Raw genomic sequence first — 57,671 nt, 5'->3', positions numbered from 1 at the left:
CTGGCTGGCAGCCAGGAACAGCCCCGAAGCGCCGTCACGCAAGATGTAGGTGTCGTTGACCTTTTCGCATTTCAGCTCAGGCATCTTCACCGGGTCCATCTTCGGCGGCGCCGCGTCACCGCTTTTCAGCAGCTTGCGGGTGTTTTTGCAGGTCGGGTTGGTGCAACCGAAGAACTTGCCGAAACGGCCGGTCTTGAGTTGCATCTCGCTGCCGCACTTGTCGCATTCCAGGCTCGGGCCTTCATAACCCTTGATCCGGTAGCTGCCTTCCTCGATCTCGTAACCGGCGCAATCCGGGTTGTTACCGCAGATGTGCAGCTTGCGCTTCTCATCCAGCAGGTAGGCGTCCATCGCGGTGCTGCAGATCGGACAACGGTGCTTGCCGCGCAGTACCAGGGATTCGGATTCACCCTCGTCATCCGCGGCAATTTCATCACCCGGCACCAGATTCACGGTGGCCTTGCAACGCTCTTTCGGCGGCAGGCTGTAGCCCGAGCAACCGAGGAACACGCCAGTGGAGGCGGTGCGGATCTGCATCGGCCGGCCGCAGGTCAGGCACGGAATATCGGTCATCACTGGCTGATTGGCACGCATGCCGCTTTCAGCGCTTTCGGCTACTTCGAGTTTCTTCTTGAAGTCGCCGTAGAACTCGTCGAGTACGCTTTTCCAGTCGCGCTCGCCCTGCGCCACGTCATCGAGGTTCTCTTCCATGCCGGCGGTAAAGCCGTAGTCCATGAGGTTGGAGAAGCTTTCTGAAAGACGCTCGGTAACGATGTCGCCCATTTTTTCCGAATAGAAACGACGGTTATGCAGCGCCACGTAGCCGCGGTCCTGAATCGTCGAAATGATCGCCGCGTAGGTCGAAGGACGACCGATACCGCGTTTTTCCATTTCCTTGACCAGGCTGGCTTCGGAGTAGCGCGCCGGCGGCTTGGTGAAGTGCTGGCTCGGATCGAGCTTGATCAGCTTGAGCACATCGCCCTGAGCCATGTCCGGCAATACATCGTCATCGCCCGGCTTGCTGATTTGCGGCATGACGCGGGTGTAACCGTCGAACTTCAGGATGCGGCCCTTGGCCCGCAGCTCGAAGTCTCCAGCAGCGACGCTGACGGTGGTCGAGAGGTATTGCGCCGGCAGCATCTGGCAAGCCAGGAATTGGCGCCAGATCAGCTCGTAGAGCCGCTCAGCGTCACGTTCCATGCCCGACAGCTTGCTTGGTTCGGTGTTGGCATCGGAAGGACGAATCGCTTCGTGAGCCTCTTGTGCGCCTTCCTTGCTGCTGTAGACGTTCGGGGTTTCCGGCAGGTATTTCTTGCCGAACTCACCTTCAATATAAGTACGCGCCATCGCCACGGCATCGGCCGAAAGGTTGGTCGAGTCGGTACGCATATACGTGATGTAGCCCGCTTCATACAGACGCTGGGCCATCATCATGGTTTTCTTCACCCCGAAGCCCAGGCGGTTGCTCGCGGCCTGCTGCAGGGTGGAGGTGATGAACGGCGCCGAAGGCTTGCTGCTGGTCGGTTTGTCTTCACGCTTGACGATGCTGTAGCTGGAAGCCTTGAGCTTCTCCAGCGCGGCCATGGCCTGGGCTTCATTGAGCGGCTTGAAGGCCTCGCCGTTTTCACGGGCCACATCAAAACGCACCTTGGCGCCCTTGGCTGTACCGAGGTCGGCATGGACTTCCCAGTACTCTTCCGGGTTGAACGCACGAATCTCGCGCTCACGCTCCACCACCAGCTTCACGGCTACCGACTGCACGCGACCGGCGGACAGGCCACGAGCGATCTTGGCCCACAGCAGCGGCGACACCATGTAGCCCACGACACGGTCGAGGAAACGCCGCGCCTGCTGGGCGTTGACACGATCGATGTCCAGCTCGCCCGGCTTGGAAAAGGCTTCCTGAATCGCCTTCTTGGTAATTTCGTTGAACACCACGCGCTTGTAGCGGCTGTCGTCACCACCGATGGCTTCCCGCAGGTGCCAGGCAATAGCCTCCCCTTCGCGGTCCAAGTCGGTTGCGAGATAGATGGTGTCAGCATCCTTGGCGAGCCGGCGCAGCTCTTCGATGACCTTTTCCTTGCCAGGAAGGATCTCGTACTTGGCTTTCCAGCCGTGTTCCGGATCGACACCCATGCGCGAGACCAGCTGCTTGCGCGCCTTTTCTTTAGGCGACAAGGCCGGAGCTTCGCCTGCAGCGGCCTTGCCACGCTTGGCAGGCTCCTTGGCGGCGCTCGCCGAACCGCTGGTGGGCAGGTCTCGGATATGGCCGATACTCGACTTCACCACGTATTGGTTACCCAAGTACTTGTTGATGGTCTTGGCCTTAGCCGGGGATTCCACAATGACCAGCGATTTGCCCATGGATCAGAAAATTCCTGAATTCGAGAAGAGAAAGGCGGTTGGCGCCTGACGCGGCACCGCTATATATAGTGGCAACAAGGTGAGGTCAAGCGCAGGGTACTGCGCGACCTGCGCTTATGCCTTTGAAAAAAGACTGGCTTCGGCCTGCACCAAAGCAAAGCGTGGCACCTGCTCGCCGTCAACCTCGACGGACTCCAGGAACATGCTCAAGGGACGCACCCAAAAGCCGTAATCGCCATACAGGGCTTGGTAGAACACCACTTCTTCTTCGGTTTCGGAGTGCCGCGCCACGTTGAAAACGCGGTACTGCGGCCCCTTGTAATGCTGATAGAGCCCGGGTTGTAACGGCATGCTTTGGCCCTCACACAAATCTTTTCAAAATAAAAACAAAATAAATCTTCCGAAAAACAAAAACCGGGGCACTTGGCCCCGGCTTCCATCAACGAGACGCTTAAACGCGTTCGAAGACGGTGGAGATGCCTTGGCCGAGACCAATGCACATGGTGGCCACCCCAAAGGTGCCGCCATTCTGCTTCATCACGTTCAGCAATGTGCCGGAGATACGGGCACCGGAACAACCGAACGGGTGACCCAGGGCGATCGCGCCGCCGTGCAGGTTAACCTTCTCGTTCATCTTGTCGAGTACTTTCAGATCTTTCAGCACTGGCAGGGCCTGTGCGGCGAAAGCTTCGTTGAGCTCGAAGAAGTCGATATCGTTGATGCCCAGGCCCGCACGCTTGAGTGCTTTCTGGGTCGCCGGTACTGGACCATAGCCCATGATCGCCGGGTCCACACCCGCCACGGCCATCGAGCGAATCACCGCCAGAGGCTGGATGCCCAGGTCCTGGGCACGCTGCGCCGACATCACGATCATGCACGAGGCACCATCGGTGATCTGCGACGAAGTACCGGCCGTCACGGTGCCGCCCTTGGGGTTGAACGCTGGCTTGAGTGCCGCCAGGCTTTCCAGGGTGGTTTCCGGACGAATGGTTTCGTCGTAGTCGAACAGCTTCAGGAAGCCATTCTCGTCGTAGCCCTGCATCGGGATGATTTCGTCCTTGAACTTGCCTTCCACCGTCGCCTTGTGGGCGAGTTGGTGGGAGCGCACGCCGAAGGCATCCTGCTGCTCGCGGGTAATGCCGTGCATCTTGCCGAGCATTTCAGCGGTCAGGCCCATCATGCCCGAGGCTTTTGCCGCGTACAGCGACATGTGCGGGTTCGGATCGACACCGTGCATCATGCTCACGTGGCCCATATGCTCGACGCCGCCTACCACGAACACGTCACCATTACCGGTCATGATCGCTTGCGCAGCAGTGTGCAGCGCGCTCATCGACGAGCCGCACAGGCGGCTGACAGTCTGGCCGGCAGCCGTATGCGGGATCTGGGTCATCAGCGACGCCATGCGCGCGATGTTCCAGCCCTGCTCCAGGGTCTGGTTGACGCAGCCCCAGATCACATCCTCGACTTCGTTCGGATCGACCTTGACGTTGCGTTCCAGCAGTTTGCTGATCAGGTGCGCCGACATGTCTTCGGCGCGGGTGTTGCGGTGCATGCCGCCCTTGGAGCGGCCCATCGGAGTACGACCGAAGTCGACAATCACGACGTCTCTAGGATTCAAGCTCATAAAATTTCACTCTCGCTCTAGTGTTTGGACGCTTAACCGAAGAACCGCTGGCCAGTCTTGGCCATTTCACGCAGTTTTGCGGTCGGGTGGTACAGCGCGCCCAAATCAGCGTACTGGTCGGCCAGGGCAACAAACTCTGCAACACCGATAGAGTCGATGTAGCGCAGCGCACCGCCACGGAATGGAGGGAAACCAATACCGTAGACCAGGCCCATGTCAGCTTCGGCGGCGGTTTCGACGATGCCGTCTTCCAGGCAACGCACGGTCTCCAGGCACAGCGGGATCATCATCCAGTTGATGATGTCTTCGTCAGTGACTTCACGCTGCTCGTAGACAATCGGCTTGAGCACTTCCAGCACCGACGGGTCGGCGACTTTCTTCTGCTTGCCCTTCTTGTCGGTCTCGTAGGCGTAGAAGCCCTTGCCGTTCTTCTGGCCCAGGCGCTTGGCTTCGTAGAGCACGTCGACTGCCGAGCGGCGGTCGTCTTTCATGCGGTCCGGGAAGCCTTCAGCCATCACGTCACGACCGTGGTGGCCGGTGTCGATGCCGACCACGTCCATCAGGTACGCCGGGCCCATTGGCCAGCCGAATTTTTCCATGATCTTGTCGATACGGACGAAGTCCACACCGGCGCTGACCAGCTTGGCGAAACCGCCGAAGTATGGGAACAGGACGCGGTTGACCAAAAAGCCCGGGCAGTCGTTGACCACGATCGGGTTCTTGCCCATTTTCTTGGCGTAGGCAACGGTGGTGGCAACAGCCAGCTCGCTGGACTTCTCGCCACGGATCACTTCCACCAGCGGCATCATGTGCACCGGGTTGAAGAAGTGCATGCCGACGAAATTTTCCGGACGCTTGAGGGCCTTGGCCAGCAAGGTGATGGAAATGGTCGAGGTGTTGGACGCGAGGATGGTGTCCTCTTTGACCTTGTCTTCGACTTCAGCCAATACCGCCTGCTTGACCTTCGGGTTCTCGACAACCGCTTCGACCACCAGGTCGACGTGGCCGAAGTCACCGTAGGACAGGGTCGGACGAATGCCGTTGAGCACTTCAGCCATCTTCGCCGCGGTCATGCGGCCTTTATCAACGCGGCCTACCAGCAGCTTGGCGGCTTCTGCCAGGCCCTGCTCGATACCGTGCTCGTTGATGTCCTTCATCAGGATCGGCGTACCCTTGGATGCCGACTGATAAGCGATACCGCCACCCATGATGCCGGCGCCGAGTACGGCAGCCTGCTTCACGTCCTTGGCGATTTCGTCGTAGGCCTTGGCCTTTTTCTTCAGTTCCTGATCGTTCAGGAACAGACCGATCAGGCTCTGCGCGGCAGAGGTCTTGGCCAGTTTGACGAAGCCTGCGGCCTCGACTTCCAGGGCTTTGTCGCGACCGAAGTTCGCGGCCTTCTGGATGGTCTTGATCGCTTCAACCGGCGCCGGATAGTTCGGGCCAGCCTGGCCGGCTACGAAACCTTTGGCGGTTTCGAAAGCCATCATTTGTTCGATCGCGTTGAGCTTGAGCTTTTCCAGCTTCGGCTGACGCTTGGCCTTGTAGTCGAATTCACCGGAGATGGCACGCTTGATCAGCTCCAGCGCGGCATCCTTGAGTTTGTCCAAGGCGACGACGGCATCGACGGCGCCGACTTTCAGCGCGTCTTCAGCACGGTTTTCCTTGCCGGCGGCAATCCACTCGATGGCGTTGTCGGCACCGATGATGCGCGGCAGACGCACGGTACCGCCGAAGCCCGGGTAGATGCCCAGTTTGACTTCCGGCAGGCCGATCTTGGCGCTGGTGGCCATGACGCGGTAGTCCGCCGCCAGGCACATTTCCAGACCGCCGCCCAGCGCAATGCCATTGATCGCGGCAACGGTCGGAACGTTGAGGTCTTCGAAATCGCTGAAAATCTTGTTGGCTTCGAGGTTGCCTGCAACAAGCTCTGCATCCGGCAGCTTGAAGTTGTCGACAAATTCGGTGATGTCGGCGCCGACGATAAACACGTCCTTGCCACTGCTGACGATCACACCTTTGATCGAAGCATCTGCCTTGATGGTGTCTACCGCCTGACGCAGTTCGTTCAGGGTTAGACGGTTGAACTTGTTGACGGACTCACCCTTGAGGTCGAAATTCAATTCGACGATGCCACTTTCAAGAGCCTTAACCGTGATGGCTTTACCTTCGTAAATCATCAACTGATCTCCACGATATGGAAGCTGAACAGTACACGTCGGACGCTGACTTCTGGCTTGGCACTGACCTGAATGTCGGTGCTGATGCCAATCCGCCAGGCACACCCGCCGACGCGATAGTCGGGATTCTGCGAGAGTCGCCTGCTAATACAAACGCTCAATTCATACGCCCGTTTGATTTGGGTACGCCACATTCAGGGAAAAACCACCAATTGTCAATCGCCCAAAATGCGGTTTGAAATGCGACTTTGCGGTCACTTCAATATCATGGGCTCGCAGCAACAGGCCGGCGTATCCTCTGCCATTCATAGAATCAATAGTTAGAAAATTCGCCCTAACTGTTATGCCAGGCACCGATACACCGTCTACGCTGGCAACCACCGCAGAATAGATACCGTTGCACGTTTATCCGAGACAGGGCGTAAGATCGAGCGCACGCGAAGACCCGCACCAGCCAGTGGTGCGCTGTTTCAAGACTGAATTACCGGCCTGCCTGGCCAACCCCGGCCCGATGATGATATCGGGCTTTTTATTGCCTGCGATTTGGCCTGCGCCATTGCGGCGCCAGGCCTGCCCGGTTCAGGCCAGGGCCTTGAGCACCGAGGCGATGTCCTGCAGCACGCTCAACTCGCCGCGCTCGTTCCAGTACAGGGCGATCATCTGCTTGTCGGCCTCGATCTTGAACACGTTGGCGGGCAACTTTTCCAAATGCCCTAGCAACGCCTCATCCACGCATGCTTCACGCCACTGATTGACCCACACCCCGGGTGCAGTCTGCCAATAGCTGAAGCACAGCGGCTGGGTGCTGCGCCTTGGCCGGTGATACTGCGGACACGGGTTCGGCGGCTCCTGTCCCAGCCAGTGCGGCCACTCCTGGGGCGCCAACTGCATGGCCAGGCCGATACGCCGCGCCTCCATGCGCATGGCTATCTGGCCGCTCTGGCGGTGCGAGGGGCGCAACCATGCCAAGGGGCTCAAGACCACCGCAAGGATTGACACCACTATCCATACCGTCATATCTGTACTCCCGATTCTTGATGAGCGGGTTGCGCCACCTTTGGACCAACCCGCTTGAAACCAGCCATACTTGAAGCTATTGCAATCCTCAGGAGGTGCACCTCATGTCCTACCACCATATTCTGGTCGCTGTAGATCTAACCGAAGAGTGCGATCCTGTTATCCATCGCGCTCGCGAACTTTCGGTGAGCAACGGCGCCAAGCTGTCCCTGGTGCATATTGTCGAACCCATGGCCATGGCGTTCGGCGGCGATGTGCCGATGGACCTGTCACAACTGCAGCAACAACAATTCGACCAGGCCAAAGAGCGCCTGGACCGGCTGATCATCAAGTACCCCGAGCTGTCCAAGGAATACAGCCACCTGACCTACGGCCAGCCACGCCAAGAGATCCACCATCTGGCCAAGGAGCAGGCTTGCGACCTGATCGTGGTCGGCAGCCATGGCCGGCACGGCCTGGCCCTGCTGCTGGGCTCCACCGCCAATGACGTGCTGCATGGCGCGCCTTGCGACGTACTGGCGGTGCACCTGGTCAAGCGTTAAGCCTTACGCGCCAGCCCCTACAAAAAGCCCGACATCATCGTCGGGCTTTTTGTCAGTGCTGATTCACTCAGGCATCCAGCTCGGCCCAGCGCTCGACCAACACTTCAAGGTCAGCGTTGAGCTTTTCCAAACCGGCAATCACCGCCGCTGTTTCCGTGGATGGACGCTGATAGAAACCGGCATCAGCCATCTCGGCCTCGACCGCAGCAATCTGCTGCTCCATGGCTTCAATCTCACCTGGCAGGGCTTCAAGCTCGCGCTGCAATTTGTAGCTGAGCTTTTTCTTCGCCGCCGAAGCCTCCTGAACCGGTGCCGCTTCCACCACCGGAGCCACCACCGCGGAGTTCAGCTCGGCCTTGCCCGACTTGTTCTCGGTCACGCCCAGCAGGCGCGGCGAACCGCCCTGACGCAGCCAGTCCTGATACCCGCCGACGTATTCACGAACCTTGCCTTCGCCTTCAAAGACCAGGGTGCTGGTGACCACGTTGTCGAGGAATGCCCGATCGTGACTGACCATCAGTACGGTGCCGTTGAAGGTCAGCAACACCTCCTCCAGCAGTTCGAGGGTTTCCACGTCGAGGTCGTTGGTGGGTTCGTCGAGGACCAGCAGGTTGGCTGGTTTGCTGAACAGTTTGGCCAGCAACAGACGTGCACGCTCACCACCCGACAGCGCCTTGACCGGCGTGCGGGCACGCTGCGGGCTGAACAGGAAGTCGCCGAGGTAGCTCAGCACATGACGGCTCTGACCATCGATATCGATAAAGTCGCGACCTTCGGCGACGTTGTCGATCACGGTCTTCTCCAGGTCCAGCTGATGGCGCAACTGGTCGAAGTAGGCCACGTCGATGCGCGTCCCCTCTTCCACTGTGCCGCTGGTCGGTTGCAGGCCGTTGAGCATCAGTTTCAGCAGCGTGGTCTTGCCGGTGCCGTTGGCGCCCAGCAGACCGATACGGTCGCCGCGCTGCAGGACCATGGAGAAGTCCTTGATCAGGAACGGGCCACCCGGGTGGGCGAAGCTCACGTTTTCCAGAACCATGACCTGCTTGCCGGACTTGTCGGCGGTATCCAGCTGGATGTTGGCTTTGCCGGTACGCTCGCGACGCTCGCTGCGCTCGACGCGCAAGGCTTTCAGGGCGCGTACACGGCCCTCGTTACGGGTGCGGCGAGCCTTGATGCCCTGGCGGATCCAGACTTCTTCCTGGGCCAGTTTCTTGTCGAACAGGGCGTTGGCGGTTTCCTCGGCGGCCAGCGAGGCCTCCTTGTGCACCAGGAAGCTGGCGTAGTCGCCGTTCCAGTCGATCAGGCCGCCACGGTCCAGTTCGAGAATTCGGGTCGCCAGGTTCTGCAGGAAGGAACGGTCGTGCGTGATGAACAGCACGGCGCCCTGGAAATCCTTGAGGGCTTCTTCCAGCCAGGCAATCGCACCGATGTCCAGGTGGTTGGTTGGTTCGTCGAGCAGCAGCAGGTCCGGCTCGGACACCAGCGCCTGAGCCAGCAGCACGCGACGACGCCAGCCGCCGGACAATTCGGCGAGGGTCTTGTCGGCCGGCAGTTGCAGGCGGCTCAGGGTGCTGTCGACCAATTGCTGCAAGCGCCAGCCATCACGGGCTTCGAGGTCTTGCTGGACATGCATCAGCTTGTCCAGGTCTTCTTCGGTGACGCAGTTCTGCGCCAGGTGATGGTATTGGGCGAGCAACGCGCCCACGCCATCCAGGCCTTCGGCGACCACGTCGAACACTGTCCGCTCGTCGGCCACCGGCAATTCTTGCGGCAATTCGCCGATCTTGAGGCCAGGCGCGCGCCAGACGGAGCCGTCATCGGGCTTCTGATCGCCCTTGACCAGCTTCATCATGCTGGACTTGCCTGTGCCGTTTCGGCCGATGATGCACACCCGCTCACCACGGGCGATCTGCCAGGACACCTTGTCCAACAACGGCATAGCGCCGAAAGCAAGGGACACATCGCTGAATTTGAGCAGGGTCATGAGCTTCTCCAAAAACCGGGCGCGCATTCTACCTGACTTGAGACCGCAGAAGGCCGGCATTTTCAATGTCGAAGCACTCTGCATAACAAATGTTGCGAACTGATGCCGCGCAGCCTGCAAAGCTTTCGTCTGCTGGCGGCAAAAGGCTAAGCTACGGACAATTCAGTGCGAGCGTGGCTTGCACTTGTCATGATTTCTCTGCACGGATGTCTCATGCGCAGTCGCCTTTTCAGTCTTTTATCGTGCTTGCTTCTTTCTGCCACCGCTGCTCAATCCGCCCAGGCCGTGGACCTCTCCACCCAACGCCAGTATTACGATGAAGCCAAGCGCGCCTTGGCCAAAGGCGATTCCGGGCCCTACATGCGCTACAGCCAGGCCCTCAGCGATTACCCGCTGGAGCCCTACCTCGCCTACGACGAGCTGACCGCGCGCCTGAAAACCGCGAGCAACGCCGAGATCGAGAAATTCCTCGCCGAACATGGCGACCTGCCCCAGGCCAACTGGATGAAGTTGCGCTGGTTGCGCTGGCTGGCCGATCGCGGTGACTGGGCGACATTCGTCAAGTACTACGACCCCAAACTCAACTTCACCGAGCTGGACTGCCTGAACGCGCAGTATCAGATCGGCCACAACCTCAAGGCCGAGGGCTACGCCAACGCCGAAAAACTCTGGCTGAGCGGCAAGAGCCAGCCGGCCGCCTGTGATGGCTTGTTCGGCGTGTGGGCCGCCGAAGGCCAGTTGACCGAACAGAAACGCTGGGAGCGCACCAAACTCGCGGCCCAGGCCCGCAACTACCCGCTGGCCAACAGCCTGGTGAACGGCCTGACCACCCTCGCCCCCCGCGGGCGCTTGCTGGTGGAAGTGGCGCAAAAGCCGGAGCTGCTCAACCAGCCCACACGCTTCACCCCTGCCGATGAGCCGATGTCCGACATCGTCAGCCTCGGCCTGCGGCGCCTGGCCCGCCAGGATCCGGACAAGGCCATGGCCCTGCTCGACGGCTATGCCAGCAGCATGCATTTCTCCCGCGATGAAAAAGTCGCCATCGCCCGTGAAATCGGCCTGACCCTGGCGCGCCGCTTCGACGGCCGCGCCCTGGACGTCATGACCAAGTACGACCCGGAGCTGCGGGACAACACCGTGTCTGAATGGCGCCTGCGCCTGCTGCTGCGCCTGGCGCGCTGGGACGACGCCTATCAACTGACCCGACGCCTGCCTCAGGACCTGGCCACCACCAACCGCTGGCGCTACTGGCAGGCCCGCAGCCTGGAACTGGCGCAGCCGCAGAATCCGCAGGCGCAGACCCTCTACAAGAACCTGGCCCGCGAGCGCGACTTCTATGGTTTCCTGGCTGCCGACCGTTCGCAATCGCCCTACTCCCTGGTCAACAAACCGCTGGTCATGAGCCAGGCGCTGATCAACAAGGTTCGCAACACCCCCGGCGTGCGCCGCGCCCTGGAGTTCCACGCCCGCGGCCAGATCGTCGATGGCCGGCGCGAGTGGTACCACGTCAGCCGTCACTTCAACCGTGACGAAATGGTGGCCCAGGCCAAGCTCGCCTATGACTTGAAATGGTACTTCCCGGCCATCCGCACCATCAGCCAGGCGCAGTACTGGGATGACCTGGATATCCGCTTCCCGATGGCCCACCGCGACACCCTGGTGCGCGAAGCCAAGGTCCGCGGCCTGCATTCGAGCTGGGTGTTCGCCATCACCCGCCAGGAAAGCGCCTTCATGGACGACGCCCGCTCCGGCGTCGGCGCCAGCGGCCTGATGCAACTGATGCCCGGCACCGCCAAGGAAACCGCGCGCAAGTTCAGCATCCCCCTGGCATCCCCCCAGCAAGTGCTGGACCCGGACAAGAACATCCAGCTCGGCGCCGCCTACCTGAGCCAGGTCCACAGCCAGTTCAACGGCAACCGCGTGCTCGCTTCGGCCGCCTACAACGCCGGCCCCGGCCGCGTGCGCCAGTGGCTCAAGGGCGCCGACCACCTGAGCTTCGACGTCTGGGTTGAAAGCATCCCCTTCGACGAAACCCGGCAATACGTGCAGAACGTGCTGTCGTACTCGGTGATCTACGGCCAGAAACTCAACTCGCCACAGCCGCTGGTGGATTGGCATGAGCGGTATTTCGACGATCAATAAGAAGTGGCGAGCGGTAAGCTACAAGCCGCAAGCTCAAGCCTGAAAGCAAAATGCCCGCATTGAGAAATGCGGGCATTTTTATATGCGCCTCAAAAACCGCTACAAGCTTGTAGCTTGCGGCTTAGAACTGCCCCTACTCCTTCTCGCTGAACTGCAACGCCGCCAGACGTGCATAGAGAGGGTTACTGGCGATCAGTTGCTGATGAGTGCCCACCGCAACCAGCTTGCCCTGGTCCATCACCGCGATTCGGTCGGCGTTTTTGACCGTGGCCAGACGGTGGGCGATCACCAGGGTGGTGCGGTTCTGCATCAGGCTGGGCAGGGCTTGTTGAATCAGGTGCTCGCTCTGGGCGTCGAGGGCGCTGGTGGCTTCATCCAGCAGCAGGATCGGCGCATCCACCAGCAGCGCCCGGGCGATGGCCAGGCGCTGGCGCTGGCCACCGGAAAGCCCCAGCCCACCATCCCCCAGATGGGTCTGGTAACCGTTGGGCATCTTCTCGATGAATTCATCGGCGTAGGCAATCTTCGCCGCCTCACGCACCTGCTCCAGGGTCGCCCCGGGGTTGCCGTAGCGGATGTTTTCCTCGACGCTGCCGAAAAACAGTGCCGGGCTTTGTGACACCAGGGCAAAGCAGCGCCGCAGATCCTGTGGATCGAGCTGGGTCAGCGGTACGCCATCGAGCAGGATTCGCCCCTGCTGCGGGTCGTAGAAGCGCAGCAGCAAATCGTAGATGGTCGACTTGCCGGCGCCTGACGGGCCGACCAGGGCCAGGGTTTCGCCGGCATGGATCTCCAGGCTCAAGCCATCCACCGCATTGCTTTCAGGCCGTGAAGGATAGGAGAAGCGCACATTTTCCAGGGCCAGCTCACCCCGCACTCGCGGCGGCAGGGCCACCCCATCAGTGGTCGGCGGCTGGATAATGCTTTCCGAGCGCAGCAGCTCGGCAATTCGCTCGGCAGCCCCCGCCGCTCGCTGCAACTCGCCAATCACCTCGCTCAACGTGCCGAACGCACTGCCCACGATCAGGCTGTAGAACACGAACGCCGCCAGCTCGCCACCGGAAATCCGTCCGGCGATCACGTCCATGCCACCGACCCACAACATCACCCCGACCGCGCCCAACACCAGCACGATCACCAGGGTGATCAGCCAGGAACGCTGGACGATACGCTTGCGCGCGGTGTTGAACGCCTCTTCCACGGTCAGCGCAAATCGCTGCTCGTCCTGGCGCTGGTGGTTATAGGCCTGCACGGTCTTGATCTGGCCAAGGGTCTCGGACACATAGCTGCCGACATCGGCGATACGGTCCTGGCTCAAGCGCGACAGATTGCGCACCCGCCGGCCGAAAATCAGGATCGGCGCCAGCACCAGCGGCAAGGCTACCACCACGATGCTGGTGAGCTTGGGGTTGGTGATAAACAGCAGCACGATGCCGCCGATCACCATCAGCGCGTTACGCAGGAACAACGAGAGCGACGAACCGATTACCGACTGCAGCAAGGTGGTGTCGGCGGTCAGCCGCGATTGGATTTCAGAGCTGCGATTACTCTCGTAAAACCCGGGATGCAGGTAGATCAGGTGGTTGAACACCTGCCGGCGAATATCTGCCACACACCGCTCGCCGATCCACGACACCAGGTAGAAACGGGCGAAAGTGCCCACGGCCAGCCCCAGCACCAGCAACAGAAACAGGCCGATGGATTGATTGAGCAAGTGTGGCGAACGGGTCATGAAACCCTGATCCACCAGCAGCCGAATGCCCTGTCCCATGGACAAAGTGATGCCGGCGGTGACGATCAGCGCCAGCAGTGCCCCGAGGGCCTGCCAGCGGTAAGGCGCAATAAACTGACTGGCCAGGCGAATAGCCCGGCGTTGGTGCGAAGAAAGCATGACGATCATCCGATAGGTCACCAGGAGCGAGGCACTGCCAAGCCTACACCGACCCATTGGCCGGAACTTACGCGAATCACAATGAGTCAGGTTAAATATGACCGCTGACACTAGAGCCTAGAGGCTATTGATCTAATGTCCGGCTGGCACTCGTGGGGGATTTCTGGTGGAGTGAGAGCACTGCCGGGGCCCTGTAGTCCGCTGTCACAGCCCGGTCACCTGGCGGTTATAAACTAAGCACACAACCTGATGAGGAGACAGGCCATGTCCTTGCAACACAGCAGCGATGACAAGATTCAAGTGATTCGTACCCAGCCAAACCAGTCTCTAGGGTGTGCCATCATCGACGCTCAGGGTCGCGAAGTACCGATTACTGAAGACATGATCCAGAGCGCATGCCGCGAACTGGAAAAGCGACTGGTCAAGCCTGCCCAGCAAGATTGAGCCCTCGCCTCGCATTCTCTTGACCCGGCCTCGACGCCGGGTTTTTTATGCCTGCCTTTCCCCACTGCGCGGGCCTCGCGACCCGCCGCAGGCTATTCAGGCCAGGGTCGCACCCAAGGCAATGACGATCTGCTGCAGCGCTGGCGAATCGCCCTGAATGTGCACGCTCAGGCCGTCGATCTCACGGCGTTCGGGGTAGTGTTTGCGCAGGCCGTCGAAGGCACTGCGCTGCTCGGCCGGGGTGCCGCCCAGGCTGCGCCGGAAGTCGGCGTCGTCCCGGCGCGGGTCGTACACCGCGCGGCAGACAGTCGCCAGCGCCCAGGCAGGGTCGGCATTGGCGTTGAGCCAGAGGTGCGAAACCCACGGCTGGGGCAGCAGCGTATCCAGGCTGACCTGCTCCGCCTGGCCCGAAAACCGGCAGTAGGCCTGGTAAATCTGCGCGGTGCCGCGCTGCTTGCCATCCAGGCTGTAACCGGCAATATGCGGCGTGGCCAGGACACACAGATCGGCCAGGGCCTGATCCACCCTGGGCTCCTCCTCCCACACGTCCAGCACTGCCTGCAGGTCTTCGCGCTCAAGCAGCACTTCGCGCAGGGCGTGGTTATCGACCACCGGGCCACGGGCAGCGTTGATCAGCCAGGTACCCGGCCTGAGTTGTTGCAGGCGCGCCTTATCCAGCAGGTGCCAGGTCGAGAGTTCGCCGCTGCGGGTCAAGGGCGTGTGCAGGCTGATCACGTCGCACTGCTCGATCAATTGTTCCAGGCTCACGTAGTCGCCACCTTCGGCGGCCTGGCGCACGGGGTCGCACACCAGCACATTCCAGCCCAGGCCACGCAGTACCTGGATCAGCCGCCCGCCCACCTCGCCCGCACCCACCACGCCATAGGTACGCCCGGGCAGCGCGACGCCTTCGATTTCCGCCAGGGTCAACAGGCTGCCGAGCACGTACTCCACCACGCCACGGGCGTTGCAACCCGGCGCGCTGGACCAGTGAATACCGGCCTGGGCGAAGTACTCGAGGTCCAGGTGATCGGTGCCAATGGTGCAGGTGCCGACGAAACGCACCTTGCTGCCTTCAAGCAGGGCTTGATCGACGTTGGTCACCGAACGCACCAGCAGCACATCCGCTTCGGCAACGGTCGCACGGTCGATGGAGCGTCCTGGGAATCGGCGAATTTCACCGAAACCGGCAAAGAACTCTTCGATCAGCGGGATATTTTCGTCGGCAACAATCAGCATGGCAGGCTCCTTTCGCGGAGCCGCAGTGTAGGCGTAGTGGAGGGTCAGGGGCCAGCGCCAATACCGCCGCAGCCCGATTTCAGGCGGGCTGCAGCGCTTACAAATCCGCAACACAGGATGTTTTCCTGACCGCAGCGTCAACGCGTAGAATGTCGCGTCCTGCGCCACCCCACCTATGGACGCTTCGCCTGTGAATTCTGTCTCCGACACCCCCGCCGCCACTTCCCTCAAGCGCCCCGCCCGGGTCTATCTCGAGCTGCGCAACCTGCTTGGGCTGGCGCTGCCGATCATGATCGCGCAGCTGGCGACCACCGCCATGGGCTTTGTCGATGCAGTGATGGCCGGCCGGGTCGGGCCTCGGGACCTGGCGGCAGTGGCCCTGGGCAACTCGATCTGGATCCCGGTCTTTCTATTGATGACCGGCACCCTGCTGGCAACCACGCCCAAGGTTGCGCAACGCCACGGCGCCGGGCTGCCTGGCGAAATCGGCCCGCTGGTGCGCCAGGCCTTGTGGCTGGCGCTGGTGGTGGGGCTGATGGCGACCCTGATTCTGTTCAACGCCGAGCCGGTGTTGCACCTGATGAAGGTCGACCCCGAACTGATCGAGCCGTGCATGGGCTACCTGCGCGGCATCGCCAGCGGCCTGCCGGCAGTGGCGCTGTATCACGTCATGCGCTGCTTCAGCGACGGCCTGGGCCGCACCCGGCCGAGCATGGTCATGGGCCTGTGCGGGCTGGCGCTGAATATCCCGATCAACTACGTGTTCATCTATGGCCACTTCGGCGTGCCGGCCATGGGCGGCGTCGGCTGCGGCTGGGCCACGGCCATCGTGATGTGGGCCATGATGTTCGGCATGGCCAGCTGGACCCGCTGGGCCCCGGCCTATCGCAACATTGACCTGTTCGGTCGCTTCGACTGGCCGCAATGGGCGGTGATCAAGCGCTTGTTGAGCATCGGCCTGCCCATCGGCATTGCGGTATTTGCCGAGTCGAGCATCTTCGCGGTGATTGCCCTGCTGATCGGCAGCCTTGGCGCCACCGTGGTCGCCGGGCACCAGATCGCCCTCAACGTCAGCTCACTGGTGTTCATGATCCCCTACTCCCTGGGCATGGCCGTGACCGTGCGGGTCGGCCAGGCCCTGGGCCGCAGCGAACCACGTGAGGCGCGGTTTGCCGCTGGGGTCGGCATGGGCACGGCGCTGGCTTATGCCTGCCTCTCGGCCAGCATGATGCTATTGCTGCGCGGACCGATTGCGAGCATCTACACCACCGACCCCATGGTGATCCATGTGGCGTCGATGCTGATTGTGTATTCGGCACTGTTCCAGTTTTCCGACGCGATCCAGGTCACCGCCGCCGGCGCCCTGCGTGGCTATCAGGACACCCGGGTGACCATGGTCCTGACCCTGTTCGCCTACTGGGGCATTGGTTTGCCAGTGGGGTATGCGCTGGGGCTGACCGACTGGTTCGGCCCCGCTCGCGGCCCGAGCGGGCTCTGGGAAGGGTTGATCGTGGGCCTGAGCTGCGCGGCGCTGATGCTGTCGATCCGCCTGACCCGCAGTGCGCGCAAGCGGATCCGCATCAGCCGCTCGCTGGGTTAAGCGAGCTTCTTGCGGATCCAGTACAGATAGGTTCCGGCCTCTTCCTGCTGCGCCACCAGTTCGTGGTCGAGAAACACACAGAACTTGGGAATGTCGCGGCGGGTGGACGGGTCGGTGGCGATGACCTTGAGCAGGCCGCCAGGCGCCAGGTCGCGGATGTGCTGGTGCAGCATCATCACCGGCTCCGGGCAATTGAGGCCCGTGGCGTCGAGGGTCCCGTCAACGGGGGTATCGATGGTTGGGTTCATTACTCACTCCTGAAACTGGCCGGCATTGTCGCGCAACACCGAAACCAGGTCATCCGTAGCCATGTTTTTTCAGATGAATTGTTGCGGGCGCGACCACCAGGCCACGCCGGTTCTCAACGGGCCTTAGGCTTGCTGACATCCAGCCGGCGCAGGTGGCAGGTCACTTCCTCACGGTCGTGGTACAGCTGCTTGCACCCCACCGCCACACGAATCCCACGGGCCTTGAAGCCCTCTTCGATGCGCTCGAGCAGGCGCTTCACTTCCGCATAACGCTGCTTCATCGGCAACTTCAGGTTGACCACAGCCTCGCGGCAATGTCCCTCGCCGATCCAGGTTTCCAGCAGGGCAGCGTTGCGCGCCGGCTTCTCGACGATGTCGCACACCATCCAGTCCACAGGCTGCTTGGGCTTGAAGGTAAAGCCGTCGGCCATCAGGTGCTGGACCAGGCCGGTGTCCATCAGGCTCTCGGCCATCGGCCCGTTGTCGATGGCCGTCACCAACATGCCGCGGTTGACCAGTTGCCAGGTCCAGCCGCCGGGGGCGGCACCCAGATCGACACCGGTCATGTCGCTGTGCAGGCGCTCGTCCCATTGATCACGGGGGATGAAGTGATGCCAGGCCTCTTCCAGCTTCAGGGTCGAACGGCTGGGCGCTTCGCGCGGGAATTTCAACCGCGGAATACCCATCGGCCACATCGCCGAATTACCAGCATCGGCCAGGCCGACAAACACCTCACGCCCGCTCTTGAAGGTCAGCAGCAAACGCGGCCGGCCTGGGTCATCCACCAACTTGCCGGCGGCCGTCAGGGCCTTGCGCAGCGGGCCTTCGAATTTCTTGCAGAAGTTCGACAGTTCCTTGCCGTCATTGGTGTCCACCACTTCCAGCCACAAACTGCCGCAGGTCGGGAAGCTCGCCAGATGAGCCAGGATCACGCTGATCCGGTCGCTTTCCGGCAGATCGATAAACATGCCCCGCGCCCATTGCCGAGGGAAGATCAGCTCGGCGAAGCGCAGCCCCTTCATCAAGCGCTCGGCACCGTCGTCTTCGGTGCAGACAAACTCGGCGCAGGCGGCAGCGGTCTTGGCCTTGGCATAGCCGGCCACGTTGAGGCGCGCGGCATGGTCGGCGATCTCGGAGCAGACTTCGCCTTCAAAACCTGGGCGGCAATGCATAAAGAGGGTGTTCATCGAATCTCCTGGGCAACGTCAATGAATCGCGGACTTGCCCTGTAGCAAAGCCTGTCACGAAAACGGGCGCATGATAGCCGAGTTCGGAACCTTGGACTTGTCCATAGAGTCCAGTTATTAGCCAGCTACTTAAAACAGGGCTAGGTTAAGAGCTCTGTCCGTCCCGTCAGGTCCGTAGCCGTGCGGACCATAAGGAGTCATTCAATGCCGTCCCTCGATAGCCTGAGAACCCTTGAAACGTTAAAAGTCGACGACAAGACCTACCACTATTTCAGCCTGCCACAGGCCGCCAAGAGCCTGGGCGACCTCGACAAACTGCCGATGTCGCTGAAGGTCCTGCTGGAGAACCTGCTGCGCTGGGAAGACGACAAGACCGTCACCGGCGCCGACCTCAAGGCGATTGCCGCCTGGCTCAAGGAGCGCCGCTCCGATCGTGAAATCCAATACCGCCCGGCGCGGGTGCTGATGCAGGACTTTACCGGCGTGCCCGCCGTCGTCGACCTGGCCGCCATGCGCGCGGCCATGGCCAAGGCCGGCGGCGACCCGCAACGCATCAACCCGCTGTCGCCGGTGGACCTGGTGATCGACCACTCGGTGATGGTCGACAAGTTCGGTACCACCAGCGCCTTTGAACAGAACGTCGACATCGAAATGCAGCGCAACGGCGAACGCTACGCCTTCCTGCGCTGGGGCCAGAGTGCCTTCGACAACTTCAGCGTGGTGCCGCCGGGCACCGGTATCTGCCACCAGGTCAACCTGGAATACCTCGGACGCACGGTCTGGACCAAGGACGAAGACGGCCGCACCTATGCCTTCCCCGACACCCTGGTGGGCACCGACTCCCACACCACCATGATCAACGGCCTCGGCGTACTGGGCTGGGGCGTGGGCGGGATCGAAGCCGAAGCCGCGATGCTTGGGCAGCCGGTGTCGATGCTGATTCCGGAAGTCATCGGCTTCAAGCTCACCGGCAAGCTCAGGGAAGGCATCACCGCCACCGACCTGGTGCTGACCGTGACCCAGATGCTGCGCAAAAAAGGCGTGGTGGGGAAATTCGTCGAGTTCTACGGCGATGGCCTGGCCGACCTGCCGCTGGCCGATCGCGCGACCATCGCCAACATGGCCCCGGAGTACGGCGCGACCTGCGGCTTCTTCCCGGTGGATGAAGTGACCCTGGAATACCTGCGCCTGTCCGGGCGTCCGGCGCCATTGGTGAAACTGGTGGAGGCCTACAGCAAGGCCCAGGGCTTGTGGCGCCTGCCCGGCCAGGAGCCAGTCTTCACTGACAGCCTGGGCCTGGACATGGGCACCGTGGAAGCCAGCCTGGCCGGACCGAAACGGCCCCAGGACCGAGTTTCCCTGCCCAACGTCGGCCAGGCTTTCAGTGACTTCCTGGACCTGCAATTCAAACCCACCACCAAGGAAGAAGGCCGCCTGGAAAGCGAAGGTGGCGGTGGCGTGGCCGTGGGCAATGCCGACCTGGTGGGCGAAGCCGACTACGACTACGAAGGCCAGACCTATCGCCTGAAAAACGGCGCGGTGGTGATCGCGGCCATTACCTCCTGCACCAACACCTCCAACCCCAGCGTGATGATGGCGGCCGGCCTGGTGGCGAAAAAAGCGGTGGAAAAAGGCCTGAAGCGCAAACCCTGGGTCAAGACGTCCCTGGCACCGGGCTCGAAGGTGGTCACCGACTACTACAAGGCCGCCGGCCTGACTCAATACCTCGACCAATTGGGTTTCGACCTGGTGGGGTATGGCTGCACCACTTGCATCGGCAACTCCGGGCCGCTGCCCGAGCCGATCGAGAAAGCCATCCAGAAGGCCGACCTGACCGTGGCCTCGGTGCTCTCCGGCAACCGCAACTTCGAAGGCCGGGTCCACCCGCTGGTGAAAACCAACTGGCTGGCCTCGCCGCCCCTGGTGGTGGCCTATGCCCTGGCCGGCACTGTGCGCACCGATATCAGCAGCGAACCTCTGGGTGAAGGCAAGGACGGCAAGCCGGTGTACCTGCGGGATATCTGGCCCAGCAGCCGGGAAATCGCCGACGCGGTGGCCCAGGTCAGCACCCAGATGTTTCACAAGGAATACGCCGAAGTGTTCGCCGGCGACGAGCAATGGCAAGCCATTGAAGTGCCTCAGGCCGCGACCTATGTCTGGCAGAAGGACTCCACCTACATCCAGCATCCGCCGTTCTTCGACGATATCTCCGGCCCGCTGCCGGTGATCAAGGATGTCAGCGCTGCCCGGGTCCTGGCGCTGCTTGGCGACTCGGTCACCACCGACCACATCTCCCCGGCCGGCAACATCAAGGCCGACAGCCCGGCGGGCCAATACCTGCGCGAGCAAGGGGTGGAACCGCGGGACTTCAACTCCTACGGCTCGCGCCGTGGCAACCACGAAGTGATGATGCGCGGCACCTTCGCCAACATCCGTATCCGCAACGAAATGCTCGGCGGCGAGGAAGGCGGCAACACGATCTACATTCCCACCGGCGAGAAACTGGCGATCTACGATGCCGCCATGCGTTACCAGGCCAGTGGCACGCCGCTGGTGGTGATTGCCGGCCAGGAATATGGCACTGGCTCCAGCCGTGACTGGGCGGCCAAGGGCACCAACCTGCTGGGGGTCAAGGCGGTGATTGCCGAAAGCTTCGAGCGCATCCACCGTTCCAACCTGGTGGGCATGGGCGTGCTGCCGTTGCAGTTCAAACTCGATCAGAACCGCAAGAGCCTGAACCTGACCGGCAAGGAGACCCTAGACATCCTCGGCCTTTCCAACGTCGAACTGACCCCACGGATGAACCTGACCCTGGTCATCACTCGCGAGGATGGGCGCCAGGAGAAAGTCGAGGTGCTGTGCCGGATCGATACCTTGAATGAAGTCGAGTACTTCAAGGCGGGGGGGATTCTGCACTACGTGCTACGCCAACTGATCGCTTCGTAAGACGCGATCGGGTCCTGAACCACGCTGACAAAACACCGCCTTCGGGCGGTGTTTTTCGTCGCCCTGCCCCGCCTTGCCTGCCTCGCTATAATCCCCCGCCGCGCACGATGGCTGCACCGGCACGCCATCTACCCATTTTTTGCAACAAGGATTCCCCATGAGCGCCTTGCCATGGCTGTACCTGGCTGTTCTTTCCATGGGCTACGCCTTGGCCCTGACCTATGGCCAGCTGGGTCTGCTAGCCGCCGTGCCGGTGGCCCTGCTGCTGTGCGCGGGCCTGGCGGTGCGCCAGCGCCGAAGCCCCGTTGGTCGCTACCTCGGCCACGGCCTGTTTGTGGTGCTGGCTCTGGCGCTGGCCATGCATTGGCTGCCCGGCTTCCATAACGGCCGGGCCATCGGTCCCGAGCGCTTCACTGACGACGCCGTGCCGTTTTCCATGTACCTGAACCTGGACAAGCCGCTGATCGGCTTCTGGCTGTTGCTGGCCTGCCCCTGGATCGTCGGCCGCCGCTCGTTGCGCCTCGGGCTGTACGCAGGCGCCATGGCGCTGGCGCTGAGTGCGCTCGCGGCATTGGGTGGCGCGGTGTGGCTTGGCATCATCAGTTGGGCGCCAAAATGGCCGGACTCGGCCTGGCTGTGGCTGCTCAATAACCTGCTGCTGGTCACCCTGGTCGAGGAAGCGCTGTTTCGCGGCTATATCCAGGGCGGGTTGAGCCGGCGCCTGCACCACCTGCCCTACGGTCAGAACCTGTCACTGCTGTGCGCCGCGCTGCTGTTCGGCCTGGTGCACCTGGGTGCCGGCTGGCAATGGATGCTCCTGGCCAGCATCGCCGGAGTCGGCTATGGCCTGGCCTATCGGTTTGGCGGCCTGGGGGCGGCGCTGGCCACCCACGTCGGCCTGAACCTGCTGCATTTCGCGCTATTCACCTACCCCATGCTCGCGGGCTGAATCCGCCGGCAATTGGCACTGAAGTACTTATAAACAGTACTTCAGTACTATTGACTGCCCGCGCCCAAGCCTATTGATTGTTGCCCTCGCTCTACGGCGACAACTGCCCCTCACGCTTATTTGCAAGCGACACCTCCCGCCAATGAGACCTGGTGCAGATTATTGAAAAATAATCTCAATAATTGGCCGACCCGGCCGACAACACATCAAAGCCTTGCGGATTGAAAAACCATGCGTAATAACCAGCCCGTCACCCAGCGCGAACGTACCTTCCCGGCTCAGCAACGGTTGATCTCCACGACCGATGCCAAAGGCGTGATCACCTACTGCAACGACGCGTTCGTCGAGATCAGCGGGTTTTCGCGTGAAGAGCTGGTTCGCGCACCGCACAACCTGGTCCGTCACCCAGACGTTCCAGCTGCGGTGTTCGCGCATATGTGGGGCACTCTGAAACAAGGCTTGCCATGGATGGGCATTGTCAAAAACCGCTGCAAAAGTGGTGACCACTACTGGGTCAACGCTTATGTCACGCCGGTGTTCGAAGGCAATCAGGTGGTCGGTTACGAGTCGGTGCGGGTCAAGCCCACTGCCGAACAGATCCGCCGCGCCGAAGCGCTTTACCAGCGCATCAACCAGGGCAAGTCGGCCATTCCGAAACGCGACAAATGGCTGCCGGTGCTGCAGGACTGGCTGCCGTTTATCCTGGTCAGCCAGCTGAGCTTCATGATCGGCGCCTGGCTCAACTCCCACTGGGGCTTCGCATTGGCCGCGGCGCTGTCGGTGCCCCTGGGCCTGCTCGGCCTGAGCTGGCAGCAACGCGGCCTCAAGCGCCTGCTGCGCCTGGCCGAACAGACCACCTCCGACCCGTTGATCGCGCAGATGTACACCGACAGCCGTGGCGCACAGGCGCGTCTGGAGATGTCCATCCTCAGCCAGGAAGCTCGCCTGAAAACCTGCCTGACACGCTTGCAGGACACCGCCGAGCACCTCAACGAGCAAGCCCGTCAGTCCGACACCCTGGCCCACCAGAGCTCCACCGGCCTGGAACGCCAGCGGGTCGAGACCGAACAAGTGGCCACTGCGGTAAACCAGATGGCGGCCACCACCCAGGAAGTGGCGAGCCACGTGCAACGCACCGCCGACGCGACCCAGGAAGCCAACCGCCTGACTGGTCGCGGTCGCGACATCGCCGGCGAAACCCGCGAGGCGATTCAGCGCCTGTCGGTGGTTGTGGGTGAAACCGGCCTGACCGTGACCCAGCTGGCCAAGGACAGCGATGAAATCGGCGGCGTGGTCGATGTGATCAAGGGCATCGCCGACCAGACCAACCTGCTGGCGCTGAACGCCGCCATCGAAGCGGCGCGCGCCGGGGAAATGGGTCGCGGCTTTGCCGTGGTGGCCGATGAAGTGCGGCAACTGGCCCAGCGCACCAGCGAGTCCACCGGGCAGATCCACACCCTGATCGCCAAGCTGCAGCAAACCGCCAGCACCGCCGTGCAAACCATGGACGCCGGGCATCGCCAGGCCGAAGAAGGGGTGGCACGGGTTCTGGAAGCCGACCAGGCACTGATCGGCATCAGCGAGGCGGTGGCCAATATCACCGACATGACCACCCAGATCGCCGCGGCCACCGAAGAGCAAAGCGCCGTGGCCGAAGAGATCAGCCGCAATATCAGCACCATTGCGCAACTGGCCGATCAAACGTCGGAACAGGCCCAGCACTCGGCGCAACTGAGCGAAGAGCTGACCCGCACCGCCAACACTCAGTACTCGTTGGTGGAACGCTTCAACCGCTGATGCCTTGAGCGGTAAAAAAAACCGGAAGCCCAGGCTTCCGGTTTTTTTATGGGCGTCGTCCAGGCCACTGCAAGGCGCCCACGCCCCTCCTTAAAGCGCGCGCAGGAAAGACGCGACCTGACTCGCGGCAGCCTCCAGATGTTGCTCATGGGTGAAGCCAGAGGCCTTGAGCGGCTTCAAATCGTGATCACCGGCCGCCAACCAGTGCAGCTGGATGCTCGGCGCCAATGCATAGGTCTCTACCGTCGCCCGATTGCCCAGGGCATCACGTTCGCCCTGGATGATCAGGGTCGGCGTGGCAATCTCGGCCAGATGGGCTACGCGAGGCTTCTCCGGCTTGCCCGCGGCATAGAACGGGTAACCCAGGCACACCAGGGCATCGGCGCTCAATTCATCGGCCAGCAAGCTGGCCATGCGCCCACCCATGGACTTGCCGCCAATGGCCAGGCGCCCAGCGACATGGGGTCGCACCCGGGCATGCACCTCGCGCCAGCATTCCAGCAGTTTCGGGGCCGGATTGGGGGGGCGCCGGCCACCGTCCAGGCGCCGCTGGGCCATGTAGGGAAACTCGAAACGCAAGACGCCGACCCCATGGCTGGCAAGGCGTGCAGCCATATCGTTCATGAACCCGCTGTCCATCGGCGCACCGGCTCCGTGAGCCAGGATCAGTGTCAGCGGCTCGCCACTGCCCGGCGCCGGCGCAGCATCCCACAACCCGCCGAGTTCCTTGACGCACTGCGCCCATTGATCCCCGTCAATACTGGCCTTGTGCTCTTTGCCCATGCTTGCCTCGCTTTTAGTCTGCCTATAACTCCAGAAGAAGTGAGCGCGCCTTGCCGTGCGCAGTCGCTTTCACTTCAGCTGAACCGTGGATGGGGAACCATGAACACTTCTATCAGTACCGCCTACAACTACAAGGTGGTCCGCCAATTCGCCATTATGACGGTGGTGTGGGGCATCGTCGGCATGGGGCTCGGGGTTTTTCTCGCTGCCCAGTTGGTCTGGCCCGAACTTAACTTCAACCTGCCGTGGACCAGCTTCGGTCGTCTGCGCCCGTTGCACACTAACGCGGTGATCTTCGCCTTCGGTGGCTGCGCACTGTTCGCCAGCTCCTTCTACTCGGTGCAACGCACCTGTCAGACCCAACTGTTCGCGCCGAAAATCGCCGCGTTCTGCTTCTGGGGCTGGCAACTGGTGATCGTCCTGGCGGCCATCAGTCTGCCGCTGGGCTACACCAGCTCCAAGGAATACGCCGAGCTGGAATGGCCGATCGATATCCTGATCACCATCGTCTGGGTCGCCTACGCCATCGTGTTCTTCGGCACCCTGGTCAAGCGCAACACCAAGCACATCTATGTCGGTAACTGGTTCTTCGGTGCGTTCATCATCACCGTGGCGATCCTGCATATCGTCAACAACCTGGAAGTGCCGGTCAGCCTGACCAAGTCCTACTCGCTGTACTCCGGCGCGACGGATGCCATGGTCCAGTGGTGGTACGGCCACAACGCCGTAGGTTTCTTCCTGACGGCCGGCTTCCTCGGGATGATGTACTACTTCGTGCCGAAACAGGCCGAGCGTCCGGTGTACTCCTATCGCCTGTCGATCGTGCACTTCTGGGCCCTGATCACCCTCTACATCTGGGCCGGTCCGCACCACCTGCACTACACCGCGCTGCCAGACTGGGCGCAGTCCCTGGGCATGGTGATGTCGCTGATCCTGCTGGCGCCAAGCTGGGGCGGCATGATCAACGGCATGATGACGCTCTCGGGCGCCTGGCATAAGTTGCGCAGCGACCCGATCCTGCGCTTTTTGGTGGTGTCCCTGGCGTTCTACGGCATGTCGACCTTCGAAGGTCCGATGATGGCAATCAAGACTGTGAACGCCCTCTCCCACTACACCGACTGGACCATCGGCCACGTGCACGCAGGTGCCCTGGGCTGGGTTGCAATGATCTCGATCGGCGCGCTCTACCACATGATCCCGAAAGTCTTTGGTCGCCAGCAGATGTACAGCCTGGGCCTGATCAACGCGCACTTCTGGCTCGCCACCATCGGCACCGTGCTCTACATCGCCTCGATGTGGGTCAACGGTATCGCCCAGGGCCTGATGTGGCGCGCAGTCAACGAAGACGGCACGCTGACTTACTCCTTCGTCGAAACCCTGGTGGCCAGCCACCCAGGCTTCATCGTGCGACTGGTGGGCGGTGCAATCTTCCTCAGCGGCATGTTCCTGATGGCTTACAACACCTGGCGCACCGTGCGGGATGCACAACCCGCTGAAGTTGCCGCCGCTGCGCAGATGGCCTGAGGAGTTAGCCATGAAACACGAAACGATTGAAAAGAACGTCGGCCTGCTGATGTTGCTGATGGTGTTCGCCGTCAGCATCGGCGGCCTGACCCAGATCGTCCCGCTGTTCTTCCAGGACGTCACCAACAAGCCGGTGGAAGGCATGAAGCCCTACACCGCGCTGCAACTGGAAGGCCGCGATATTTACATCCGCGAAGGCTGCGTCCAGTGCCACTCGCAGATGATCCGGCCGTTCCGCGCCGAGACTGAGCGCTACGGCCACTACTCGGTCGCCGGTGAAAGCGTCTGGGACCACCCGTTCCTGTGGGGTTCCAAGCGTACTGGTCCGGACCTGGCCCGGGTCGGCGCGCGCTACTCCGATGACTGGCACCGCGCGCACTTGTACAACCCGCGCAACGTGGTGCCTGAGTCGAAGATGCCGGCCTACCCATGGCTGGTCACCGCACCGGTGGACAGCAGCCACACCGAAACCAAGCTCAAGGTCATGCGCGGCTTCGGCGTGCCGTACACCGACGAAGACATCAGCGGCGCCGTCGCCAGCCTCAAGGGCAAGACCGAAATGGACGCGCTGGTCTCCTACCTGCAAGTGCTCGGCACTGCCATCAAGAGCAAGAGGTGAGCCATGGGTCTTGAATTCGATACTGGAATGATCCGCGGCCTCGGCACGCTGGTGGTGGCAATTGCCTTCATCGGCCTCTCGCTCTGGGTATTCAACTCCAAGCGCAACCCGGAGTTCGCCCAGGCGAGCCTGCTGCCGTTTGCCGACGAGCCGCTGCCGGACGCCGTTACCCAACCTGACGCTCAACCTGAAGAGCCTGCAACAAGGAGCATTCGGCCATGACCACCTTCTGGAGTACGTGGATCTGCGTACTGACCATTGGCAGCCTGATCGGTCTGACCTGGCTGCTGATCGGCACGCGCAAGGGCGAAACCAAGGGCAGCGTCGACCAGACCATGGGCCACAGCTTCGACGGCATCGAGGAGTACGACAACCCGTTGCCGCAATGGTGGTTCCTGCTGTTCGCCGGCACCCTGGTATTTTCCGTGGGCTACCTGATCCTTTACCCAGGCCTGGGTAACTGGAAAGGCGTGCTGCCGGGCTATCAGGACGGCTGGACCCAAACCAAGGAATGGGACAAGGAAATGGCCAAGGCCGACGCCAAGTTCGGGCCGATCTTCGCCAAATTCGCAGCCATGCCCGTGGAAGAAGTGGCCAAGGACCCACAAGCGCTGAAAATGGGCGGCCGTCTGTTTGCCTCCAACTGCGCGGTGTGCCACGGCTCGGATGCCAAGGGCGCGTTCGGCTTCCCCAACCTTGCTGACAACAGCTGGCGCTGGGGTGGTTCGGCAGACACCATCAAGGCCACCATCATGAATGGGCGCCATGCGGCAATGCCGGCCTGGGGTGAAGTGCTGGGTGAAGACGGGGTCAAAAACGTCGCAGCCTATGTCCGTCACGAACTGGCCAAGCTGCCCTTGCCCGCCGACAGCAGCGCCAACCTCGCTGCAGGACAGCAAGCGTTCAGCACCACCTGCGTAGCGTGCCATGGTCCTGAAGGCCACGGCGTCGAAGCCATGGGGGCGCCGAACCTGACGCAACCGGCCGCGTTCATCTACGGCACCAGCCTGACCCAACTGCAACAGACCATTCGCCATGGTCGCCAGGGCCAGATGCCGGCCCAGGAAGCCCTGCAAGGCAACGATAAAGTGCATTTGCTGGCCGCTTACGTATACAGCCTGTCCCACCCTGCTGATGGCACAACGCCAGAAAGTAAAGCCGAATAAGCCCCGGCTGCTCGACCTGGCTGCCGCATCGGATCAAGATGCGGCAGCTCCCCGCTACTGCGCGACCAAGTGTCGCACCCTTCGCCGACCTCGCTTTCCCCTCTTCCCATTCGGGTCTACGCTTGTTTCGACAGTGAGCCTGGAACCGCCATTCAGCAGCTGACGACAACCGACGACTCAGACATTTCTGCGTGATGTCAGGCGCAAAGGCTGGTTTATACCGGCTGTCGCGTCACTCGCCGTCCGTCACCTGAATAACGTGTTCATACACAGTCAGTTACATCTCACCTGACGGCCATGGATTTTTTGTCCGAGGCGACAATTTTTGCCACCTGATTTTGTCCCTACGCGGAACATGGAAAGGGCGCAGAATCTGGTTTGGCAAGCATTGACGCAGATCAGGTTGCGTTGCAATGGCACCCCGGTTTCTCCATACTTGCGACCGCTTTTTACTCCTAATAAAACACCCAAACCGTGGAACCTTAGAATGAGCACAGCAATCAGTCCGACTGCTTATAACTATAAGGTAGTCCGCCAGTTCGCCATCATGACGGTGGTCTGGGGGATCCTTGGCATGGGGCTTGGTGTCTTCATTGCCTCACAACTTGTGTGGCCTGAATTGAACTTCGGTCTTCCCTGGACGACGTTCGGACGCCTACGCCCACTGCACACCAACCTGGTGATCTTCGCCTTCGGTGGATGTGCACTGTTTGCCACTTCCTATTACGTCGTGCAGCGAACCTGCCAAACGCGACTGATTTCCGACACGCTGGCCGCCTTCACCTTCTGGGGATGGCAAGCCGTGATCGTCGGCGCGATCGTTACCTTGCCGCTGGGTTACACCACCACCAAGGAATACGCGGAACTGGAATGGCCCCTGGCCATCCTGCTGGCCATTGTCTGGGTCGTCTACGGTCTGGTGTTCTTTGGCACCATCACCAAGCGCAAAACCAAGCACATCTACGTCGGCAACTGGTTTTACGGTGCCTTCATCGTCGTGACGGCGATGCTGCACATCGTCAACCACGCCTCGCTGCCGGTCAGCTTCTTCAAGTCCTACTCGGCTTACGCCGGTGCGACCGACGCCATGATCCAGTGGTGGTACGGCCACAACGCGGTAGGTTTCTTCCTGACCACCGGCTTCCTGGGGATGATGTACTACTTCGTGCCGAAGCAGGCCGAGCGTCCGATCTACTCCTATCGCCTGTCGATCGTGCACTTCTGGGCCCTGATCACCCTGTACATCTGGGCCGGCCCGCACCACCTGCACTACACCGCACTGCCGGATTGGGCACAGTCCCTGGGCATGGCGATGTCGATCATCCTGCTGGCGCCAAGCTGGGGCGGCATGATCAACGGCATGATGACCCTGTCGGGCGCCTGGCATAAGCTGCGCACCGACCCGATCCTGCGCTTTTTGGTGGTGTCCCTGGCGTTCTACGGCATGTCGACCTTCGAAGGTCCGATGATGGCGATCAAGACCGTCAACTCGCTGTCGCACTACACCGACTGGACCATCGGCCACGTACACGCCGGTGCTCTGGGCTGGGTGGCGATGATCTCGATCGGCGCGCTCTACCACATGATCCCGAAAGTCTTCGGTCGCCCGCAGATGCACAGCATCGGCCTGATCAACACCCACTTCTGGCTCGCGACCATCGGTACCGTGCTCTACATCGCTTCGATGTGGGTCAACGGCATCACCCAGGGCCTGATGTGGCGTGCAATCAACGATGACGGCACCCTCACCTACTCCTTCGTCGAAGCCCTGCAAGCCAGCCACCCTGGTTTCATCGTTCGTGCCCTGGGCGGTGCGTTCTTTGCCAGCGGCATGCTGTTCATGGCCTACAACGTGTACCGCACCGTTCGCGCCTCGAACCCGGCTGAAGCTGAAGCCGCTGCTCAGATCGCTGTAGTTGGAGCTCACTGATGAAGCACGAAGTAGTCGAGAAGAATATCGGCCTGCTGGCCTTCTTCATGGTCATCGCCGTCAGCATCGGCGGCCTGACCCAGATCGTCCCTCTGTTCTTCCAGGACGTGACCAACAAGCCGGTCGAAGGCATGAAGCCGCGCACCGCCCTGGAACTGGAAGGCCGCGACGTTTATATCGCCAACGGCTGTGTCGGCTGCCACTCGCAGATGATCCGTCCGTTCCGCGCTGAAACCGAACGTTACGGCCACTACTCGGTCGCTGGTGAAAGCGTCTGGGACCACCCGTTCCTGTGGGGTTCCAAGCGTACCGGCCCGGACCTGGCCCGAGTCGGCGGTCGTTACTCCGATGACTGGCAGCGTGCGCACTTGTACAACCCGCGCAACGTAGTGCCCGAGTCGAAAATGCCGGCTTATCCGTTCCTCGTGGAAAACAAGCTCGACGGCAAGGACACCGCCAAAAAAATGGAAGTCTTGCGCACGCTCGGCGTCCCTTACACCGACGAAGACATCGCCGGTGCCAAGGATGCTGTGAAGGGCAAAACCGAAATGGACGCGCTGGTGGCCTATCTGCAAGGCCTGGGCACCATCATCAAAAGCAAACGGTGATCTAGATGGATATCGGGATGATTCGAGGCCTGGGCACCGTTGTCGTGATGGTGGCCTTCATCGGCTTGGCGCTATGGGTGTTCAGCCCCAAGCGCAAGTCCGAGTTTGAAGACGCGACCTTGCTGCCCTTCGCGGATGATCCCGAAGCCATCAAGCACGTCGAGCAAGCTTCTAGGAGTAACAAAGAATGACTACGTTCTGGAGTCTGTACGTCACAGTCCTCAGTCTGGGTACCATCTTCGCCCTGACCTGGCTGCTGCTGTCGACCCGCAAGGGCCAGCGCGCCGAGCAGACCGACGAGACGGTTGGCCACTCCTTCGACGGGATCGAGGAGTACGACAACCCGCTGCCGAAATGGTGGTTCATGCTGTTTGTCGGCACCATCATCTTCGCCCTGGGTTACCTGGTGCTGTACCCGGGTCTGGGCAACTGGAAAGGCCTGCTGCCGGGTTATGCCTACCTGGATAACGACAAGAAAACCGAGTTCGCCAACGGCCAGTCCGGCTGGACCGGCGTGCACGAATGGGAAAAGGAAATGGCCAAGTCGGATGCCAAGTTTGGGCCGATCTTCGCCAAATTCGCTTCGATGCCCATTGAAGAAGTGGCCAAGGACCCGCAAGCACTGAAGATGGGGGGCCGCCTGTTCGCCTCCAACTGCTCGGTGTGCCACGGTTCCGATGCCAAGGGCGCCTACGGCTTTCCGAACCTGACCGATGCCGACTGGCGCTGGGGCGGCGAGCCGGAAACCATCAAGACCACCATCATGGGCGGTCGCCACGCAGTGATGCCGGCCTGGGCCGAAGTCATTGGCGAGCAAGGCGTCAGCGATGTGGCGGCTTACGTCCTGACCAACCTCGATGGGCGCAAGCTGCCGGAAGGCGCCAAGGCCGACGTGGCTGCGGGGCAGAAGCTGTTCGCCGCCAACTGCGCGGTCTGCCACGGTCCGGAAGGCAAGGGCACTCCAGCAATGGGCGCACCTAACCTGACCCACCCGGCCGCCTTCATCTACGGCTCGAGCTTTGCCCAACTGCAGCAGACCATCCGTTACGGCCGCCAGGGCCAGATGCCTGCCCAGGAACAACTGCAAGGCAACGACAAGGTTCACCTGCTGGCCGCTTATGTCTACAGCCTGTCGCACAGCGACAAGGCGCCTGAGGCAGACGCCCAGTAAGGCAAACGCCTGAAACAAAAAAAGGCCCCGCCCATGTAAATGAGCGGGGCCTTTTTGTTTTCATGCCCTCGCCGCCCCGGCAAAGCCGTCCATAATTCACAAGTCAATTGATTCAAGTCATTACACCATCAATTGATTTCCCCCAACGCGACCAAAGGTCGCACCCTTGGGCCAGAGCGACAGGCGTATCATTGCGCCACTGCACTACCTTTCTTGACCGCGGTCGGCACGTACTGACCGAGGCATTTTTCCACTGCCGTGGGATGCAATGATGAGCAATCAGATTCCGGTACAAAACGTTACCCCGCCTGCCAAGAACGCGAACAACAGCGTCGACCTTTACGCCTCCCGAGAAAAAATCTACACCCGCGCCTTCACCGGACTGTTCCGCAACCTGCGGATGCTCGGGGGTGCCGGATTGTTCCTGCTGTATTTCGGCACCGTCTGGCTCAACTGGGGTGGCCACCAGGCCGTCTGGTGGAACCTGCCGGAGCGCAAATTCTTCATCTTCGGCGCCACCTTCTGGCCCCAGGACTTCATTCTGCTGTCCGGGCTGCTGATCATCGCCGCCTTCGGCCTGTTTTTCATCACCGTCTATGCCGGGCGTGTCTGGTGCGGCTACACCTGCCCGCAAAGCGTCTGGACCTGGATCTTCATGTGGTGCGAAAAGGTCACCGAAGGCGACCGCAACCAGCGCATCAAGCTCGACAAGGCGCCCATGAGCGCCAACAAGTTCGTGCGCAAATTCAGTAAACACAGCCTGTGGCTGCTGATCGGTTTCGTCACCGGCATGACCTTCGTCGGTTACTTCTCACCGATTCGCGAACTGGTGATCGACTTTTTCACCGGCGAGGCAGATGGCTGGTCGTACTTCTGGGTCGGCTTCTTTACCCTGGCCACCTACGGCAACGCCGGCTGGCTGCGCGAACAGGTGTGCATCTACATGTGCCCGTATGCGCGCTTCCAGAGCGTGATGTTCGACAAGGACACCCTGATCGTCTCCTACGACCCGCGCCGGGGTGAAGCCCGTGGCCCGCGCAAGAAAGGCGCCGACTACAAGGCCATGGGCCTGGGCGATTGCATCGACTGCACCATGTGCGTACAGGTCTGCCCGACCGGCATCGACATCCGCGACGGCCTGCAGATTGAGTGCATCGGTTGCGCCGCCTGCATCGACGCCTGCGACAGCATCATGGACAAGATGGAGTACCCGCGGGGGCTGATCAGCTACACCACGGAGCACAACCTTTCCGGGCAGAAAACCCATAAACTGCGCCCGCGCCTGATCGGTTATGCGCTGGTGCTGCTGGCCATGATCAGCCTGCTGGTCACCGCGTTCTTCATGCGTTCGCTGGTGGGTTTCGACGTCAGCAAAGACCGCGTGCTCTACCGTGAAAACGCCGAGGGCCGGATCGAAAACGTCTACAGCCTGAAGATCATGAACAAGGACCAGCGCGACCACACCTACGTCCTCGACGCTGCCGGCCTGCCGGACCTGAAACTGCAAGGCAAACGCGAGATCAAGGTGGCGGCCGGCGATATCGTCAGCATGCCGGTCGAGCTGTCGAGCGCCCCGGAACAACTGCCGTCGAGCACCAACGAGGTGAAGTTCATCCTCAAGGACGCTGACGATGAAAGCGTCCACGTTGAAGCCAAGAGCCGGTTCATCGGCCCACAAATTCGTTGAGAGAAGTCATCATGCCCGTAGCAACCGCCGCAAGCCCTTGGTACAAGCACCTCTGGCCCTGGATCATCATCGGCATCCTGGCCTGTTCGGTGACCTTGACCCTGTCCATGGTGACCATTGCAGTGAACAACCCGGACAACCTGGTCAACGACAACTACTACGAGGCCGGCAAGGGTATCAATCGCTCGCTGGACCGCGAACTGCTGGCCCAGACCCTGAAAATGCGCGCCAACGTGCACCTCGACGAGCTGACCGGCGAAGTCGAGCTGCGCCTGAGCGGCAACAGCCAGCCTTCCACCCTGGAGCTGAACCTGATCTCGCCGACCCAGCCGGAAAAAGACCGCAAGATCACCCTGGCCCGCAGCGAAACCGAGCAAGGGCGCTATATCGGGCAACTGACCGACAAGGTCGAGGGCCGTCGTTTTGTCGAACTGCTGGGCGTGGAGGGCGACAAGACCTGGCGCATGTTCGAAGAGGAACAAGTCAGCCATGACAAGGACCTGCTGCTGGGCGACGAGCCTCTGCAAGGCGCCGAAGACCTGAAGAAGTAATGCGCTCCCCTGTGGCTAGGGAGCGTGCTCCCGCAAGGCCGCACCGCGGCACCATGGTTTGCGACGCCGATCGTTCAGGTCCTGCGCTTGCGCGACAGTGCATCGACCTGACTGGCGGGCACGCGCCCGCTTCCTGGCCACAACGGTTTTAATGGCTACGCACATGACCACGCCCCTCCCCTGCTACCACTGCGCATTGCCGGTTCCGTCCGATAGCCGCTTCACCGCTGTCGTCCTGGGCCAGGCCCGCGAATTTTGCTGCCCCGGCTGCCAGGCGGTTGCCGAGGCGATCGTCGCCGGCGGCCTGGAAAGCTACTACCAGCACCGCAGCGAAGCCTCGGCCAACCCTGAGGCGCTGCCGGTGCAACTGGTGGATGAACTGGCGCTCTACGACCGCGCCGATGTGCAAAAACCCTTTGTCCGGCACCAGGGCGACCTGGCAGAAACCACGCTACTGATGGAGGGCATCAGTTGCGCCGCCTGTGGCTGGCTGATCGAGAAACACCTGCGCAGCCTGCCCGCCGTGGCTGAGGCGCGCCTGAACCTGTCCAACCATCGCCTGCACGTAAGCTGGGTCGACAGCCAACTGCCGCTGAGCCAACTGCTCAGTGAACTGCGGCATATCGGCTACGCGGCCCACCCCTACCAGGCCGATCGCGCCTCCGAGCAGTTGGCCAGCGAAAATCGCCTGGCCCTGCGCCAATTGGGGGTGGCCGGCTTGCTGTGGTTCCAGGCGATGATGGCCACCATGGCCACCTGGCCGGAATTCAACATCGACCTCAGCCCCGAACTGCATACCATCCTGCGCTGGGTCGCGCTGTTCCTGACCACCCCGATCGTGTTCTACAGCTGCGCACCGTTCTTCAAGGGCGCCATGCGCGACCTGCGCACCCGCCACCTGACCATGGACGTCTCGGTGTCCCTGGCCATTGGCGGCGCCTACATTGCCGGGATCTGGACCGCCATCAGCGGGGTCGGCGAGTTGTACTTCGATGCGGTGGGCATGTTCGCCCTGTTCCTGCTGGCTGGGCGTTACCTGGAGCGCCGGGCCCGGGAACGTACCGCTGCCGCCACCGCGCAACTGGTGAACCTGCTGCCCGCCTCGTGCCTGCGCCTGGGCGCGGACGGCCAGAGCGAGCGCATCCTGCTCAGCGAACTGGCCCTGGGCGACCGGGTGCTGGTGCACCCCGGCGCCATCCTGCCGGCCGATGGCAAGATCCTCGACGGCCAATCGAGCATCGATGAATCGCTACTGACCGGAGAATACCTGCCGCAACCGCGCACCACTGGGGATGCGGTCACCGCCGGCACCCTCAACGTCGAGGGCGCGCTGACCGTCGAGGTTCTGGCCCTAGGCCAGGACACCCGCCTCTCGGCCATCGTGCGCCTGCTGGACCGGGCCCAGGCGGAGAAGCCGCGCCTGGCGGAAATCGCCGACCGCGCCGCCCAGTGGTTCCTCCTGCTGTCATTGATCGCCGCAGCGGCCATCGGCCTGCTGTGGTGGCAACTGGATGCCTCCCGGGCGTTCTGGATCGTTCTGGCGATGCTGGTCGCCACCTGCCCGTGCGCGCTGTCCCTGGCCACCCCGACCGCACTCACCGCGGCCACCGGCACCCTGCACAAACTGGGCCTGCTGCTGACTCGCGGCCATGTGCTGGAGGGGCTGAACCAGATCGATACGGTCATTTTCGACAAGACCGGCACCCTCACCGAAGGACGCCTGGCCTTGCGCGCGATCCGGCCGCTGAGCCACCTCGACAGCGAGCAGTGCCTGGGCCTTGCCGCCGCGCTGGAAAATCGTTCGGAGCACCCAATCGCCCGCGCATTCGGACGCGCCCCGGTGGCAGCCGAAGAAGTGCTCAGCACCCCGGGCCTGGGCCTTGAAGGCCGAGTCAGCGAACAGCACTTGCGCATCGGCCAGCCGGCCTTTGTCTGCGCCCTGAGCGGTGCGGCACTGCCAGCCCTGCCTGATGAGGCCGGACAATGGCTGCTGCTGGGCAACCGCCAGGGCCCGCTGGCCTGGTTCGTCCTGGATGATCGGCTGCGCGCCGACGCCCCCGCCCTGCTCGCCGCCTGCAAGGCGCGCGGCTGGCGCACCTTGCTGCTGTCCGGCGACAGCTCGCCGATGGTTGCCAGCGTCGCCGCCGAACTGGGGATCGATGAAGCCCACGGCGGCTTGCGCCCGGATGACAAGTTGCAAGTCCTGCAACAGTTGCATCAACAGGGGCGCAAGGTGCTGATGCTCGGCGACGGGGTCAATGATGTGCCGGTATTGGCCGCGGCCGATATCAGCGTGGCCATGGGCTCGGCCACGGACCTGGCGAAAACCAGTGCCGACGCGGTGCTGTTGTCCAATCGCCTGGAGGCCCTGGTACAGGCCTTCAGCCTGGCCCGGCGTACCCGGCGGGTGATCATCGAAAACCTGCTGTGGGCCGGGCTGTACAATGGCCTCATGCTGCCGTTCGCCGCCCTCGGCTGGATCACTCCCGTCTGGGCTGCGGTCGGCATGTCCATCAGTTCCCTGACCGTGGTGCTCAACGCCCTGCGCCTGACCCGCATGCCAGCCGTGCAGGCAGCCAGCGCCACGCCTGAAACCCGCCCGTTGCCGGCTTGAGCCGCGCGAGCATGGAGTCCAGATGCCAGCTCTTTATGTGATGATCCCGGCGGCCCTGCTGATCGTGGGCATCGCCATCTACATCTTCTTCTGGGCGGTCGACAGCGGTCAGTACGACGACCTCGACGGCCCGGCCCACAGCATTCTGTTCGACGACCAGGACCCGAAGCACCAGGCCGCCGTCGACGAAGCCAAAGGCCAGCCCGAGGCTGAGCCGGCGCCCGGCAAAGACCAGGCACCGCCCCATGCTTGAACTGGCGCCGCTGCTGGTTTCCGCCGTCATCCTCGGCCTGCTCGGCGGCGGGCATTGCCTGGGCATGTGTGGCGGCCTGATGGGCGCGCTGACCCTGGCGATCCCCAAGGAGCAACGCAGCCGACGCTTTCGCCTGTTGCTGGCCTACAACCTGGGGCGGATTCTCAGTTACGCCACGGCCGGCCTGTTGCTCGGTCTCGCCGGATGGGCGGTGGCCAACAGCCCGGCGGCGCTGTTTATGCGGGTACTCGCCGGGCTGCTGCTGATTGTCATGGGCCTGTACCTGGCCGGCTGGTGGAGCGGCCTGACCCGCATCGAAAGCCTCGGACGCGGCCTGTGGCGCCATATACAGCCATTCGCCAATCGCTTGCTGCCGGTGTCGAGCCTGCCCCGCGCCCTGCTCCTGGGCGCGCTCTGGGGCTGGCTGCCGTGCGGGCTGGTCTACAGCACCCTGCTGTGGTCGGCCAGCCAGGGGAATGCCGTGGACAGCGCACTGTTGATGCTGGCTTTCGGCCTGGGCACCTGGCCGGTGCTGCTGGCCACCGGGCTGGCCGCCGAGCGGGTCACGGCCCTGTTGCGCAAGCGCAGCATCCGCATGACGGGTGGCCTGCTGGTGATCCTGTTTGGTATCTGGACCCTGCCCGGCCCGCACCAGCACTGGCTGATGGGGCACTGAGCAACGCCCGACAGGCGTCTAGCATCACGCTTTACGCTGGTCGCATCGACCCGCGAGCCACCGACCACCCTTGATGCAAATCAAGATGGGCGCCGCATCGACCCCCTAGACTCGCGAACACTGCCAGCCTATCCGGGGGAATTCCCGCATGCTCGACGCCATTCGTTGGGACACTGATCTGATCCGCCGTTACGACCTGGCGGGGCCTCGCTACACCTCTTATCCGACCGCCGTGCAATTCAATAGCCAGGTCGGTACGTTCGACCTGCTGCACGCCCTTCGCGACAGTCGCAAGGCCCTGCGCCCGCTGTCGCTGTATGTGCATGTGCCGTTCTGCGCCAACATTTGCTATTACTGCGCCTGCAATAAAGTCATCACCAAGGACCGCGGCCGCGCCCAGCCCTACCTGCAGCGCCTGGAGCAGGAAATCCAGCTGATCGCCTGCCACCTGGACCCCAACCAGAAAGTCGAGCAGCTGCACTTCGGCGGCGGCACCCCGACCTTTCTCAGCCATGACGAACTGCGGCAACTGATGGCCCAGCTGCGCAAGCACTTCAACCTGCTGGACGACGACTCCGGCGACTACGGCATCGAGATCGATCCCCGTGAAGCCGACTGGTCGACCATGGGCCTGCTGCGCGAGCTGGGCTTCAACCGGGTCAGCATCGGCCTGCAGGACCTAGACCCGGCCGTGCAACGTGCGGTCAACCGCCTGCAAAGCCTGGAAGAAACCCGCGCCGTCATCGAAGCCGCGCGCACCCTGCAGTTTCGCTCGATCAACATCGACCTGATCTACGGCCTGCCCAAGCAGACCCCGGACAACTTCGCCCGCACCGTGGAGGAGGTGATCAACCTGCAGCCGGATCGGCTCTCGGTGTTCAACTACGCCCACCTGCCCGAGCGCTTCATGCCTCAGCGGCGGATCAACGGCAATGAACTACCGGCCCCGGCCGACAAATTGCAGATGCTCCAGCGCACCATCGAGCAACTGACAGCGGCGGGCTATCGCTATATCGGCATGGACCATTTCGCCCTGCCCGACGACGAGCTGGCCATTGCCCAGGAAGACTCGACCCTGCAGCGCAACTTCCAGGGCTACACCACCCACGGCCATTGCGACCTGATTGGTCTCGGCGTCTCGGCCATCAGCCAGATCGGCGACCTGTACTGCCAGAACAGCAGCGACCTCAATCACTATCAGAACGCCCTGGCCGGCGCCCAACTGGCCACCAGCCGCGGCCTGGTGTGCAACCCGGACGATCGGCTGCGGCGCGAGGTGATTCAGCAACTGATCTGCAATTTCAGCCTGCAATTCGAAGCCATCGAACAGGCGTTCAATATCGACTTTCACGGCTATTTCAAAGACCTGTGGCCACAACTGCGGGCCATGGCCAATGACGGCCTGATTGAGCTGGACAGCACCGGCATCACCGTACTGCCCGCCGGGCGCCTGCTGGTGCGCTCGGTGTGCATGGTGTTCGACGCCTACCTGGAACAACAGAATCGTCAGCGGTTTTCCCGGGTGATCTAGGACTTCATCAACAAGGAGGCGGCCTTGAGCACTTGCTCAGGAGACAGTCCGGACGTTTTCATGGCTTTGGCCAAGGCGTTGTTGGCGGTCAGCAAACCGGCATTGAGCCCCGCCAAGGCGGCTTGCAAGCTGCCTTGGCGGGCTTTGACCTGTTCCGGCGTGAGATGTTTGTCGGCCATGACCGCCTGCATTTCGGCCATTTTTTCGGCGATCTGCTGCTGCAACTTGCGAATCATCTTCAACAGTTGCTGGATATTCTCGGGCAGGCCGCTTTCTTCAATATCGTTGTCGGAGCCCTTGGCAGCGGAGGATTTACTTTGCCCGGCACCGGACAGCGACACTTTGACGCCCTCGGCACTGAGTGCAATGGCCCCATTGGCCGCATGAGAGGGGTCATCGCCCGCTATCGGCGAAGGCTCGATCAGTGGCTGCAAGTTGTTGTTGCCACTGGAAATGCTGCCAATGGAAGACATGATTTAGGTTCCCTGCACGATTGGCGATGACAGGTTATCGACCCCTGAAAGGAATGCTTTACGACTGAACGTCACTGCGGCGCGGACTGGCTTGAACCTTGTACTGTGAGGTACCCTTACGGCTTATGTGTGTTTCCCCACAAGGATTTTAGTAATGTCCGAGCCAGTTAAACTGCGCGCTCACAACCAGGCCCATTGCAAGGATTGCAGCCTGGCCCCCCTCTGCCTGCCACTTTCTCTGAATCTGGAAGACATGGATGCGCTGGACGATATTGTCAAACGTGGTCGGCCACTGAAGAAAGGCGAATTCCTGTTTCGCCAGGGCGATAAATTCGACTCCGTCTATGCGGTACGCTCCGGCGCGCTCAAGACCTTCAGCCTGAGCGACAGCGGCGAAGAACAGATCACCGGCTTCCACCTGCCCAGCGAGCTGGTAGGCCTGTCCGGGATGGACACCGAAAGCCATCCGGTTTCCGCCCAGGCGCTGGAAACCACCTCAGTCTGCGAAATTCCTTTCGAACGCCTCGATGAACTGGCCTTGCAACTGCCACAGTTGCGCCGCCAGCTGATGCGCGTCATGAGCCGGGAAATTCGTGACGACCAGCAAATGATGCTGCTGCTATCGAAAAAAACCGCCGACGAACGCATTGCGACCTTTCTGGTCAACCTCTCCGCGCGCTTCAGGGCTCGCGGGTTCTCGGCCAATCAGTTCCGTCTGAGCATGTCGCGCAACGAAATCGGTAATTACCTGGGCCTGGCGGTGGAAACCGTGTCCCGGGTGTTCACGCGCTTCCAGCAGAACGAACTGATCGCGGCCGAAGGCAAGGAAGTGCACATCCTCGATCCGATCCAGCTCTGCGCCCTCGCCGGCGGCGCACTGGAAGTCTGACCCCACCCGCCCGCGCCGAGCCAAGCGGCGCAGGCGCGGGTATACTGGCGCGGCCCATTTGCCCGCCAGGACACCCTCACGATGGTCTTCGACAGCTTCGACATCAAATCCCTGATCCGCCCCGTCATCGACTTTCCGAAACCGGGCGTCATCTTTCGCGACATCACCCCCCTGTTCCAGTCGCCCAAGGCCCTGCGCCTGGTAGCCGACAGCTTTGCCCAGCGTTATGTCGAAGAAGACTTCAGCCACATTGGCGCCATGGATGCCCGTGGGTTTCTGATCGGCTCGATCATCGCCTACCAACTGAACAAACCGCTGATCCTGTTCCGCAAACAGGGCAAGCTGCCTGCTGATGTGCTGGCCGAGGGGTATCAGACCGAGTACGGCGAGGCCTTCCTCGAAGTGCACGCCGACAGCCTGTGCGAAGGCGACTCGGTGCTGATGTTCGATGACCTGATCGCGACCGGCGGCACCCTGATCGCCGCGGCCAACCTGGTACGACGCATGGGAGCGAAGATCTTCGAAGCCGCCGCCATCATCGACCTGCCGGAACTGGGTGGCTCGCAAAAACTGGAAGACATGGGCATCCCGACCTTTTGCCTGACCCGGTTTTCCCTGACTGAGCGCTGATTATCCTTCTCGCCGGCACGCCCGCCGCTACCGCCCCATGCAATGCGGCAGCGGCCTTGCCGGCAAATCGCGCTACAACCCCATCTGCTTGCTGATGATTTCGTTCATCACTTCCCGGGTGCCACCGCCGATGGAAAGGATGCGATTGTCGCGGTACAGCCGCTCCACCAGGCTTTCACGCATGTAGCCCAGCCCGCCGAGGATCTGCACCGCGTCATAAGTGATGCGGTCGGCGGTGTCGGTGGCCACATTCTTGGCCATGGAGATCTCCTTGATCACACTCTTGCCGGCGGCCATTTTCGCGGCCTGCCGATACGTGAACTCCCGTGAGACTTCCAGCGCCGTGGCCATCTCCGCCAGGCGATGCTTGAGCACCTGAAACTTGCCGATGGGTTTGCCGAACGCCTCACGCTCACGCGCCCACTTCAGGCTCTCTTCCAGAGCCAGTTGCGCGGTCATGTTGGCCATCAGCGCCAAGGCGAGCCGCTCGCTCTGAAAGTTGCCCATGATGCAGGCAAACCCCATGTTTTCAGCGCCGATCAGATGCTCCACAGGCACCCGGCAATCATCGAAGAACAGCTCGGCGGTATCGGAGGCCCACCAGCCCATTTTCTTCAACTGACGGCCGACGCTGAAGCCCGGGGTACCCTTTTCGATCAATAGCAGGCTGATACCACCAAAGCCCGGCGCCCCGGTGCGCACCGCCACGGTGTAGAAGTCCGCGCGCACACCGCTGGTGATAAAGGTCTTGCTGCCGCTGACCCGGTAATAATCGCCCTCGCGCACGGCACGCGTTTGCAGATTGGCCACATCCGAGCCACCGCCGGGCTCAGTCACCGCCAGGGCGCTGATTTTCTCCCCGGACAGTACCTGGGGCACCACCCGATCGCGAACCTCCGCCCGGGCCCATTTGACGATCGGCGGCAAGCCGATATCCAGTGATCCCAAGGCCGCCACCAGGCCGCCGGAGCCGCTGCGCATCAGCTCTTCGCTGGCGGCAATCTTGGCGAACACGTCACCTTCATGGCTGCCACCCAGTGCCTCCGGATAGCCGATGCCGAGGATCCCGGCAGCGCCGGCCTTGAGGTACAACTCGCGGGGAAAGGTCTCGGCCTCTTCCCACTGGTCGATATCGGGAAGGATCTCGCGCTCGACGAAACGTCGCACGCTATCGCGGATCAATTGGTGGCTGGGGTCGAAGTATTCCTGGCAGGCAGACATCGGCAAGCTCCTCTGAAGGTCGGAGGAACTTACCAAGCGCTTGCTTGGTTTTCAAGGCGGCGCCACGCTCGGCGCGCCACGAGTCCTTACAAGGCGATAGGTTTGCGCCCGGCGAACGAATGGGCCAGGGTCCCGCCGTCCACCAGCTCCAGCTCGCCACCCAGCGGCACGCCATGGGCAATACGCGAGGTCACCAGGCCCTTGTTGCTCAGCAGTTGAGCGATGTAGTGCGCCGTAGCCTCGCCCTCGACCGTAGGGTTGGTCGCCAGAATCACCTCGGTGAAACTGCCCTGCTCCTCGATGCGTGCCACCAATTGTGGAATACCGATGGCTTCAGGGCCAAGGCCGTCCAGCGGCGACAAATGCCCCTTGAGCACAAAATAGCGACCGCGATAACCGGTTTGCTCCACCGCGTACACATCCATCGGCCCCTCGACCACACACAGCAAAGTGTCGTCGCGGCGATTATCCGAGCATTGCGGGCACAGATCGTCTTCGGTGAGGGTCCGGCACAGCCGGCAATGACCCACGCCCTCCATGGCCTGGCTCAGGGCCAGGGCCAGCCGCGAGCCGCCGCTGCGGTCGCGTTCGAGCAATTGCAGGGCCATGCGCTGGGCGGTTTTCTGACCGACACCGGGCAAGGTGCGCAGGGCGTCGATCAGTTGGCGAATAAGGGGGCTGAAGCTCATGGGCAAAGGTCCGACAAAACAACGAGACGCGGTTTATACCCGCGCCTCCGATTAGCGTCAAATGCTCAAGGTTGCGCGACGCGCACCACCAGCTTGCCGAAGTTGCGCCCTTCGAGCAGGCCGATAAAGGCTTCAGGTGCCTGTTCCAGGCCATCGACCACGTCCTCCTTGAACTTGACCTTGCCTTCGCGCACCCAGGGCGCCATGGCGCTGACAAACTCCGGCTGGCGATCAGCGTAGTCATCAAACACGATAAAACCCTGGATGCGCACGCGTTTGGTCAGCAATGCACGTTGCAGCAGCGGCAGGCGATCCGGTCCGGGTGGCGCCTCCTGGGCGTTGTACTGGGCAATCAGCCCGCACAGGGGGATCCGTGCCTTCGGGTTGAGCAGCGGCAACACCGCATCGAACACCTTGCCGCCGACGTTCTCGAAATAGATGTCCACCCCCTTGAAGCAGGCCTGGGCCAGTTCGTCGGCAAAATCCGGGCTGTGGTGATCGATACAGGCATCAAACCCCAATTCCTCAACCACATACCGGCATTTCTCGGCACCGCCGGCCACCCCGACCACTCGCAGCCCCTTGAGCTTGGCCACCTGCCCTACCACCGAACCCACGGCGCCGGAGGCCGCAGCCACCACCAGGGTTTCCCCGGCCTTAGGCTGGCCGATGTCCATCAACCCCATGTAGGCGGTCATGCCCGGCATGCCCAGCACCCCCAAGGCCATGGACGGGCTGGGCAGCCCCACCGGCACCGGCACCAGATTGCGCCCGTCGGAAATGCTGTGGCTCTGCCAACCGGTGGCGCCCACCACCAGATCACCTTCCTGGAATTTCGGGTTGCGTGAGCGTTCGACCTGGCTGACAGCGCCGCCGGTCATGACTTCATTGATCTCGACGGGCGCAGCATAGGACGGTGCATCACTCATGCGTCCACGCATGTAGGGGTCCAGCGACAGGTACAAGGTCTTCAGCAGTACCTGGCCGTCCGCCAGGTCCGGCAACGCCACGCGCTCCAGGCGAAAGTTTTCCGGCACAGGCGCTCCGTTCGGCCGGGAAACCAGAACCACGCGCTGGTTGAGGGTCAATGCTTGCGACATCAGAGGCGCTCCTTATCAAGGATTGAATGGGTCATACAGGGTGCAGACCGCGACATGCCGGGGGCGTTCGAAGTTTCTACCTGTTCATGCCAGGCATCGCCGGCGCCGGGCAGGTGCGCTGAAGCAAAAAAAAGCCAGGCTCGAAGCCTGGCTTTTTTGTACTACATCCGATGCGCTCGCGCGAATCAGAACGGCAGCTTCATGCCTGGAGGCAATTGCATGCCTGCAGTCATGCCGGACATTTTGTCCTGGCTGTTGGCTTCGATCTTGCGCACAGCGTCGTTGACCGCCGCAGCGAACAGATCTTCCAGTACTTCGCGGTCATCCTCACTGACACCTTCAAGCAGGGTTGGGTCGATGCTGACACGCTTGACGCCGTGACGACCGGTCATGACCACGGTGACCATATCGCCACCCGCCTTGCCGGTGACTTCGGCGTTGGCCAGCTCTTCCTGCATCTTGGCCATTTTTTCCTGCATCTGCTGCGCCTGCTTCATCAGGCCGGCCATGCCACCTTTCATCATGGGAATCACCTCAAAGTACTTGGATAAACATCGCGCCCGGCCAACAGGACCCGGCGCCCTTCAGTTATTAGCCCTGGGTGACCAGGGCTTCGACAGGTTCAATAGTATCGTGCCGAACCACCGCGCCGAACTGTTGCACCATCTGCTGGATGAACGGATCGCCGTGGATCGACTCCTCGGCCTCGCGCTGGCGATTGACCCGCCGCCGCGATGCGGCCTGGGCCGGGGTTTCCTGCTCGGGCTTGATCAGCTCGATGCTGATACTCAAGGTGCGCTGGAAATGCTGATTCAGTGCATCGTTGAGCCGGCGTTGCTGGGTCGCGTTGAACAGCGCACTGTGCGCCGGGTCCAGGTGCAGCAACCAGTTGTCGCCGTCCACCGCCATCAGGGTGCAGTTGGCGGCAATGCTGCCGGTCATGCCGGAAATCGGCAGTTTCGGGAACAGCTCCAACCACTCCAATGCCAGGCCGGTGGCCGGCATCGCCGCAGGCTCCGGTTCCGGCTCGGGGGCCGGTTCAGCGGCGTGCTCACTGGCCAGCTCGTCCAGGTAGCTGTAGGCCGAATCCATGTCCGGCTCAATATAGTCCTCGTCCAACGGCGGCTCGTCGTCCAGGTCGATACCTGGTGTCGCGGCGTCCACCTCGGCCACCGTCGGCTCCGGCACCGGCGCGCTGACCCACTCCGGCGCGTCCGGCACCACGCTGTCAGGCGTGGGGGTCGGCATCGGCGTCAGCTCTGGCTGCTCGGCGGCGGTTTCCAGCACCGGTTCGACAGCGGGCTGTTGCTCGATGCTCGGCTCAACCGGGTCATTCCACGGCAAGTCGACCACCGCTTCGGCAACTGGCGGTTCGGGCGTCGGCTCGGGGACGACTTCAAGCGTTGGGGCCACAACGGCCGCCACTACCGGCTCAGGCGCGGCTGGTGGGGCAGCCTGTGGGACAACGGGGGCGACAGGCTCGACAGCAGCGACCGGCGCCACCACTGCCGCTACGGGTGCAGCAGGTACGGTGCGCGCCACGGATTGAGCGGAATCAACTGTGGCTTGGCTGATCCCCACTGGCTTTAGCGCCTGCCTCGGCGCGTCCGCAGTGTCTGCCGGACGGAAGGCCAGCATCCGCAGCAGCACCATCTCGAAGCCGCCTCGCGGGTCCGGAGCCAGCGGCAGGTCGCGCCGGCCGATCAGACCCATCTGGTAATAGAACTGCACATCCTCGGCCGGCAGGGCCTGGGCCAGGGCCAGCACCCGGTCGCGGTCGCCATGGCCGTTGTCGACACCCTCGGGCAATGCCTGGGCAATGGCGACGCGGTGCAGCACGTTGAGAATTTCCGAGAGCACGCCATTCCAGTCCGGGCCTTGCTCGGCCAGGTGGCGCACCGCCTCAAGCAATGCCTTGGCATCGCCTTCGATCAGTGAATGCAGGACATCGAATACCTGACCGTGGTCCAGGGTACCGAGCATCGCCCGCACGTCGGCAGCCATGACCTTGCCTTCACCAAAGGCGATGGCCTGGTCGGTCAGGCTCATGGCATCGCGCATCGAGCCATCGGCGGCACGCCCCAGCAGCCACAGGGCGTCGTCTTCGAACGGCACGTTCTCGACGCCCAGCACGTGGGTCAAATGCTCGACCACACGCTCCGGCGTCATGTTCTTCAGGGAGAACTGCAGGCAGCGCGACAGAATGGTTGCAGGAAGTTTCTGCGGATCGGTGGTGGCCAGGATGAATTTGACGTAGGGCGGCGGCTCTTCCAGGGTTTTCAACAGGGCGTTGAACGAGTGACTGGAAAGCATGTGCACTTCGTCGATCAGGTAGACCTTGAAGCGCCCGCGGCTCGGCGCGTACTGCACGTTATCCAGCAGTTCGCGGGTATCTTCGACCTTGGTCCGGCTCGCGGCGTCGATCTCGATCAGGTCGACGAAGCGCCCTTCGTCGATCTCGCGGCAGACCGAGCAGGTGCCACAGGGCGTGGAAGTGATACCTGTTTCACAGTTCAGGCATTTGGCAATGATCCGCGCGATGGTGGTCTTGCCCACCCCGCGGGTGCCGGTAAACAGATAGGCGTGGTGCAGCCGCTGGCTGTCCAAGGCATTGATCAGAGCCTTGAGCACATGGGTCTGGCCGACCATTTCGCGGAACGAGCGCGGACGCCATTTACGTGCAAGAACCTGATAACTCATCGAAAACCGTCGCAACTGGGAAGCGGAAGCCGGTAATGCTAGCGGAGCAAGGGCGAAATTGCATCCGGTGTGCTCGTCTAATCTGGCTAAGCTGCATTTTGCGGGGCTGCAAGCGGCCTAATCACGGACGGAGAACGTATGCGCTTAACCTGGGGCGCCCTGCTACTGATCAGTGCCAGTACCTCGGCCAGCGAGCCGGCGCTGCGTTTTGCGATCGCCGATAGCTGGGCCATGCCCCTGGTGCAGATTGAGGCGGGCAAACCGACCCAGGGCATCCTCCACGACATGATGGCCAGCCTCGCCACCCAGGTCGGTCGCCCCGCCGAATTTCATGTCCTGGCGCGGGCGCGGGTACAGGCCGCCATGGAACGCGGTGAAATCGACGTGCGCTGCTATGTCGCGCAGTCCTGGCTGCCCAATCAGTCGGGCGACTACATCTGGAGCATTCCGCTGTTCGTGCAGCGCGACCTGCTGGTCAGTACCGGGCAAGACCCACAGGCGATCACGGCCGCGAACCTGCCGCCACAAAACATCGGCACGGTGCTTAGCTACACCTACCCGTCCCTGCAGCCGCTGTTCGAACGCGGCCAACTGGTACGCGACGATGCGCGCAACCAGGAACAGGTGCTGGAGAAACTCGGCGCCGGCCGCTACCACTATGCGGTCAGCAATCAATGGACCCTGAACTGGTTCAACCAGCGGCTGATGCCCGACAAACAATTGCACAGCGTGGCGGTCCTGCAGGAACAGGCCATCGGCTGCTACGTGCGCAATGACCCGCAGGTGCCGGTGCAAACCATATTGCGTACCCTGCTGCGGATGAAAATGTCCGGCGAAATCGACGACATCATCCAGCTCTACACCGGCATCCGCGAGTCAGCGGAGGCCGTGCCGGTCGCCGATCAGCCCTGAGCCTCACAACGCGACTTCCTGGGCCTGCCATTCCAGAGGGGCGCTGAAACTCGCCACCCAACGCAGAATCTCCTGCGCCGGCATCGGCTGGGCAATGAAGTAGCCCTGGGCCACGTCACAGCCCAGGGCCATCAACACTTCCCCGTGCTCGCGGGTTTCCAGGCCCTCGGCCACCACCTTGCGCCCGAACGCACGGGCCAGGCCGATCAGCGCCTGGGCCAGGGCCAGATCGTTCTGGTCTTGCAGGATATCGGCGACAAATACCCGGTCGATCTTGATGGTCTGGGTGCACAGGCGCTTGAGGTAACTCAGGGAGGCATGACCGGTGCCGAAATCCCCCAGGGAAAACTGCACGCCCAGGGCCTGACAGGCCTGCAGGCAATCGCTGACGTGCTCGATATTCTCGATCGCCACCGATTCGACAATTTCCAGGTCCAGAAACTGCGGCGCCACCTGCGGATAACGCGCCAGCATCGCTTTGAGGCGCTCGACGAAATCAGCGCGCTGGAAGTGCCGCGCGGCAATATTGACGCTGATCGGCCAACCCTGACCGCTCACTTGCCATTGCTGCAACTGGGTCATGACCTGATTCATGACCCACTCGCCGATATCCACGATCAGGTCGGTTTCTTCCACCAGCGGCAGAAACTCATTGGGACCCACCAGCCCGCGTTGCGGGTGCTGCCAGCGCAGCAAGGCTTCAAAACCGACCACCGAGCCGGTGCGCATATTCACCTTGGGCTGGAAATGCAGGCACAACTCCCCGGCGTTCAGGGCATGGCGCACCAGCTCGACCGTCTGGTGCGTAGCCTTGACCTCGCGGTCGCGGGACACATCGAACAGATGGAAGCGATTGCGCCCGCCCTGCTTGGCCACATACATCGCCTGGTCGGCATGGCGCAGCAAGGTATCGGCGTCGTCGTTGTCCGCCGGAAACAGGGTCACACCAATACTGGCGAAGACATTGATTTCCTTGCCCTGAATCGAATAGGGCGTGGAAATCGCACTCAGCACCCGGTGCAGGGCCGCCCGCAACTCCTGAACGTCGCGCACATAGCGCAGAATCAGCACGAACTCGTCACCGGCCAGCCGTGCCACCACATCCTCGCCACGCACAATGCTGCGCAAGCGGCTGGCCACTTCGACCAGCAGCAGGTCACCGCAGGCATGCCCATAACCATCATTGACCGCCTTGAAGCCGTCGAGATCGAGCATGCATACCGCCAGGGGGATGTCTTCCTGGCGGGAAAACGCCAGTGCCTGGTTCAACAGATCGGAAAGAAACGCCCGATTGGGCAAGCCCGTGAGCACGTCATGCCCCACCCGCCATTGCAATGAATGCAGGAGTTGGCGGTTTTCGCTGACATCGAAGCGGATCGATACATAGCGCATCACGCGCCCGGTAGAATCGTCGAGCAGCGGCACCATGGTGCTGTCGACCCAATACAGGGTGCCGTCTTTGGCTCGGTTGCAGATTTCACCCTTCCACACCTGGCCCAGGGCAATGGTGCGCCACAGGGAGGTGAAGAATTCGGGCGGGTGCAGGCCGGAGCTGAGGATCTTGTGATCGGCGCCCACCAACTCTTCGCGGCTGTAACCCGAGACTTTACAGAACAGGTCGTTGACGTAAGTGATACGCCCGTCCAGATCGGTCTCGGAAAAAATGGCGGCTGCGTCTACGGCCCTGCGGTATTTCTCATCCATGAGTCAGGCTCACTGTCGCTAGCGGTTGAACCGCTCGACCAGGGCCTGGGGCCCGGAAGAGATTCGTTTTGGATCCGGACCACCAGGGCACCGGACATCGAGCCGCTGCTGCCCCGGAAAGATCCGTTCAACACAGGTAACCGGCAATTTGAGACGCACGTTAGAACTCCATGGAGAGCATTCCAAACCCATGCCGGGGTGGCCGGCTGCGGGCTGTTCGCAATGTACTTCGGGGCGGCAAGGCTCCACCGACACTGATGCCGGGGTTGCAGCCGTACAGCGGTTTGCGCGACGGTCGAGCTTCGGGTCGACGAAGATCAACTAGGATCAAACAGGGCACCGGGCACGGTGGCGACGGAGTGTTGGCGCAGGTTAACGAGGCGTCCAGCGCGCGCCATATCCTCGGGTCCGGGCGGACAGGGCAAATGCAATGAGTTCCTGTTTCGCAAACTCCGCCTTCTGAAACCAGATCACCAAATACCTGTCCGAAGCGTCGATTCTACGAAATACATCACATTTTGCAAAGCAAGGTGATGAATCATGGTGTTGTCTAATGCGAAGATTTATCGTTAAGTTCTTGATTCTAAATGGGAATTGAGCGATGCAAATTTCAAGTTTGGGTCCAGCCATAAGACGTTATCGCAAGGTAGCGGGGCTTACTCAGGCTGAACTAGGTGAAAAAACCGGTTTTGACCCTAAAACCATCAGCCGCTTCGAAACCGGCACCTACACCCCCAGCGTTGAAGCTCTGTTTCTGTTTGCCGATGTTCTGGGAGTGAAGCTGAAAGCCTTTTTTGCCGATATGGGCGAGGAAGACGAACAGCGAGCTTATTTGTTCGGTGTCATTCACAACGCCCCCCCGAAGGATCTGGGAAAGCTGATAGCAGCGGTTGACCAGGCCTTGTCCAAGCCTTAGAGCCCAGTCATGCACGAACAAGGCAGGCTATCGCCCGCGATAATCTGCCTGGTTTTTTTCAACCACGACTCCTGACAGGAACTGACAGCTGCGCCACTTAAGCTGGTGGCCTCTGTTCAGCCACCCAGCACGGAAATAGGAGTCGCATGATGACCCACACCTACCTTCTGCTTTACGTCGACAGCCCGGCCACCAGCGCCCACTTCTACAGCCGCCTGCTGGACAAGCCGCCCGTGGAGCTGTCGCCGACCTTCGCCCTGTTCATCCTGGATTCGGGTCTCAAGCTCGGGCTGTGGTCCAGGCACACCGTAGAGCCTTCGCCCCAGGCACTCCCGGGGGCGGCCGAATTGGGCCTTGCGGTGGACAGCCTGGCCGAGGTCGACCGCCTGCATCAGCGCTGGAGCGAACTGGGCCAGCCCATCCTCCTCGCCCCCATCGCCCTGGATTTTGGCTACACCTTTGTCGCCGTCGATCCGGACGGGCACCGGCTCAGGGTCTTTGCGCTGACCCTCGACTGATCTGCCCCGCTGCTGGCGCGCCCCTGCCCTTGCGCCAACGCCCCTCCCACTGCATCGCCAGTACACTGCCCAACACTACGCAGGCCCCCAGCAGCACTTCGGGTCGCAACGGTTCGTGCAACACCAGCGACGCCAGCAGCATCGCCAGCGGTGGGATCAGGTACATCGCAATCGCCGCCCGACTGACTTCGGTGCGCGCCAGCACATAGGCCCACGCCAGGTAAGCCAATGCACTGGGAAACAGCCCCAGCACCAGCACCGCGATGTTCACCCGCCATGTTGCCTGCACCACTGCCTGGGCCAGGCCCGGCGCATACACAGTCAGCAACAGAGTGCCGGACCAGACCATGTAGCACACCGTGGTCAGCACCCCGTAATGCCCCGAGTAACGACGCTGCAAAACGAAGTACAACCCCCAGGAAAACGCCGCCAGCAAAATCAGTAGTCCCCTAGGCTCAATCCCGGCCAACCCACGATCGGCGCCCATCACCAGCAGCGCCCCGAACAGCCCGAGCCCCACGCAAAACCAGCGCCAGCCGCTGACTGGCTCCTTCAACCAGAAAAACGCGATCAGCGTGCTGAAGATCGGCGCCGACTGCGCCAACACACTCGCCACACCGGCACTGACCCCTTGCTGGCCGTAATTGAGGCTGACGTGATGCAAGGCAATCGCGAAGAATCCCAACACCAGCAGCCACGGCAGATCGCGCCAGCGTGGCAGGGAGATCTTCATCACCAGGGCCACCCCGGCCATGAACACCGACGCGATGACAAAGCGCAGCAGCGCCAGGTGCCCCGGCCCATAGCCCTCGAGCCCGATGTGGATACCCACCGGGGAATAGGCCCAGCACAGAATGACGAAGGCGCCGGCCAGGACCGTTTTCAATATGGGGGAAATGTTCAAGGGATGAAGTCCGGGTAGCCGAGGAAAGAACCTCAGTCTCGCGCCCTGCACACCTCACCACAATTGATGGATACTGAGCCCAGACCTCACTGGAAGTGAACGATGGAACTGGCCCAACTAAACATGGTAAGAGCGGTAGCGCGCACCGGCAGCATCGCCCGTGCCGCCCTGCAATTGCATTGCGTGCCCTCCAACATCACCACCCGGATCAAGCAGCTGGAGAGCGAACTGGGCACCGCACTGTTCATCCGTGCCGGCCGCGGCTTGAAAATCAGCCCGGCCGGGGAAATATTCCTCGGCTACAGCGAACGCATCCTGGCGCTGGTGGACGAAGCCAAGCGCGCCGTCGACCACAACGCTAGCCCCCGTGGCAGCCTGCGCATCGGCGCAATCGAATCCTGCGCCGGAGGCCGCCTGCCGCCGCTGCTCGCCGAATACCATCGCCGTTATCCCCACGTCACTCTGGAGCTGGTGACCGGCACCTGGTCCCAGCTGTTTGACGAGCTGCAGCACCATCGGCTCGATGGCGCCCTGGTCGCCACCGACGCACTGCCCGCCAAATTGCAGCGCACCACGCTCTACAGCGAGCCATTGGTGCTGATCACCCATGCCTGCGCCGCACCGATCCTCAGTGCCCGCGATCTGCACGGCCAGACCCTGTTCATGTGGCCCAGCGGCTGCCCCTATCGCCGCGCCCTGGAAGACTGGCTGGGCGCCAACGGGGTCCAGGCGTCGATCACCGGCTACGCCAGCTGGGGCACCATCATCGGCTGCGTCAGTGCGGGTGCAGGCATGGCCCTGGTGCCCGAGGGCGTACTGGAGCGATACGCCCAGTCCGCAAGCTTGCAGATCTATCGCTTTGCCGAATTGCAGCCGGTGGAGAATCGCTTTGTCTGGCACCAGGAAGTCCAGCGCCACACGGCACGTGACGCCTTTGCGCACCTGCTGCAGGAGCAGCTTCAAGGCTGATTCAAAACCGCCGCAACGCCCTGCCGTACTGGCGCAAAACGGAAAAATCCGATTGAGCTGCCCCCAACGCTGCCGGTATCCTGCGCGTCTTTTTGTCACAAGATGTAAGGGAATACGATGAAATACCTGCGCCTCCTCCTGGCCGCACTGACCCTCTATGCCGTGCCATTCAGCGCCAACGCCGGCGCACCTGCCGACAGCAGCGACGCCGACCAGGTGACCCCGGAGCAATTCCTGGCATCACTCTCGCCGCAGCACGGCAGCATCAAACTGCCTGGTGACATTGCCCGCCTCGACCTGAGTAAAGAGTTCTACTACCTCAACCCCACCGACACCGAAAAGCTCCTCACCGAAGGCTGGGGCAACCCGCCCGGCTTCAGCAACCTGGGCATGATCGTCCCGAGCAACGTCAGCCCGCTGGCAGCCGAAGGCTGGGGCGTGATCATCAGCTACAACGACGACGGGCATATCTCCGACGAAGACGCGGCAAAAATCGATTACAACGACCTGCTCAAGCAAATGCAGGCCGAAGACGAAGAAGACAACAAACAACGCAAGGAACAGGGCTACGGCGCTCTCTACCTGCTGGGTTGGGCCGAACAGCCGCGCTATGACGCGCAATCGCACAAGATGTACTGGGCCCGCGAACTCAAGGCCGAAGAAGCCAAGGACAGCACCCTGAACTACAGCATCCGCGTGCTGGGCCGCGAGGGCGTGCTGGAGCTCAACGCGGTGGCGGCCATGGCCGACTTGCCGACCATCAAGCGCGAGATGCCGAAGGTGCTGGCCTCCACCAACTTCACTGAAGGCAACCGCTACGCCGACTACAACCCGGGCACCGACAAGCTGGCCTCCTACGGCCTGGCAGCCCTGGTCGCCGGCGGTATCGCGAGCAAGGCCGGGCTGTTCGCCAAACTCGGCGTACTGCTCCTGGCGGGCAAGAAATTCATTGTGCTTGGTCTGGTCGGCCTTGGCGTGCTGATCCGCAAACTGTTCAAGAAGAAATCCTGAGCCAAAAATCGCCCCCCGTACTGCGGGGGCGATGCCTGCCCAATCCCTAGGCCCTAGCGGATAAACGCCTTACTGCTTCGGCGTCAACTTCGCGTATTGGTCCTGGCTGATCCAGCCGCTGAACGATCGGTCCTTATCGTTGATGAACTCAACCTGCGCCCACCCCTTGTTGAAGCCCAACACCCCGACCACATCGTCCTTGACGAGATAGGCGCGATGCCCGGCCTTGGCGTCAGGGGCCTTTTGCAGGTACGCCTTGTCGGCGGTCACGGTGACCAGGATGACCCATTTCTTGCTGGCGGTCCGGGTCAACTCCAGGCCAGTGGCGATCTCCGGCGTCATCACACTGATGCAACCCGGGTGTTGCTGGCCTTTGCCGATGGTCAGGTTCACGCCCGTGGCGGTGGCTTCAAGGCTGCCGGGGTAGCTGGCATCAAGCCAGGTGACCAGCGCTGCTTTGCGCCCCGCCTCAACCTTGCCTTGCAGGTAAAAGGTGCAACTGCGGCTCACGCCCTCCCCCATCTGTTCGGAGTAGTAACCCTCGACCTGATGTTCCGGGGTTACCGCCAGCATCAAGGCTTCGTATTTGCCCGATTGCAGGGTTGATGTCGCCGCCAGCGCAGCATCCCCCAGGTACAGGTTGAAGACCGAAGCGGTCAGGACCAGCCAGGTAGAACGTCGAATCGCCACGTTATTTTTTCCCTTTGAGTGCCGTGTCGGCATTTTCAATGCGCCTGCTATAAGCCATGGCGACAACGTCCTTGTACTTCATGCCCGTCATCAGCACCGCATTGCGAATGAAGCTTCCCCTGCGCCCAAGGCAGGCGAAATTAAACCGCAAGCACGATAAGCCTGAAGCATGGTATTCAAAAAAGGGGGAGTGATTCGAGAAAAGACTCGTTGAAGAACATCAACGAGTAAGCGTTATGGAGGCAACCCCACCAGCCACACCCCGGCACACAATGTTCCCGCTGTGGCTGCTGCCTTCCGGCTCTGACCAGGTTCACGGGTAATCGTTGCGGGGGGACCGATGGGGTCACCATAACGACGCTCACCTGACGGCGAGCCGCGCCATTGTACCTATCTGAGTCGAAGTTACAACCGCTGCATGCAGATTAAAAAATATGATGAGCTTCAAGCACTTGTCGCAGGAGCAGGCACGCTGCGGGCGGGCGTTGTGGCAGGGTGTTGCGCCGAATCCCGGGGACGGGTTGCTGATACGGCACGGGGCTGGTCGGGGAGCCTGGAAGGCTGGGCTGCCCCACCCGGCCTTCAGCAGCGGTGCTAGTCCAGGGCCAGGACGTCGTCGGCCTTGCCGCCTTCCTGCTGGATGACCAGGTGAATGAAGTGCAGCTTGGCAATCACCGCCGGCGGCAGGACGAAGGGGTAGAAGTCCGGCTGGCCCATGCTGCGCGACAACTCATTGAGCATGCCGGCCAACTCGATCCAGGCGTTGACGAACGAGAGGAAGGCCGGCCCGCCCGGGTGTTCGGGGTCATACAAGGTGCTCAAGGGAAACGGCTGGTAATCGAAATCCATCTCCCGCGCACTCATGCCAAAACCGAGGGCGGTGTCGACCGCGTCCATCATGTGCAGGTAATGAGCCCAGGTTTCCGCCCAATCCTCCCAAGGGTGCATGGTGGCGTAGGCACTGACGCAGTTCTGCTGCCAGTCCAGCGGCGCACCTTGTTGATAGTGACGCTCCAGCGCCTCGGCATAACTGGCCCGCTCGTCGCCAAACAGGCCGCGAAACGGCTCCAGCCAATGGCTGTTGGCGATCAGGCGGTCCCAGTAGTAATGCCCCACCTCGTGGCGAAAATGCCCGAGCAAGGTCCGGTACGGCTCGCGCATCTGCACCCGAACCTTCTCCCGGTGCGCATCGTCGGCCTCTTTGATGTCCAGGGTGATCAGGCCGTTGGCATGGCCGGTGGTGGGAGCCTTGCCTTCAAGGTCGACACCGACGAAATCGAACGCCAGGCCGCAGTCCTCATCCTGGGTTTTCGGGATGACCTGCAGGCCCAGGCTGACCAACTGCGCGACCAGACGCCGCTTGGCGATCTCCACCTTGCGCCACCGCTCGGGGTTCTCGGCCACCGACAGGTCAGGAATGGTCCGATTGAGGCTGCAGGCAATGCACAGGGTGCCCGCGCCATAGGCCGGCAACAGCCAGTTGCAGGCCGCCGGGGTATCAAGGTTGGCGCAACGACGAAACAACCCCGCCGGCGGGTCGGCATCGAGCGTCCAGGTATCGACCTCAAAACCAGGCTGCAAGGACGTCAGGCGACTCTGCTCCGGCTGGTAACCCAGGGCGGCGGAACAGGCCAGGCACTGGCTGTTGCGAAAGAACAGCGATTGCCCGCAGCGGCACTGCCAGACTTTGCTGTTGCGACTCTGCCCGGCCATGAATGGCGCGGCGATGCGAGAACTGAGCTGCTCGAAAAAACGGTACATGACGATCCCTCCCTGAGGCTTGCCAAGACTAGATCATGGGCAAGCTTCAGGGGTTCCAAGATTCGTTCGATTAATCGGCAGGTGGTCGCGATTGCCCGCCGCCGATCAGACCGTGATGCCGTGCCCGGAAAGAAAGCTGACGAACGCTTCTTCGTCCAACACTTTCAGCCCCAGCTCATTGGCCTTGGCCAGTTTCGAACCGGCGCCGGGGCCCGCCACCACACAGTAGGTTTTCGCCGACACGGATCCGGCCACCTTGGCGCCCAGGCTTTCCAGCTTGTCCTTGGCCACGTCGCGGCTCATCAACTCCAGGGAGCCGGTCAGCACCCAGGTCTGGCCCGCCAGCGGCAAGCCTTCGACGACCCTTTTCTCGCTCTGCCAATGCATGCCGAACGCCTTTAACTGCGCCTCGATGGCCAGTGCCCGCTGAGCATTGCTCTCGATATCGAAGAAGTCGCGCACCGCTTTGGCCTGTTTCTCCGGCAGGGCCTGGCGCATATCGAGCCAGTCAGCCGCCACCACCGCCTGCAAGGTGCCGAACTTGTCGGCCAGTTTCTGCGCCGCGCCCGGCCCCACCGAAGGGATATGCAGCTTGTCGAGCATGCCTTCCAGGGTGGTGCTGGCGGCAAAGTCGGCGCCCAGCTCGCCCTGATCCTGCAGCACCAGCCCGCACTGTTGCGGGTCCAGCAAGGCGCCGATCACCTCCTGGTTGTGACTGTCTTCAAAGAAGCTGTGAATCTCGTGAGCCACTTCCAGGCCAACGTCCGGCAGGTAGGTCAAGACTTCGGGCAAGGCCTGCTGGACCCGCTCCAAAGACGCCAGGGACCGCGCCAGGACCTTGGCCGTCTCCTCGCCCACGTCCGGGATCCCCAAGGCATAGATAAAACGCGCCAGGGTTGGGGTCTTGCTGTCTTCGATGGCCTTGAGCAGCTTGTTGCTGGACACCTCGGCAAAGCCTTCAAGGTCGATGATCTGGTCGTACTTGAGCTTGTACAGGTCAGCCGGCGAGCCAATGAGCTTCTCGTCCACCAACTGCTCGATGGTCTTGTCCCCCAGGCCCTCGATGTCCATGGCCCGTCGCGAAACAAAGTGAATGATCGCCTGCTTCAACTGGGCACCACAGGCCAGGCGCCCGACACAGCGATACACCGCGCCTTCGCTGACGGTCTCGCGCCCCTTGCTGCGCTTGACCAACTGGGTGCGCTCGACATGGGAGCCGCACACCGGACAGTTCTCGGGAATCTGCACCGGCCGGGCGTTCTCCGGCCGCCGCTCGGTGACCACTTGCACCACCTGCGGAATCACATCGCCTGC

At 62.0% G+C, this 57,671-nt stretch carries 50 protein-coding genes and 1 other RNA gene (2 of these 51 running past the window's edge); 28 read left to right on the top strand and 23 right to left on the bottom strand.

From position 1 onward, the window contains the following. From topA to MF4836_RS16895, 5 genes are all read right to left on the bottom strand, one after another. Positions 1-2,364, bottom strand: the 5' portion of a protein-coding gene (topA, locus tag MF4836_RS16920) for a type I DNA topoisomerase (protein ID WP_078471207.1). It extends 246 nt beyond the left edge of the window; 2,364 of the gene's 2,610 nt are visible here — the first part of the coding sequence; it begins with the start codon at positions 2,362-2,364; the stop codon falls past the left edge of the window. 114 nt (positions 2,365-2,478) lie between these two features. Further along, a complete protein-coding gene (locus MF4836_RS16915; RefSeq protein WP_078471206.1) occupies positions 2,479-2,715 on the bottom strand; it encodes a DUF1653 domain-containing protein in 237 nt (78 codons plus the stop codon). Positions 2,716-2,815: 100 nt separating this feature from the next. Beyond that, on the bottom strand, positions 2,816-3,991 hold the full coding sequence (fadA, locus tag MF4836_RS16910; RefSeq protein ID WP_008028488.1) for an acetyl-CoA C-acyltransferase FadA: 1,176 nt from the start codon (positions 3,989-3,991) through the stop codon (positions 2,816-2,818). Positions 3,992-4,023: 32 nt separating this feature from the next. Beyond that, the gene (fadB, locus tag MF4836_RS16905) at positions 4,024-6,171 is read right to left on the bottom strand and encodes a fatty acid oxidation complex subunit alpha FadB (protein ID WP_078471205.1); all 2,148 of its coding nucleotides are present in this window, start codon (positions 6,169-6,171) and stop codon (positions 4,024-4,026) included. Positions 6,172-6,750: 579 nt separating this feature from the next. Then, complete coding sequence (locus MF4836_RS16895; protein ID WP_078471203.1) at positions 6,751-7,188, bottom strand: hypothetical protein; 438 nt, start codon at positions 7,186-7,188, stop codon at positions 6,751-6,753. A 104-nt stretch (positions 7,189-7,292) separates the two neighbouring features. Between MF4836_RS16895 and MF4836_RS16890 the strand changes: the two genes are divergently transcribed. Next, a complete protein-coding gene (locus MF4836_RS16890; protein WP_078471202.1) occupies positions 7,293-7,730 on the top strand; it encodes a universal stress protein in 438 nt (145 codons plus the stop codon). Between the two features lie 67 nt (positions 7,731-7,797). On the opposite strand, the gene MF4836_RS16885 is transcribed toward MF4836_RS16890, so the two are convergent. Further along, positions 7,798-9,714, bottom strand: a complete 1,917-nt coding sequence (locus tag MF4836_RS16885) for an ATP-binding cassette domain-containing protein (RefSeq protein ID WP_078471201.1) — start codon at positions 9,712-9,714, stop codon at positions 7,798-7,800. A 213-nt stretch (positions 9,715-9,927) separates the two neighbouring features. On the opposite strand from MF4836_RS16885, the gene MF4836_RS16880 reads away from it, so the two are divergent. Further along, positions 9,928-11,856 (top strand): transglycosylase SLT domain-containing protein, encoded by a 1,929-nt coding sequence (locus tag MF4836_RS16880; RefSeq protein ID WP_078471200.1) that lies wholly within the window; start codon positions 9,928-9,930, stop codon positions 11,854-11,856. A gap of 133 nt (positions 11,857-11,989) precedes the next feature. Here MF4836_RS16880 and MF4836_RS16875 read toward each other — a convergent pair whose 3' ends face one another. Further along, positions 11,990-13,756: an ABC transporter transmembrane domain-containing protein gene (locus MF4836_RS16875; RefSeq protein ID WP_161955747.1), complete on the bottom strand. Its 1,767-nt coding sequence runs from the start codon at positions 13,754-13,756 to the stop codon at positions 11,990-11,992. Positions 13,757-14,011: 255 nt separating this feature from the next. Between MF4836_RS16875 and MF4836_RS16870 the strand changes: the two genes are divergently transcribed. Then, positions 14,012-14,191, top strand: a complete 180-nt coding sequence (locus MF4836_RS16870) for a PA1571 family protein (protein WP_078471199.1) — start codon at positions 14,012-14,014, stop codon at positions 14,189-14,191. Between the two features lie 96 nt (positions 14,192-14,287). On the opposite strand, the gene pdxB is transcribed toward MF4836_RS16870, so the two are convergent. Continuing rightward, the gene (gene pdxB / locus MF4836_RS16865) at positions 14,288-15,430 is read right to left on the bottom strand and encodes a 4-phosphoerythronate dehydrogenase PdxB (RefSeq protein WP_078471198.1); all 1,143 of its coding nucleotides are present in this window, start codon (positions 15,428-15,430) and stop codon (positions 14,288-14,290) included. Between the two features lie 190 nt (positions 15,431-15,620). Here pdxB and MF4836_RS16860 point away from each other — a divergent pair, with 190 nt between their 5' ends. Continuing rightward, the gene (locus MF4836_RS16860; RefSeq protein ID WP_078471197.1) at positions 15,621-17,030 is read left to right on the top strand and encodes an MATE family efflux transporter; all 1,410 of its coding nucleotides are present in this window, start codon (positions 15,621-15,623) and stop codon (positions 17,028-17,030) included. Here MF4836_RS16860 and tusA read toward each other — a convergent pair. Together tusA and rlmM are read right to left on the bottom strand one after the other, a co-directional pair. Further along, positions 17,027-17,278: a sulfurtransferase TusA gene (gene tusA, locus MF4836_RS16855; RefSeq protein WP_078471196.1), complete on the bottom strand. Its 252-nt coding sequence runs from the start codon at positions 17,276-17,278 to the stop codon at positions 17,027-17,029. The two genes, MF4836_RS16860 and tusA, sit on opposite strands and share 4 nt — an antisense overlap. 113 nt (positions 17,279-17,391) lie before the next feature. Beyond that, the gene (gene rlmM, locus MF4836_RS16850) at positions 17,392-18,465 is read right to left on the bottom strand and encodes a 23S rRNA (cytidine(2498)-2'-O)-methyltransferase RlmM (protein ID WP_078471195.1); all 1,074 of its coding nucleotides are present in this window, start codon (positions 18,463-18,465) and stop codon (positions 17,392-17,394) included. A gap of 204 nt (positions 18,466-18,669) precedes the next feature. Between rlmM and acnA the strand changes: the two genes are divergently transcribed. The 3 genes from acnA (at position 18,670) to MF4836_RS16835 (ending at position 24,157) form a co-directional block, all read left to right on the top strand. Next, positions 18,670-21,411 (top strand): aconitate hydratase AcnA, encoded by a 2,742-nt coding sequence (gene acnA, locus MF4836_RS16845; RefSeq protein WP_078471194.1) that lies wholly within the window; start codon positions 18,670-18,672, stop codon positions 21,409-21,411. Between the two features lie 157 nt (positions 21,412-21,568). After that, a complete protein-coding gene (locus MF4836_RS16840; RefSeq protein WP_078471193.1) occupies positions 21,569-22,360 on the top strand; it encodes a CPBP family intramembrane glutamic endopeptidase in 792 nt (263 codons plus the stop codon). Between the two features lie 231 nt (positions 22,361-22,591). Further along, complete coding sequence (locus MF4836_RS16835; protein WP_078471192.1) at positions 22,592-24,157, top strand: methyl-accepting chemotaxis protein; 1,566 nt, start codon at positions 22,592-22,594, stop codon at positions 24,155-24,157. A gap of 90 nt (positions 24,158-24,247) precedes the next feature. Here the strand turns inward: MF4836_RS16835 and MF4836_RS16830 are convergent, their stop codons facing one another. Next, positions 24,248-24,940 carry an alpha/beta family hydrolase gene (locus MF4836_RS16830; protein WP_078471191.1) on the bottom strand — a complete coding sequence of 231 codons (693 nt, stop codon included), beginning with the start codon at positions 24,938-24,940 and terminating at the stop codon, positions 24,248-24,250. A 99-nt stretch (positions 24,941-25,039) separates the two neighbouring features. On the opposite strand from MF4836_RS16830, the gene ccoN (MF4836_RS16825) reads away from it, so the two are divergent. The 14 genes from ccoN (MF4836_RS16825) to hemN all read left to right on the top strand — a co-directional run bounded on the left by ccoN (MF4836_RS16825) (position 25,040) and on the right by hemN (position 39,270). Beyond that, complete coding sequence (gene ccoN / locus MF4836_RS16825) at positions 25,040-26,464, top strand: cytochrome-c oxidase, cbb3-type subunit I (protein ID WP_078471190.1); 1,425 nt, start codon at positions 25,040-25,042, stop codon at positions 26,462-26,464. A 10-nt stretch (positions 26,465-26,474) separates the two neighbouring features. Further along, positions 26,475-27,083 (top strand): cytochrome-c oxidase, cbb3-type subunit II, encoded by a 609-nt coding sequence (gene ccoO / locus MF4836_RS16820; protein ID WP_020300406.1) that lies wholly within the window; start codon positions 26,475-26,477, stop codon positions 27,081-27,083. Positions 27,084-27,086: 3 nt separating this feature from the next. After that, complete coding sequence (locus MF4836_RS16815; RefSeq protein ID WP_020300405.1) at positions 27,087-27,305, top strand: cbb3-type cytochrome oxidase subunit 3; 219 nt, start codon at positions 27,087-27,089, stop codon at positions 27,303-27,305. After that, positions 27,302-28,249 carry a cytochrome-c oxidase, cbb3-type subunit III gene (ccoP, locus tag MF4836_RS16810; RefSeq protein ID WP_078471189.1) on the top strand — a complete coding sequence of 316 codons (948 nt, stop codon included), beginning with the start codon at positions 27,302-27,304 and terminating at the stop codon, positions 28,247-28,249. Before MF4836_RS16815 ends, ccoP (MF4836_RS16810) begins: the two co-directional genes overlap by 4 nt. A gap of 487 nt (positions 28,250-28,736) precedes the next feature. Continuing rightward, positions 28,737-30,179, top strand: coding sequence for a cytochrome-c oxidase, cbb3-type subunit I (gene ccoN / locus MF4836_RS16805; protein ID WP_078471188.1), 1,443 nt, complete (start codon positions 28,737-28,739; stop codon positions 30,177-30,179). Next, on the top strand, positions 30,179-30,787 hold the full coding sequence (gene ccoO, locus MF4836_RS16800; protein WP_011060240.1) for a cytochrome-c oxidase, cbb3-type subunit II: 609 nt from the start codon (positions 30,179-30,181) through the stop codon (positions 30,785-30,787). Before ccoN (MF4836_RS16805) ends, ccoO (MF4836_RS16800) begins: the two co-directional genes overlap by 1 nt. A gap of 5 nt (positions 30,788-30,792) precedes the next feature. Then, positions 30,793-30,978 (top strand): CcoQ/FixQ family Cbb3-type cytochrome c oxidase assembly chaperone, encoded by a 186-nt coding sequence (locus tag MF4836_RS16795; RefSeq protein WP_003175465.1) that lies wholly within the window; start codon positions 30,793-30,795, stop codon positions 30,976-30,978. Beyond that, positions 30,975-31,958, top strand: coding sequence for a cytochrome-c oxidase, cbb3-type subunit III (ccoP, locus tag MF4836_RS16790; RefSeq protein WP_078471187.1), 984 nt, complete (start codon positions 30,975-30,977; stop codon positions 31,956-31,958). Before MF4836_RS16795 ends, ccoP (MF4836_RS16790) begins: the two co-directional genes overlap by 4 nt. 271 nt (positions 31,959-32,229) lie before the next feature. Continuing rightward, complete coding sequence (gene ccoG, locus MF4836_RS16785) at positions 32,230-33,645, top strand: cytochrome c oxidase accessory protein CcoG (RefSeq protein ID WP_020300401.1); 1,416 nt, start codon at positions 32,230-32,232, stop codon at positions 33,643-33,645. Positions 33,646-33,656: 11 nt separating this feature from the next. Next, entirely contained in the window at positions 33,657-34,196 is a 540-nt protein-coding gene (locus tag MF4836_RS16780) for a FixH family protein (protein WP_078471186.1), read from the top strand. Positions 34,197-34,359: 163 nt separating this feature from the next. After that, the gene (locus tag MF4836_RS16775) at positions 34,360-36,810 is read left to right on the top strand and encodes a heavy metal translocating P-type ATPase (RefSeq protein ID WP_078471185.1); all 2,451 of its coding nucleotides are present in this window, start codon (positions 34,360-34,362) and stop codon (positions 36,808-36,810) included. Positions 36,811-36,832: 22 nt separating this feature from the next. Continuing rightward, a complete protein-coding gene (ccoS, locus tag MF4836_RS16770; protein ID WP_078471184.1) occupies positions 36,833-37,063 on the top strand; it encodes a cbb3-type cytochrome oxidase assembly protein CcoS in 231 nt (76 codons plus the stop codon). Continuing rightward, positions 37,056-37,739, top strand: a complete 684-nt coding sequence (locus MF4836_RS16765; protein WP_078471183.1) for a sulfite exporter TauE/SafE family protein — start codon at positions 37,056-37,058, stop codon at positions 37,737-37,739. Before ccoS ends, MF4836_RS16765 begins: the two co-directional genes overlap by 8 nt. Before the next feature lie 148 nt (positions 37,740-37,887). Further along, a complete protein-coding gene (gene hemN / locus MF4836_RS16760; RefSeq protein ID WP_078471182.1) occupies positions 37,888-39,270 on the top strand; it encodes an oxygen-independent coproporphyrinogen III oxidase in 1,383 nt (460 codons plus the stop codon). Here the strand turns inward: hemN and MF4836_RS16755 are convergent. Next, the gene (locus tag MF4836_RS16755) at positions 39,267-39,743 is read right to left on the bottom strand and encodes a hypothetical protein (RefSeq protein ID WP_078471181.1); all 477 of its coding nucleotides are present in this window, start codon (positions 39,741-39,743) and stop codon (positions 39,267-39,269) included. The genes hemN and MF4836_RS16755 overlap by 4 nt on opposite strands. 154 nt (positions 39,744-39,897) lie before the next feature. Between MF4836_RS16755 and fnrA the strand changes: the two genes are divergently transcribed. Together fnrA and MF4836_RS16745 are read left to right on the top strand one after the other, a co-directional pair. Further along, the gene (fnrA, locus tag MF4836_RS16750; protein ID WP_078471180.1) at positions 39,898-40,632 is read left to right on the top strand and encodes a Crp/Fnr family transcriptional regulator FnrA; all 735 of its coding nucleotides are present in this window, start codon (positions 39,898-39,900) and stop codon (positions 40,630-40,632) included. An 81-nt stretch (positions 40,633-40,713) separates the two neighbouring features. Further along, complete coding sequence (locus MF4836_RS16745) at positions 40,714-41,262, top strand: adenine phosphoribosyltransferase (protein WP_078471179.1); 549 nt, start codon at positions 40,714-40,716, stop codon at positions 41,260-41,262. A 72-nt stretch (positions 41,263-41,334) separates the two neighbouring features. Here MF4836_RS16745 and MF4836_RS16740 read toward each other — a convergent pair whose 3' ends face one another. From MF4836_RS16740 to dnaX, 5 genes are all read right to left on the bottom strand, one after another. Beyond that, on the bottom strand, positions 41,335-42,483 hold the full coding sequence (locus MF4836_RS16740; RefSeq protein WP_078471178.1) for an acyl-CoA dehydrogenase family protein: 1,149 nt from the start codon (positions 42,481-42,483) through the stop codon (positions 41,335-41,337). Between the two features lie 86 nt (positions 42,484-42,569). Beyond that, complete coding sequence (gene recR, locus MF4836_RS16735; RefSeq protein ID WP_078471177.1) at positions 42,570-43,172, bottom strand: recombination mediator RecR; 603 nt, start codon at positions 43,170-43,172, stop codon at positions 42,570-42,572. A gap of 65 nt (positions 43,173-43,237) precedes the next feature. Next, a complete protein-coding gene (locus tag MF4836_RS16730; RefSeq protein ID WP_078471176.1) occupies positions 43,238-44,272 on the bottom strand; it encodes an NADP-dependent oxidoreductase in 1,035 nt (344 codons plus the stop codon). 185 nt (positions 44,273-44,457) lie between these two features. After that, complete coding sequence (locus MF4836_RS16725; protein WP_078471175.1) at positions 44,458-44,796, bottom strand: YbaB/EbfC family nucleoid-associated protein; 339 nt, start codon at positions 44,794-44,796, stop codon at positions 44,458-44,460. A 67-nt stretch (positions 44,797-44,863) separates the two neighbouring features. Continuing rightward, positions 44,864-46,972, bottom strand: coding sequence for a DNA polymerase III subunit gamma/tau (gene dnaX / locus MF4836_RS16720; protein ID WP_078471174.1), 2,109 nt, complete (start codon positions 46,970-46,972; stop codon positions 44,864-44,866). 138 nt (positions 46,973-47,110) lie between these two features. Between dnaX and MF4836_RS16715 the strand changes: the two genes are divergently transcribed. Beyond that, a complete protein-coding gene (locus MF4836_RS16715) occupies positions 47,111-47,884 on the top strand; it encodes a substrate-binding periplasmic protein (protein WP_078471173.1) in 774 nt (257 codons plus the stop codon). A gap of 3 nt (positions 47,885-47,887) precedes the next feature. Here the strand turns inward: MF4836_RS16715 and MF4836_RS16710 are convergent, their stop codons facing one another. Continuing rightward, positions 47,888-49,588: a putative bifunctional diguanylate cyclase/phosphodiesterase gene (locus MF4836_RS16710; RefSeq protein ID WP_078471172.1), complete on the bottom strand. Its 1,701-nt coding sequence runs from the start codon at positions 49,586-49,588 to the stop codon at positions 47,888-47,890. Between the two features lie 601 nt (positions 49,589-50,189). On the opposite strand from MF4836_RS16710, the gene MF4836_RS16705 reads away from it, so the two are divergent. Then, positions 50,190-50,504: a helix-turn-helix domain-containing protein gene (locus MF4836_RS16705; protein WP_020300385.1), complete on the top strand. Its 315-nt coding sequence runs from the start codon at positions 50,190-50,192 to the stop codon at positions 50,502-50,504. 146 nt (positions 50,505-50,650) lie between these two features. After that, the gene (locus MF4836_RS16700) at positions 50,651-51,022 is read left to right on the top strand and encodes a VOC family protein (RefSeq protein ID WP_078471171.1); all 372 of its coding nucleotides are present in this window, start codon (positions 50,651-50,653) and stop codon (positions 51,020-51,022) included. Here MF4836_RS16700 and MF4836_RS16695 read toward each other — a convergent pair. Further along, positions 50,994-51,926 (bottom strand): DMT family transporter, encoded by a 933-nt coding sequence (locus tag MF4836_RS16695; RefSeq protein WP_238596153.1) that lies wholly within the window; start codon positions 51,924-51,926, stop codon positions 50,994-50,996. The genes MF4836_RS16700 and MF4836_RS16695 overlap by 29 nt on opposite strands. Before the next feature lie 102 nt (positions 51,927-52,028). On the opposite strand from MF4836_RS16695, the gene MF4836_RS16690 reads away from it, so the two are divergent. Continuing rightward, the gene (locus MF4836_RS16690; protein WP_078471170.1) at positions 52,029-52,895 is read left to right on the top strand and encodes a LysR family transcriptional regulator; all 867 of its coding nucleotides are present in this window, start codon (positions 52,029-52,031) and stop codon (positions 52,893-52,895) included. Positions 52,896-53,012: 117 nt separating this feature from the next. Next, entirely contained in the window at positions 53,013-53,906 is an 894-nt protein-coding gene (locus MF4836_RS16685; protein WP_078471169.1) for a DUF2167 domain-containing protein, read from the top strand. A gap of 69 nt (positions 53,907-53,975) precedes the next feature. Here the strand turns inward: MF4836_RS16685 and MF4836_RS16680 are convergent, their stop codons facing one another. The 4 genes from MF4836_RS16680 to ligA form a co-directional block, all read right to left on the bottom strand. After that, positions 53,976-54,566 (bottom strand): hypothetical protein, encoded by a 591-nt coding sequence (locus MF4836_RS16680; protein ID WP_238596154.1) that lies wholly within the window; start codon positions 54,564-54,566, stop codon positions 53,976-53,978. A 276-nt stretch (positions 54,567-54,842) separates the two neighbouring features. After that, positions 54,843-54,939: signal recognition particle sRNA small type (gene ffs, locus MF4836_RS16675), an RNA gene on the bottom strand. Positions 54,940-55,190: 251 nt separating this feature from the next. Beyond that, positions 55,191-56,357, bottom strand: coding sequence for a zinc-binding metallopeptidase family protein (locus MF4836_RS16670; RefSeq protein ID WP_078471168.1), 1,167 nt, complete (start codon positions 56,355-56,357; stop codon positions 55,191-55,193). 105 nt (positions 56,358-56,462) lie between these two features. Beyond that, positions 56,463-57,671: the 3' portion of an NAD-dependent DNA ligase LigA gene (gene ligA, locus MF4836_RS16665; RefSeq protein ID WP_078471167.1), read on the bottom strand. 1,158 nt of this gene lie beyond the right edge of the window; only the last 1,209 of its 2,367 coding nucleotides appear in the window; the start codon falls outside the window, past its right edge — the gene reads right to left on this strand; the stop codon is at positions 56,463-56,465.

The sequence above is a fragment of the Pseudomonas sp. MF4836 genome (genome assembly GCF_002018875.1).
Classification (GTDB): domain Bacteria; phylum Pseudomonadota; class Gammaproteobacteria; order Pseudomonadales; family Pseudomonadaceae; genus Aquipseudomonas.
This window is presented reverse-complemented; position numbering and strand designations above follow the sequence as displayed.

Bases quoted from the DNA above. Each gene is read 5' to 3' on its own strand.
- MF4836_RS16755 (WP_078471181.1), bottom strand. From the start codon at position 39,743: ATGTCTTCCATTGGCAGCATTTCCAGTGGCAACAACAACTTGCAGCCA.
- MF4836_RS16890 (WP_078471202.1), top strand. From the start codon at position 7,293: ATGTCCTACCACCATATTCTGGTCGCTGTAGATCTAACCGAAGAGTGC.
- MF4836_RS16740 (WP_078471178.1), bottom strand. From the start codon at position 42,483: ATGTCTGCCTGCCAGGAATACTTCGACCCCAGCCACCAATTGATCCGC.
- MF4836_RS16710 (WP_078471172.1), bottom strand. From the start codon at position 49,588: ATGGATGAGAAATACCGCAGGGCCGTAGACGCAGCCGCCATTTTTTCC.
- fadB (WP_078471205.1), bottom strand. From the start codon at position 6,171: ATGATTTACGAAGGTAAAGCCATCACGGTTAAGGCTCTTGAAAGTGGC.
- MF4836_RS16715 (WP_078471173.1), top strand. From the start codon at position 47,111: ATGCGCTTAACCTGGGGCGCCCTGCTACTGATCAGTGCCAGTACCTCG.
- acnA (WP_078471194.1), top strand. From the start codon at position 18,670: ATGCCGTCCCTCGATAGCCTGAGAACCCTTGAAACGTTAAAAGTCGAC.
- MF4836_RS16705 (WP_020300385.1), top strand. From the start codon at position 50,190: ATGCAAATTTCAAGTTTGGGTCCAGCCATAAGACGTTATCGCAAGGTA.
- MF4836_RS16690 (WP_078471170.1), top strand. From the start codon at position 52,029: ATGGAACTGGCCCAACTAAACATGGTAAGAGCGGTAGCGCGCACCGGC.
- MF4836_RS16875 (WP_161955747.1), bottom strand. From the start codon at position 13,756: ATGATCGTCATGCTTTCTTCGCACCAACGCCGGGCTATTCGCCTGGCC.
- MF4836_RS16870 (WP_078471199.1), top strand. From the start codon at position 14,012: ATGTCCTTGCAACACAGCAGCGATGACAAGATTCAAGTGATTCGTACC.
- MF4836_RS16895 (WP_078471203.1), bottom strand. From the start codon at position 7,188: ATGACGGTATGGATAGTGGTGTCAATCCTTGCGGTGGTCTTGAGCCCC.
- rlmM (WP_078471195.1), bottom strand. From the start codon at position 18,465: ATGAACACCCTCTTTATGCATTGCCGCCCAGGTTTTGAAGGCGAAGTC.
- dnaX (WP_078471174.1), bottom strand. From the start codon at position 46,972: ATGAGTTATCAGGTTCTTGCACGTAAATGGCGTCCGCGCTCGTTCCGC.
- ccoO (WP_011060240.1), top strand. From the start codon at position 30,179: ATGAAGCACGAAGTAGTCGAGAAGAATATCGGCCTGCTGGCCTTCTTC.
- tusA (WP_078471196.1), bottom strand. From the start codon at position 17,278: ATGAACCCAACCATCGATACCCCCGTTGACGGGACCCTCGACGCCACG.
- MF4836_RS16815 (WP_020300405.1), top strand. From the start codon at position 27,087: ATGGGTCTTGAATTCGATACTGGAATGATCCGCGGCCTCGGCACGCTG.
- ccoN (WP_078471190.1), top strand. From the start codon at position 25,040: ATGAACACTTCTATCAGTACCGCCTACAACTACAAGGTGGTCCGCCAA.
- MF4836_RS16725 (WP_078471175.1), bottom strand. From the start codon at position 44,796: ATGATGAAAGGTGGCATGGCCGGCCTGATGAAGCAGGCGCAGCAGATG.
- ccoP (WP_078471187.1), top strand. From the start codon at position 30,975: ATGACTACGTTCTGGAGTCTGTACGTCACAGTCCTCAGTCTGGGTACC.
- MF4836_RS16780 (WP_078471186.1), top strand. From the start codon at position 33,657: ATGCCCGTAGCAACCGCCGCAAGCCCTTGGTACAAGCACCTCTGGCCC.
- ccoN (WP_078471188.1), top strand. From the start codon at position 28,737: ATGAGCACAGCAATCAGTCCGACTGCTTATAACTATAAGGTAGTCCGC.
- MF4836_RS16730 (WP_078471176.1), bottom strand. From the start codon at position 44,272: ATGTCGCAAGCATTGACCCTCAACCAGCGCGTGGTTCTGGTTTCCCGG.
- MF4836_RS16765 (WP_078471183.1), top strand. From the start codon at position 37,056: ATGCTTGAACTGGCGCCGCTGCTGGTTTCCGCCGTCATCCTCGGCCTG.
- MF4836_RS16670 (WP_078471168.1), bottom strand. From the start codon at position 56,357: ATGTACCGTTTTTTCGAGCAGCTCAGTTCTCGCATCGCCGCGCCATTC.
- pdxB (WP_078471198.1), bottom strand. From the start codon at position 15,430: ATGCTGATTGTTGCCGACGAAAATATCCCGCTGATCGAAGAGTTCTTT.
- MF4836_RS16835 (WP_078471192.1), top strand. From the start codon at position 22,592: ATGCGTAATAACCAGCCCGTCACCCAGCGCGAACGTACCTTCCCGGCT.
- MF4836_RS16880 (WP_078471200.1), top strand. From the start codon at position 9,928: ATGCGCAGTCGCCTTTTCAGTCTTTTATCGTGCTTGCTTCTTTCTGCC.
- MF4836_RS16700 (WP_078471171.1), top strand. From the start codon at position 50,651: ATGATGACCCACACCTACCTTCTGCTTTACGTCGACAGCCCGGCCACC.
- ccoP (WP_078471189.1), top strand. From the start codon at position 27,302: ATGACCACCTTCTGGAGTACGTGGATCTGCGTACTGACCATTGGCAGC.
- ccoG (WP_020300401.1), top strand. From the start codon at position 32,230: ATGAGCAATCAGATTCCGGTACAAAACGTTACCCCGCCTGCCAAGAAC.
- MF4836_RS16775 (WP_078471185.1), top strand. From the start codon at position 34,360: ATGACCACGCCCCTCCCCTGCTACCACTGCGCATTGCCGGTTCCGTCC.
- hemN (WP_078471182.1), top strand. From the start codon at position 37,888: ATGCTCGACGCCATTCGTTGGGACACTGATCTGATCCGCCGTTACGAC.
- ccoS (WP_078471184.1), top strand. From the start codon at position 36,833: ATGCCAGCTCTTTATGTGATGATCCCGGCGGCCCTGCTGATCGTGGGC.
- MF4836_RS16885 (WP_078471201.1), bottom strand. From the start codon at position 9,714: ATGACCCTGCTCAAATTCAGCGATGTGTCCCTTGCTTTCGGCGCTATG.
- ccoO (WP_020300406.1), top strand. From the start codon at position 26,475: ATGAAACACGAAACGATTGAAAAGAACGTCGGCCTGCTGATGTTGCTG.
- fadA (WP_008028488.1), bottom strand. From the start codon at position 3,991: ATGAGCTTGAATCCTAGAGACGTCGTGATTGTCGACTTCGGTCGTACT.
- MF4836_RS16830 (WP_078471191.1), bottom strand. From the start codon at position 24,940: ATGGGCAAAGAGCACAAGGCCAGTATTGACGGGGATCAATGGGCGCAG.
- MF4836_RS16915 (WP_078471206.1), bottom strand. From the start codon at position 2,715: ATGCCGTTACAACCCGGGCTCTATCAGCATTACAAGGGGCCGCAGTAC.
- recR (WP_078471177.1), bottom strand. From the start codon at position 43,172: ATGAGCTTCAGCCCCCTTATTCGCCAACTGATCGACGCCCTGCGCACC.
- fnrA (WP_078471180.1), top strand. From the start codon at position 39,898: ATGTCCGAGCCAGTTAAACTGCGCGCTCACAACCAGGCCCATTGCAAG.
- MF4836_RS16840 (WP_078471193.1), top strand. From the start codon at position 21,569: ATGAGCGCCTTGCCATGGCTGTACCTGGCTGTTCTTTCCATGGGCTAC.
- MF4836_RS16795 (WP_003175465.1), top strand. From the start codon at position 30,793: ATGGATATCGGGATGATTCGAGGCCTGGGCACCGTTGTCGTGATGGTG.
- MF4836_RS16745 (WP_078471179.1), top strand. From the start codon at position 40,714: ATGGTCTTCGACAGCTTCGACATCAAATCCCTGATCCGCCCCGTCATC.
- MF4836_RS16685 (WP_078471169.1), top strand. From the start codon at position 53,013: ATGAAATACCTGCGCCTCCTCCTGGCCGCACTGACCCTCTATGCCGTG.